This window comes from Halomonas sp. IOP_31 (assembly GCF_021151495.1).
Taxonomy (GTDB): Bacteria; Pseudomonadota; Gammaproteobacteria; order Pseudomonadales; family Halomonadaceae; genus Modicisalibacter; species Modicisalibacter zincidurans.
The window spans coordinates 1-57,671 of sequence record NZ_JAIRBP010000017.1 but is presented as its reverse complement, the minus strand read 5'-3'; the positions used below and the strand labels follow the sequence as shown (position 1 = coordinate 57,671).

General features: G+C 64.1%; 45 protein-coding genes, 2 tRNA genes and 2 pseudogenes (1 of these 49 running past the window's edge). 16 read left to right on the top strand and 33 right to left on the bottom strand.

Features of this window, described 5'->3' with window-relative positions; genetic code table 11:
• A protein-coding gene (locus K7I12_RS10520) for a YcjX family protein (protein WP_031384380.1) crosses the window boundary here: on the top strand, window positions 1–954 show its 3' portion. Its footprint begins 453 nt before the window's first position; only the last 954 of its 1,407 coding nucleotides appear in the window; its start codon lies off the left edge, out of view; its stop codon occupies window positions 952–954.
• Window positions 951–2,048 (top strand): TIGR01620 family protein, encoded by a 1,098-nt coding sequence (locus K7I12_RS10515; RefSeq protein ID WP_031384381.1) that lies wholly within the window; start codon window positions 951–953, stop codon window positions 2,046–2,048. The genes K7I12_RS10520 and K7I12_RS10515 overlap by 4 nt, the downstream gene beginning before the upstream one ends.
• A 15-nt stretch (window positions 2,049–2,063) precedes the next feature.
• On the opposite strand, the gene K7I12_RS10510 is transcribed toward K7I12_RS10515, so the two are convergent.
• The 6 genes from K7I12_RS10510 to K7I12_RS10485 all read right to left on the bottom strand — a co-directional run bounded on the left by K7I12_RS10510 (window position 2,064) and on the right by K7I12_RS10485 (window position 9,344).
• Window positions 2,064–3,158 carry an AI-2E family transporter gene (locus K7I12_RS10510; protein ID WP_035575335.1) on the bottom strand — a complete coding sequence of 365 codons (1,095 nt, stop codon included), beginning with the start codon at window positions 3,156–3,158 and terminating at the stop codon, window positions 2,064–2,066.
• A 38-nt stretch (window positions 3,159–3,196) separates the two neighbouring features.
• The gene (locus K7I12_RS10505; RefSeq protein WP_031384383.1) at window positions 3,197–4,009 is read right to left on the bottom strand and encodes a Cof-type HAD-IIB family hydrolase; all 813 of its coding nucleotides are present in this window, start codon (window positions 4,007–4,009) and stop codon (window positions 3,197–3,199) included.
• 126 nt (window positions 4,010–4,135) lie between these two features.
• Window positions 4,136–4,366: a formate dehydrogenase subunit delta gene (locus K7I12_RS10500; protein WP_031384384.1), complete on the bottom strand. Its 231-nt coding sequence runs from the start codon at window positions 4,364–4,366 to the stop codon at window positions 4,136–4,138.
• A gap of 33 nt (window positions 4,367–4,399) precedes the next feature.
• Complete coding sequence (gene fdhF / locus K7I12_RS10495; protein ID WP_231664106.1) at window positions 4,400–7,288, bottom strand: formate dehydrogenase subunit alpha; 2,889 nt, start codon at window positions 7,286–7,288, stop codon at window positions 4,400–4,402.
• A complete protein-coding gene (locus K7I12_RS10490; RefSeq protein WP_231664105.1) occupies window positions 7,282–8,838 on the bottom strand; it encodes a formate dehydrogenase beta subunit in 1,557 nt (518 codons plus the stop codon). Before K7I12_RS10490 ends, fdhF begins: the two co-directional genes overlap by 7 nt.
• On the bottom strand, window positions 8,838–9,344 hold the full coding sequence (locus tag K7I12_RS10485) for a formate dehydrogenase subunit gamma (protein ID WP_231664104.1): 507 nt from the start codon (window positions 9,342–9,344) through the stop codon (window positions 8,838–8,840). Before K7I12_RS10485 ends, K7I12_RS10490 begins: the two co-directional genes overlap by 1 nt.
• Window positions 9,345–9,550: 206 nt before the next feature.
• Between K7I12_RS10485 and K7I12_RS10480 the strand changes: the two genes are divergently transcribed.
• Window positions 9,551–10,630, top strand: a complete 1,080-nt coding sequence (locus K7I12_RS10480; protein ID WP_231664103.1) for a substrate-binding domain-containing protein — start codon at window positions 9,551–9,553, stop codon at window positions 10,628–10,630.
• 52 nt (window positions 10,631–10,682) lie between these two features.
• Here the strand turns inward: K7I12_RS10480 and K7I12_RS10475 are convergent, their stop codons facing one another.
• The 6 genes from K7I12_RS10475 to K7I12_RS10450 form a co-directional block, all read right to left on the bottom strand.
• Entirely contained in the window at window positions 10,683–12,341 is a 1,659-nt protein-coding gene (locus K7I12_RS10475; protein ID WP_231664102.1) for an OFA family MFS transporter, read from the bottom strand.
• 523 nt (window positions 12,342–12,864) lie between these two features.
• Window positions 12,865–14,538, bottom strand: a complete 1,674-nt coding sequence (gene nagE, locus K7I12_RS10470) for an N-acetylglucosamine-specific PTS transporter subunit IIBC (protein ID WP_231664100.1) — start codon at window positions 14,536–14,538, stop codon at window positions 12,865–12,867.
• A gap of 64 nt (window positions 14,539–14,602) precedes the next feature.
• On the bottom strand, window positions 14,603–17,140 hold the full coding sequence (ptsP, locus tag K7I12_RS10465; RefSeq protein ID WP_231664099.1) for a phosphoenolpyruvate--protein phosphotransferase: 2,538 nt from the start codon (window positions 17,138–17,140) through the stop codon (window positions 14,603–14,605).
• Between the two features lie 46 nt (window positions 17,141–17,186).
• Complete coding sequence (locus K7I12_RS10460; protein WP_231664098.1) at window positions 17,187–18,209, bottom strand: SIS domain-containing protein; 1,023 nt, start codon at window positions 18,207–18,209, stop codon at window positions 17,187–17,189.
• Complete coding sequence (gene nagA / locus K7I12_RS10455) at window positions 18,206–19,366, bottom strand: N-acetylglucosamine-6-phosphate deacetylase (RefSeq protein ID WP_231664097.1); 1,161 nt, start codon at window positions 19,364–19,366, stop codon at window positions 18,206–18,208. The genes K7I12_RS10460 and nagA overlap by 4 nt, the downstream gene beginning before the upstream one ends.
• A 12-nt stretch (window positions 19,367–19,378) precedes the next feature.
• Window positions 19,379–20,119 carry a GntR family transcriptional regulator gene (locus K7I12_RS10450; protein ID WP_231664096.1) on the bottom strand — a complete coding sequence of 247 codons (741 nt, stop codon included), beginning with the start codon at window positions 20,117–20,119 and terminating at the stop codon, window positions 19,379–19,381.
• A 313-nt stretch (window positions 20,120–20,432) separates the two neighbouring features.
• Between K7I12_RS10450 and K7I12_RS10445 the strand changes: the two genes are divergently transcribed.
• Window positions 20,433–22,373 carry an exoribonuclease II gene (locus K7I12_RS10445; RefSeq protein ID WP_231664095.1) on the top strand — a complete coding sequence of 647 codons (1,941 nt, stop codon included), beginning with the start codon at window positions 20,433–20,435 and terminating at the stop codon, window positions 22,371–22,373.
• Window positions 22,374–22,608: 235 nt separating this feature from the next.
• On the opposite strand, the gene K7I12_RS10440 is transcribed toward K7I12_RS10445, so the two are convergent.
• The 10 genes from K7I12_RS10440 to sdhC form a co-directional block, all read right to left on the bottom strand.
• Window positions 22,609–23,859 (bottom strand): O-antigen ligase family protein, encoded by a 1,251-nt coding sequence (locus K7I12_RS10440; protein WP_051907493.1) that lies wholly within the window; start codon window positions 23,857–23,859, stop codon window positions 22,609–22,611.
• 368 nt (window positions 23,860–24,227) lie between these two features.
• A complete protein-coding gene (sucD, locus tag K7I12_RS10435; protein WP_031384395.1) occupies window positions 24,228–25,100 on the bottom strand; it encodes a succinate--CoA ligase subunit alpha in 873 nt (290 codons plus the stop codon).
• Entirely contained in the window at window positions 25,100–26,266 is a 1,167-nt protein-coding gene (sucC, locus tag K7I12_RS10430; protein ID WP_231664094.1) for an ADP-forming succinate--CoA ligase subunit beta, read from the bottom strand. Before sucC ends, sucD begins: the two co-directional genes overlap by 1 nt.
• A gap of 143 nt (window positions 26,267–26,409) precedes the next feature.
• Window positions 26,410–27,849, bottom strand: coding sequence for a dihydrolipoyl dehydrogenase (lpdA, locus tag K7I12_RS10425; protein ID WP_231664093.1), 1,440 nt, complete (start codon window positions 27,847–27,849; stop codon window positions 26,410–26,412).
• Window positions 27,850–27,942: 93 nt separating this feature from the next.
• Window positions 27,943–29,535 (bottom strand): 2-oxoglutarate dehydrogenase complex dihydrolipoyllysine-residue succinyltransferase, encoded by a 1,593-nt coding sequence (gene odhB, locus K7I12_RS10420; protein WP_031384398.1) that lies wholly within the window; start codon window positions 29,533–29,535, stop codon window positions 27,943–27,945.
• 43 nt (window positions 29,536–29,578) lie between these two features.
• The gene (locus K7I12_RS10415; protein ID WP_031384399.1) at window positions 29,579–32,413 is read right to left on the bottom strand and encodes a 2-oxoglutarate dehydrogenase E1 component; all 2,835 of its coding nucleotides are present in this window, start codon (window positions 32,411–32,413) and stop codon (window positions 29,579–29,581) included.
• 243 nt (window positions 32,414–32,656) lie between these two features.
• The gene (locus K7I12_RS10410; RefSeq protein ID WP_031384400.1) at window positions 32,657–33,367 is read right to left on the bottom strand and encodes a succinate dehydrogenase iron-sulfur subunit; all 711 of its coding nucleotides are present in this window, start codon (window positions 33,365–33,367) and stop codon (window positions 32,657–32,659) included.
• Window positions 33,368–33,379: 12 nt separating this feature from the next.
• Window positions 33,380–35,152 carry a succinate dehydrogenase flavoprotein subunit gene (gene sdhA / locus K7I12_RS10405; RefSeq protein ID WP_031384401.1) on the bottom strand — a complete coding sequence of 591 codons (1,773 nt, stop codon included), beginning with the start codon at window positions 35,150–35,152 and terminating at the stop codon, window positions 33,380–33,382.
• 3 nt (window positions 35,153–35,155) lie between these two features.
• Window positions 35,156–35,503: a succinate dehydrogenase, hydrophobic membrane anchor protein gene (sdhD, locus tag K7I12_RS10400; RefSeq protein WP_031384402.1), complete on the bottom strand. Its 348-nt coding sequence runs from the start codon at window positions 35,501–35,503 to the stop codon at window positions 35,156–35,158.
• On the bottom strand, window positions 35,497–35,874 hold the full coding sequence (sdhC, locus tag K7I12_RS10395) for a succinate dehydrogenase, cytochrome b556 subunit (RefSeq protein ID WP_031384403.1): 378 nt from the start codon (window positions 35,872–35,874) through the stop codon (window positions 35,497–35,499). Before sdhC ends, sdhD begins: the two co-directional genes overlap by 7 nt.
• A 408-nt stretch (window positions 35,875–36,282) precedes the next feature.
• Here sdhC and K7I12_RS10390 point away from each other — a divergent pair, with 408 nt between their 5' ends.
• Complete coding sequence (locus tag K7I12_RS10390) at window positions 36,283–37,566, top strand: citrate synthase (RefSeq protein WP_031384404.1); 1,284 nt, start codon at window positions 36,283–36,285, stop codon at window positions 37,564–37,566.
• 129 nt (window positions 37,567–37,695) lie between these two features.
• The gene (locus K7I12_RS10385) at window positions 37,696–38,580 is read left to right on the top strand and encodes an NAD(P)-dependent oxidoreductase (RefSeq protein ID WP_031384405.1); all 885 of its coding nucleotides are present in this window, start codon (window positions 37,696–37,698) and stop codon (window positions 38,578–38,580) included.
• 457 nt (window positions 38,581–39,037) lie between these two features.
• Here K7I12_RS10385 and K7I12_RS10380 read toward each other — a convergent pair.
• The 4 genes from K7I12_RS10380 to K7I12_RS10365 all read right to left on the bottom strand — a co-directional run bounded on the left by K7I12_RS10380 (window position 39,038) and on the right by K7I12_RS10365 (window position 41,923).
• Window positions 39,038–39,113, bottom strand: a tRNA-Glu gene (locus tag K7I12_RS10380).
• Window positions 39,114–39,141: 28 nt separating this feature from the next.
• Window positions 39,142–39,217 (bottom strand) — tRNA-Ala (locus K7I12_RS10375).
• 205 nt (window positions 39,218–39,422) lie between these two features.
• Window positions 39,423–40,904, bottom strand: a complete 1,482-nt coding sequence (gltX, locus tag K7I12_RS10370; protein ID WP_031384406.1) for a glutamate--tRNA ligase — start codon at window positions 40,902–40,904, stop codon at window positions 39,423–39,425.
• A gap of 122 nt (window positions 40,905–41,026) precedes the next feature.
• A complete protein-coding gene (locus K7I12_RS10365) occupies window positions 41,027–41,923 on the bottom strand; it encodes a LysR family transcriptional regulator (RefSeq protein WP_084173550.1) in 897 nt (298 codons plus the stop codon).
• Between the two features lie 666 nt (window positions 41,924–42,589).
• On the opposite strand from K7I12_RS10365, the gene K7I12_RS10360 reads away from it, so the two are divergent.
• Both K7I12_RS10360 and K7I12_RS10355 read left to right on the top strand, forming a co-directional pair.
• Window positions 42,590–43,159 (top strand): helix-turn-helix domain-containing protein, encoded by a 570-nt coding sequence (locus K7I12_RS10360; protein WP_422723636.1) that lies wholly within the window; start codon window positions 42,590–42,592, stop codon window positions 43,157–43,159.
• Between the two features lie 92 nt (window positions 43,160–43,251).
• On the top strand, window positions 43,252–43,458 hold the full coding sequence (locus K7I12_RS10355; RefSeq protein ID WP_031384409.1) for a hypothetical protein: 207 nt from the start codon (window positions 43,252–43,254) through the stop codon (window positions 43,456–43,458).
• Between the two features lie 92 nt (window positions 43,459–43,550).
• On the opposite strand, the gene hppD is transcribed toward K7I12_RS10355, so the two are convergent.
• Together hppD and K7I12_RS10345 are read right to left on the bottom strand one after the other, a co-directional pair.
• Entirely contained in the window at window positions 43,551–44,648 is a 1,098-nt protein-coding gene (gene hppD / locus K7I12_RS10350) for a 4-hydroxyphenylpyruvate dioxygenase (protein WP_031384410.1), read from the bottom strand.
• A 216-nt stretch (window positions 44,649–44,864) separates the two neighbouring features.
• Window positions 44,865–45,470: a LysE/ArgO family amino acid transporter gene (locus tag K7I12_RS10345; protein ID WP_031384411.1), complete on the bottom strand. Its 606-nt coding sequence runs from the start codon at window positions 45,468–45,470 to the stop codon at window positions 44,865–44,867.
• Between the two features lie 94 nt (window positions 45,471–45,564).
• Between K7I12_RS10345 and K7I12_RS10340 the strand changes: the two genes are divergently transcribed.
• Together K7I12_RS10340 and K7I12_RS10335 are read left to right on the top strand one after the other, a co-directional pair.
• Window positions 45,565–46,473, top strand: a complete 909-nt coding sequence (locus K7I12_RS10340) for a LysR family transcriptional regulator ArgP (protein WP_031384412.1) — start codon at window positions 45,565–45,567, stop codon at window positions 46,471–46,473.
• Between the two features lie 252 nt (window positions 46,474–46,725).
• On the top strand, window positions 46,726–47,064 hold the full coding sequence (locus tag K7I12_RS10335; RefSeq protein WP_231664092.1) for a hypothetical protein: 339 nt from the start codon (window positions 46,726–46,728) through the stop codon (window positions 47,062–47,064).
• Window positions 47,065–47,071: 7 nt separating this feature from the next.
• Here the strand turns inward: K7I12_RS10335 and K7I12_RS10330 are convergent, their stop codons facing one another.
• Window positions 47,072–47,374: an MTH1187 family thiamine-binding protein gene (locus K7I12_RS10330; protein ID WP_031384414.1), complete on the bottom strand. Its 303-nt coding sequence runs from the start codon at window positions 47,372–47,374 to the stop codon at window positions 47,072–47,074.
• Window positions 47,375–47,593: 219 nt separating this feature from the next.
• Here K7I12_RS10330 and cfa point away from each other — a divergent pair, with 219 nt between their 5' ends.
• Window positions 47,594–48,745: a cyclopropane fatty acyl phospholipid synthase gene (gene cfa / locus K7I12_RS10325; RefSeq protein ID WP_231664091.1), complete on the top strand. Its 1,152-nt coding sequence runs from the start codon at window positions 47,594–47,596 to the stop codon at window positions 48,743–48,745.
• Between the two features lie 200 nt (window positions 48,746–48,945).
• Here the strand turns inward: cfa and K7I12_RS10320 are convergent.
• Window positions 48,946–49,032: pseudogene (locus K7I12_RS10320) on the bottom strand (Txe/YoeB family addiction module toxin); the annotation flags it as partial.
• 73 nt (window positions 49,033–49,105) lie between these two features.
• Here K7I12_RS10320 and K7I12_RS10315 point away from each other — a divergent pair.
• Window positions 49,106–51,085, top strand: a complete 1,980-nt coding sequence (locus tag K7I12_RS10315; protein WP_031384416.1) for a RecQ family ATP-dependent DNA helicase — start codon at window positions 49,106–49,108, stop codon at window positions 51,083–51,085.
• Between the two features lie 20 nt (window positions 51,086–51,105).
• On the opposite strand, the gene K7I12_RS10310 is transcribed toward K7I12_RS10315, so the two are convergent.
• The gene (locus K7I12_RS10310; RefSeq protein ID WP_031384417.1) at window positions 51,106–52,659 is read right to left on the bottom strand and encodes a sigma-54-dependent transcriptional regulator; all 1,554 of its coding nucleotides are present in this window, start codon (window positions 52,657–52,659) and stop codon (window positions 51,106–51,108) included.
• Window positions 52,660–52,951: 292 nt separating this feature from the next.
• On the opposite strand from K7I12_RS10310, the pseudogene phhA reads away from it, so the two are divergent.
• From phhA to K7I12_RS10290, 4 genes and pseudogenes are all read left to right on the top strand, one after another.
• Window positions 52,952–53,758: pseudogene (gene phhA / locus K7I12_RS10305) on the top strand (phenylalanine 4-monooxygenase); the annotation flags it as partial.
• A 51-nt stretch (window positions 53,759–53,809) separates the two neighbouring features.
• Complete coding sequence (locus K7I12_RS10300) at window positions 53,810–54,196, top strand: 4a-hydroxytetrahydrobiopterin dehydratase (protein ID WP_231664089.1); 387 nt, start codon at window positions 53,810–53,812, stop codon at window positions 54,194–54,196.
• Window positions 54,180–55,370, top strand: coding sequence for an amino acid aminotransferase (locus K7I12_RS10295; protein ID WP_031384421.1), 1,191 nt, complete (start codon window positions 54,180–54,182; stop codon window positions 55,368–55,370). Before K7I12_RS10300 ends, K7I12_RS10295 begins: the two co-directional genes overlap by 17 nt.
• A 71-nt stretch (window positions 55,371–55,441) precedes the next feature.
• A complete protein-coding gene (locus tag K7I12_RS10290; RefSeq protein ID WP_231664088.1) occupies window positions 55,442–56,716 on the top strand; it encodes an FAD-dependent oxidoreductase in 1,275 nt (424 codons plus the stop codon).
• 153 nt (window positions 56,717–56,869) lie between these two features.
• Here the strand turns inward: K7I12_RS10290 and K7I12_RS10285 are convergent, their stop codons facing one another.
• Entirely contained in the window at window positions 56,870–57,058 is a 189-nt protein-coding gene (locus tag K7I12_RS10285) for an FAD-dependent oxidoreductase (RefSeq protein ID WP_231664087.1), read from the bottom strand.
• Between the two features lie 55 nt (window positions 57,059–57,113).
• Window positions 57,114–57,281 carry a hypothetical protein gene (locus K7I12_RS10280; RefSeq protein ID WP_231664085.1) on the bottom strand — a complete coding sequence of 56 codons (168 nt, stop codon included), beginning with the start codon at window positions 57,279–57,281 and terminating at the stop codon, window positions 57,114–57,116.
• Between the last annotated feature and the right edge of the window lie 390 nt (window positions 57,282–57,671).

Genomic DNA, 57,671 nt, shown 5'->3' with positions numbered 1-57,671 from the left:
TACCTGAGCTGGTGCGAGCGCCAGCAGGCCTCGTTGAGCCCGGCGCGACGCGAGCTGGCCAGCGACTGGCTGGCCGCGATCGACGCGCTCGACCCCGCGGCCAGCGCCGACGAGGCCCGGCTGGCAGGCATCGCCGAGCACTATGCCGGTTACCTGCGCGCGGCCCGTGAAGCCGGCTTCGCCGACCTGCAGCCGGGGCGTTTCCTGCTGCCCGGCGATCTCGACGGTGCCCCGGTACTGCAGTTCTTCCCGCTGCCGGGCGTCGGCGAAGCGGACCGGGCGCGTCTCGAGGCGCTTCCCGAGGACAGCGTCTACCGCACCCTGGCGCGGCGCTTCGCCTATTATCAGCAGCACGTGGTCAAGCCGTTTTATCGCGAGCACTTTCGGCGCTTCGACCGGCAGATCGTGCTGGTGGACGTGCTCGGCGCGCTGAACGCCGGGCCGGAACGCTTCGAGGACCTGTCGCGGGCCCTGGCGACGCTGATGAAGAGCTTCGACTACGGCAAGCGCAGCCTGCTCACGCGGCTGTTCGCGCCGCGCATCGACCGCCTGGCGATCGCCGCCACCAAGGCCGATCACGTTACCCCCGAGCAGCACGGCAAGCTGGTCGCTTTGCTCGAGGCGCTGCTCGCCGAGCCGATCAAGGACCTGCGCTATGCCGACATCCCGGTACGCGCGCTGTCGCTGGCCTCGCTGCGCGCCACCGAAGTGCATGAAGTCAGTCAACAGGGAACGCGCATCCCGGCACTGCGCGGCACCGACCTGGCCGGCGAGGCGCACTTGGTGTTTCCCGGCGAGGTTCCGGCGCGCCTGCCCCGCGCCGACTTCTGGGCCCGTCAAGGCTTCAGCTTCACCGCCTTTCGTCCGCTGCCCCGCGCCAGCCGCGGTGACGGCCTGCCGCACATTCGCCTGGACGCCGCCCTCGACTGGCTGATCGGAGACAAACTGACATGAGCGACCCGCGCCCCCAGCAGCGCTTCACTCTCGAAAAAAACCTCGACGAACCCGACGCCGCGCGTGTCGGCGCCCACCCGGACCCGCGGCCGGCCGAGCACTACCCCGTCGAGCTAACGACCCAACGCCGCGACGCGGACGAGGCGCTGCCCCCGACCACCGGCGCCGCCCTGGAGCGTGGGCTGGGACGACCGCGCAAGCGCCGCTGGGGGCTTTTGACGCTGCTCGGCGGCAGCCTCACGCTGGGCGCCATCGAAGCCGGCGAGACGCTCTACCGGGCCTCGCTGGGCGGCGATTGGCTGAGCGGCGCCTGGAGCCTGCTCGGGCTGCTGGCACTCGCCCTGGGTGGCTCGGCGCTGCTGCGCGAGTTGTGGCGGCTACGCCGGCTGCGACGCCATGGCGCGCTACGCCAGCGCCTCGAGGGGCTGGACGCCGAAGCCGGCCGCACCGAAGCCGGCCGCGAGGCGCGCCAACTCGCCGAGTCGCTGCGCGAGCAGATGCAACTCGACCGCGACCATCCCCACTGGCAGGCCTTCCTGCAAGCGCATCAGTCCCACCACGACGGCGCCGAGACACGTGCGCTACTGGCCCATCATGTACTCGCTCCGCGCGATCGAGAGGCGCGCCGACTGATTTCGCGAATGTCGGGGGACACCGCGGTGATGGTCGCGGTCAGCCCGCTGACGCTGATCGACATGCTGTTGGTCGCCTGGCGCAACCTGGCGATGCTCGAGCGCATCGCCGCGCTGTATGGCCTGGAACTCGGTTACGCCAGTCGGCTCAAGCTGTTTCGCCAGGTGCTCGCCAACCTGGCCTTCGCCGGCGCCAGCGAAATCGCCTCCGAGGCCAGCATGGAGCTGTTCTCGATGAATCTCGCCAGCAAGCTCTCGGTACGCGCCGGCCAGGGGCTCGGCGTGGGGCTGTTGTCGGCGCGCCTGGGGCTGCGCGCGCTGCGCCTCACCCGTCCGCTGCCGTTTGCCGACGCCGAGGCGCCGCGCATCGCCGATCTGCGCAGCGAACTCTGGCAGCGCCTGCGCCGGCTCGAGACACCCGGCGAGAGCGACCGGTCCGCGTCGCATCGATCGGAACCATGAGCCGAGGCGCTCCCGTCAGCGCCGGACATCACCGCCAGCGGTCGGTTCAGGCGCCTGCTCGACGGGTGGGTCCTGCCGCTCCAGCCAACCTTTCACATATACACGCTGCACGAGGATCATGCCCAGCACGATCAATGGCTCGGCCACCAGCATGCCCAACAGCCCGGCCACCAGCCCCAGCCATACCTGCACGATCAATAACAAACCGGGTGGAATACTGACCGCCTCGCGCTGGATGAGCGGCGTGACCAGATAACTTTCCAGCGTCTGAACGCCGGTATAGAGCACGGCGACATGCAGCATGGCCGTCGAATCGACCGAAAAGGCCACCAGCAAGGCGGGAACCGCCGAAAAGAGCGGTCCCAGATAGGGAATGAACGATAGCAGCGCCGCCAGCAGACCCAGCGACAAGGCCATCGGGATTCCCAACGCCCAGAGGCCAACGCCCGCCAGCAAGCCTACGGCAGTCATTGAAGCAAGCCGACCAAGCAGCCACCAGGCCAGCTTGTGCTTGATGGCTTCCAGCACGACGGCCGCACCCTCGCGATGTGCAGGCGTGATGAGCTTTATCAGACCGGTTCGATAGATCCCGGGATCGAAAGCGATGAACAGACCGATAAACACCACCACCACGACGTTGAGCAACGCCCCGAACGTCGTCGAGAACACCGTCGAGACCCGTGTGGACCAGCTACTGAGATTAGCGTCAGGCGACGGATTCTCGCTGATCCATTCGATGATCTGCGAACCCATCGGCCACTGGCTTAGCATCGTCTTCAGCTCAACCAGCGAGCCGGGCAGCGTCTCGGCGAGTTGCTCGAACTGTTGGCCAATGCTGAACGCGAAGTTCACACTGAAGGCGGCGAGCAGGCCGCTGATCACAAGCAACACGACCAGCAGCGCCCAGCGACGGGACAGAAAACTATGCCGACATAGCCAACCCGCCGGAAGTGAAAAGGCCAAGGCCAGCAGCAAGCCCACGAAGACCATCAGCAGGATTTCGAAACCGAACCAGAGCGTGGCCAGTATCGCCACCGTGGCAGCGGCAACGCCGGCCGCTATCCAGACCTTGCGCGTATAGTCACGCAAGCGCTCGCTGTTCGCTGCCATGATGACGCTCCTTGTCACAGGACAATGGCATAACGCGGCTACCTCGCCGCGACATTCAACGCGAAATATTCGCGCAACCGCCGGGCGACGCCGGACGAGTGGTGGTGGCCAATGCGCACGGCACCGGGAATCCGCCGTGCAAGCTCGGGATGGGCGTTTTCCATGATGAAGCCATGACCGACCAACGCCAGCATCTCGGCGTCATTGAGGTTATCGCCGAACGCCAGGCAACGCTCGGCGGGGATTTCGAGGCGCGCCATCAGGCGCTCGAGGGTGGCGCCCTTGTTGACACCCTCGGCCATGATCTCCAGCGAGTCGGCCATCGAGTAGGTCACGTGCAAACGCGTGCCCAGGCTGTCGTTGATGCTCTGCTCGAGGGTCGCCAGGGCCTCGGGATCGCCGATACACAATACCTTGCCGACGCCGCTGCCATCGTGGGCTTCGAGATCGGCGATCCGATAGCGAAAACCGCTGTGCGCGTGCAACGCCATCAACTCGGGAGCCGGCGCGTCGATCAACCACTCGTCGCCGGTATAGAGATTGAGCCGAATCGCGGCATCGCGGGGCAGCTCGACCAGCGCTCGGACCAGTTCGGCCGGCACCCACTGCTCGGCAATCAGGCTGTCGTCGGGCGCGTAGAGATGCGCGCCATTGGTGCTGATGACATGGGCGGGGACACCCAGCCTCCGGCGGAACGCGGCAATATCGTGAAAGTGGCGGCCCGATGCCAGCGCCAGATGATGGCCCTGGGCAGCCAGGGCCTGAAAGGTCTCGATGGTCAATTCATCGAGACCGTGCTGGGCATTGAGCAGGGTCTTGTCCAGATCGGTGACAATCAGATGGGACTGCATGCAGTTTCCTGTGACCAGTTTGTCACTCAGGCTACCGCAAAATGGCCACTCGGTAACGGCGGAGATCGCAAGTCCCCGCCGATCCACTTTGCCGACACCCCTGACGCTTGCCGGGCCGGGTCCTCCTCAGCCCGCCTGGCGTTCGTGCTTGAGGCATGCCACGGCCTCTCGCGCCAATGGCGACAGATCCGAGCCATCGTCGTCCAGGTAGGCGATGATCCGGGCCTTCATGCTGCGGGCCCAGAATTTCTGCAGGTGCATCGCCACGCGCTGCGCGGCCTGCGCCTTTTCACCGTGCTGGTTGGCAGCGATCTGGTTGACCATCTTGATCAATTGCTGCAGTTGCTGATCGCTCATCGGGCATCTCCCTGCGGCGAATCCTGAGTGAGGTCACTTGAGCGTGGTGACGGCGGGCTCGGCTGACAGTCCGAGTCCGAGATGGGCCTGCTGGCGCTCGTCGAAATGCCGGAACTGCTTCTGCCATTGCGACGGCTGCGACACGGTCTCCACCTGCACCGCGGTGACCTTGTACTCGGGACAGTTGGTGGCCCAGTCGGAGTTGTCGGTGGTAATCACGTTGGCGCCGCTGCCCGGATGGTGGAAGGTGGTGTAGACCACCCCCGGCTGCATGCGTTCGCTGATCTTGCAGCGCAACACGGTCTGCCCCACGCGGCTGGACACGCCCAGCCAGTCGCCCTCGCGAATGCCGCGCAGCTCGGCGTCGCTGGGATGGATCTCCAGCACGTCCTCTTCATGCCACCGGCTGTTCTCGGTGCGCCGGGTCTGGGCCCCGACGTTGTATTGACTGAGGATCCGCCCGGTGGTGAGCAGCAGCGGATAGCGCCGGTTGGTACGCTCTTCGGTGGCCACATAGTCGGTGATCGCGAAATGGCCCTTGCCGATGGGAAAGTCCACTTCGTGCATGGTCGGCGTGCCGTTGGGGTGCGCCTCGTTGCATGGCCACTGGATGCTGCCCAATTCATCCAGCTTGGCGTAGCTGACCCCGGTGAACGTCGGGGTCAACTGGGCGATCTCGTCCATGATCTCGGAGGGATGGCTGTAGTTCATCGGATAGCCCAAGGCGTTGGCCAGCTCCTGGGTCACCTCCCAATCCTCCTTGCCGGCTACCGGTGCCATGACCTTGCGTACGCGGTTGATGCGGCGCTCGGCGTTGGTGAAGGTGCCGTTCTTTTCCAGGAAGGTGGAGCCCGGCAGCAGCACATGGGCGTACTTGGCGGTCTCGTTGAGGAAGATATCCTGCACGATCAGGCAATCCAGCGAAGTGAGTGCGCTTTCCACATGCTGGGTATTGGGATCGGATTGGGCGATATCCTCACCCTGCACGTACAGCGCCCTGAAGGTACCGGCAATCGCCGCGTCGAACATGTTGGGGATGCGCAGACCCGGTTCGTCGTCGATCCTGACCTTCCAGACCGCCTCGAAACGCTGGCGCACCGCCGGGTCGGCCACATGCTGATAGCCCGGCAGTTCGTGGGGGAAGGAACCCATGTCGCAGGAGCCCTGCACGTTGTTCTGGCCGCGCAACGGGTTGACGCCCACGCCCTCGCGGCCGAGATTGCCGGTGGCCATGGCCAGGTTGGCGATGCCCATCACCATGGTCGAGCCCTGGCTGTGCTCGGTCACGCCCAGGCCGTAGTAGATGGCGCCGTTGCCGGCGGTGGCATAGGCGCGGGCCGCTTCGCGGACCTGCTCGGCGGGCACGCCGGTTTCGGCTTCCAGCGCTTCCGGTGAGTTGCGTGCCTCGCTGATGAAACTGCGCCAGGCCTGGTAGGCCTCGGTCTCGCAACGCTTCTCGATGAAATCCTGGTCTTCCAGGCCTTCGGCGACCACCACATGGGCCAGCGAATTGATGAGCGCCACGTTGGTGCCGGGTTTCAGGGCCAGGTGCATGCCCTTGCCGCCATGGGGCGTCTTGAGCAGATCGATGCGGCGCGGGTCGGCGACGATCAGCGTGGCGCCCTGGCGTAATCGACGACGCATCTGGGAGGCAAAGACTGGATGGGCATCGGTCGGATTGGCGCCAATCACCAGCATGGTGTCCGCCTTCATCACCGAGTCGAAGGTCTGCGTGCCGGCGGACTCGCCCAAGGTGGTTTTCAAACCGAAGCCGGTGGGCGAATGGCATACCCGGGCGCAGGTGTCCGTGTTGTTGTTGCCGAAGCCGGCGCGGATCAGCTTCTGCACCAGGTAGGTCTCCTCGTTGGTGCAGCGCGACGAGGTGATGCCGCCGATACTCTCGCGCCCGTATTTGGCCTGGATATCTTTGAGGCGCTTGGCGGAGAATTCGATCGCCTCTTCCCAGGATACGGCGCGCCAGGGCTGATCGATGGATTCGCGGATCATCGGCTCGGTGATGCGATCCTTGTGGGTGGCATAGCCGAACGCGAAGCGCCCCTTCACGCAGGAGTGCCCATGGTTGGCGTCGCCGCCCTTGTAGGGCACCATGCGCACCAGTTGATCGCCCTTCATCTGCGCCTCGAACGAGCAACCCACGCCGCAGTAGGCGCAGGTGGTGACCACGCTGTGCTCGGGCACACCCTGATCGATCACGCTCTTTTCCATCAGCGTCGAGGTCGGGCAGGCCTGCACGCAGGCCCCGCAGGACACGCACTCCGAGTCCATGAAGTCTTCGTTCTGCCCGGCAGCGACCTTGGAGTCGAAGCCGCGGCCGTCGATGGTCAGGGCAAAGGTGCCCTGGACCTCCTCACAGGCGCGTACGCAGCGCGAACAGACGATGCACTTGCTGGGGTCGAAGCTGAAATAGGGGTTGGAGGCGTCGGTTTCCGCGCCCAGGTGATTCGCACCGTCGAAGCCGTAGCGCACCTCCCGCAGGCCCACCGCACCGGCCATGTCCTGCAGTTCGCAGTCGCCATTGGCCGGGCAGGTCAGGCAGTCCAGCGGATGATCGGAGATGTACAGCTCCATGATGTTGCGGCGCAGCTTGGCCAGCTTGCCGTTCTGGGTGGTGACATTCATGCCCTCCGCTACCGGCGTGGTGCAGGAGGCCGGATAGCCGCGCCGGCCCTCGACCTCCACCGCGCACAGCCGGCAGGAACCGAACGCTTCCAGATTGTCGGAGGCGCACAGCTTGGGAATGGTGATACCCGCCAGGGCCGCCGCGCGCAACACGGAGGTTCCCTCCGGGACACTGATCTCCGTCCCGTCGATGGTCAGGGCGATATGTTGCTCGGAGAGCCGGGCCGGCGTGCCCAGATCCTGGGAGAAAGCGTCTTTGTTGGGATCGAAATAATTCAGCATGGCGAACCTCCACGGGAGCGGGTCAGGTCGTCCGGGAAATGTTTGAGTACGCTCTGCACCGGGAATGGCGTCATTCCGCCCATGGCGCACAGCGAACCGGCCACCATGGTGTCGCAGAGATCGGAAAGCAGTTCGAGATTCGCGGCGCGGTCGTCGTCGGCGCGAATGCGGTCGATCACTTCCACGCCGCGCACCGCGCCGATGCGGCAGGGCGTGCACTTGCCGCAGGACTCGACGCTACAGAACTCCATGGCGAAGCGGGCCTGCTCGCCCATGTCCACGCTGTCGTCGAACATCACCACGCCGCCATGGCCGACCCCTGCACCGACTTCGGCGAAGGCTTCGTAGTCGAGCGGCAGGTCCCACTGGCTTTCGGGCAGGTAGGCGCACAACGGACCGCCGACCTGCACCGCACGCAACGGGCGTTCGCTCGCGGTGCCCCCACCGAAATCTTCCATCAGCTCACGCAGGGTAGTGCCGAAGGCCAGCTCCACCAGCCCGCCGCGCTTGACGTTGCCGGCCAGTTGCAGGGCCAGGGTGCCACGGGATTTGCCCATGCCGTAATCGGCGTAGGCCTGGCCGCCCCGATCGAGGATGAACGGCACTGCCGCCAGCGACAGCACATTGTTGACCACCGTGGGCCGACCGAACAGACCTTCGATGGCGGGCAGTGGCGGCTTGGCGCGTACCATGCCGCGCTTGCCTTCCAGGCTGTCGAGCAGGGAGGTTTCCTCGCCGCAGATATAGGCGCCGGCGCCGAGGCGCACTTCCAGATCGAAATGCTTGCCGCTCCCGCGGATATCGTTGCCCAGATAACCGGCCGCGTAGGCCCGCCGGAGAGCTTCGTTGACGACTCTGTGGGCGAGTGGATATTCCGAGCGCAGGTAGATGTAGCCCTGAGTGGCGCCCACCGCCAGTCCGGCGATGGTCATGCCCTCGATCAGCATGTAGGGGTCGCACTCCATCGCCAGCCGGTCGGCGAAGGTGCCGGAGTCGCCCTCGTCCGCGTTGCAGACGATGTACTTCCGGCCTTCGGGTTCGTCGTGGACGGTCTGCCACTTGATGCCGGTGGGAAAGGCCGCGCCGCCGCGTCCGCGCAGGCCGGAGCCTTTGACCTCATCGACGATCGCCTGGGATTGCATGGTCAGGGCTTTTTCCAGCCCGGCGAAACCGCGGTGAGCCCGGTAGTCGTCGATGGAGAGCGGATCGGTTATGCCGATGCGCGAGAAGGTCAGGCGTTGCTGGCGCTTCAGATAGGGGATTTCATCGGTCAGCCCCCGGGCCAGCGGATGTTCCGCCCCGCCATCGAACAGGCCCGCTTCGACCAGGCCGGCGACATCGTCCGGCTCCACCGGGCCATAGGCGACACGGCCTTGTGCCGTCTCGACCTCGACCATCGGCTCCAGCCAGAACAGCCCGCGAGAGCCGTTGCGAACCAGCTTGAGGTCCAGCTCACGGCGTTTCGCCTGTTGCTCGATCAGTGCGGCCACATCATCGGCGCCCAAGGCCAGGGCGGTGGTGTCGCGGGGCACATAGACGGTCACGGTCATCACTGCACCTCCAGAATCGAGGTGGTGAGCCGGTCCACCAGGCGATCGAACTTCTCGGCGGTGACCCGCCCGTGGATCTCATCGTCCACGCGGATCGACGGGCCGCAGGCGCAGTTGCCCAGGCAGTACACCGGCTCCAGAGTGAATTCGTGGTCGCGACTGGTCTGATGATAATCCACGCCCAGCCCCTTCTTGATATGCACTTCGAGCTGACGACCGCCTACCGCCTGGCAGGCTTCGGCACGACACACCTGCACCACGTGGCTACCCACCGGATGGCTTCGGAAGTGATGATAGAAACTGATGATGCCGTGGACCTCGGCGCGGGTATGGCGCAACGTTTCGGCGATGATCGGCACGGCGTCATCGGGAATGTAGCCGCAGCAGTTCTGAATCGCGTGGAGAATCGGCAGCATGGCCCCGGGCTCGTCCTTAAGCGCGTCGACTTCACGCTGGAGCGATTCGAGGGTCCATGCCTGCGGCTGGCGTTTGCCGGAAGGCGTCATGGCTAGGCCTCATCAAGCTGATTATTGTAATGCAATGAAACATCGCCCAAGGTAGGCGCGGATTGCCGGTCGCGTCATTCGCATGTCGCTGAGCGACTGTTTCAGTGCCTATGTTACCTATGAACAATCTTGCTTAATTATCGCAGTTTAAATAGGCTGTTTATTGAACATAGCACGCCCCAACGGCCCCATAAATATGAAAAACAATGCATAGAAAAAAACTGCATGCCTCCCCTGCCTGGTTGTTCAAGACCGAAACCGACGAGCTGCTAGACCCGGCGCTCTTTCGCTTGCTGAAAAGCGTGCACGATAGTGGAAAACTGACCTTGGCGGCACAGCAAACGGGAATCTCCTATCGTCACGCCTGGAACCTTCTCAAGCGCGGCAATGACTTTTTCGGCGTGCCGCTGGCGGTAAAGCGCAAGGGTCACGGCACTCAGCTTTCGCCCCTCGGAGAGACACTGCTGTGGTCCGAGCAGCGAATCAAGGCGCGCCTGGGGCCACAGATCGACAGCATGGCCTCCGAACTCAACATCCAGCTCCAGCAACTGCTCGCCGGCGCTCACCCCGTGCTGCGCCTGCATGCCAGCCATGGCTACGCGGTGGCTCTGCTGCCGGATTTCTCCGACCGGGTCGAACTGGATCTGCAATACACCAATCCCACGGAGGCCTTGCGCGCGCTGGCATCGGGCGAATCCGACCTTGCCAGTTTCCATTTCCCGGCCTGCCCGCGGTTGGCCGATCAGGTCATGGCGATCTACAAGCACCAGTTCGACCTGGACAATCTGCGGGTGATCCGCTTCGTCACCCGCAGGCAAGGGCTGATCATTCGCAGCGACAGCCGCGGGGCCATCACCGGGCTGCAGGACCTCACCAGACCGGGTGTCCGCTTAATCAACCGCAATCGGCATTCCGGGACGCGTATCCTGTTCAAGCTGTTGCTCGATGAATGCGGCATCACCGAACGCCAGCTCCACGGCGCCGAGCGCGAGGAGTTCACCCACACCGCGGTGGCCGCCTATGTCGCCGCCGGAATGGCCGATGCCGGTTTCGGCGTCGCGGCCGCCGCCGCCCAGTTCGGCCTCGAATTCCTCGATCTGGCCACTGAACATTACCTGCTGGTGTGTCAAGAGGAGCGTCTCCGGCAGCAAAATATCCGGCAGTTACTTTCGCTGATGGCATCGCCGGAATTCCTGGCAGAGATCGACAAGCTGCCGGGCTATGCGCCGGATCGCTGCGGCGAGATATGCACCTTCGCCGAACTGCTCGGTGGCGACCGGCAATAAGCGACCGAGCGCCAGCCGCGCGCTCGGCCTATCCTCTTAAACCAGTCGCCTCTTAAAACAGCGCCGCCGCCTTGGCCAGCGCAATGTATAGCCCGATCAAGAACGGTACGCCCACACCCAGCCAGGCCAGCACGCCACCGACACCGAACTTGCCCCGCGCCGCAGTTTCGGCGCTACCCGAGACGCTGTCGTCATGCTGCAGGGAACGCTCGTGCGCCACTTCCTCGGCGCTCATCTGATCGGATTCCTTCACCGGCCGTACCAGTGCATTGCAGATCAGCCCCAGGAACAGCAAACCGGCCATGATGTAGAGGGTTCGATCGTAGACCAGGGCGGGCTCCACGCCCGCTTTCAGCTGAGCTTCGCGCAGGGCGGCGATGATCAGCGGACCTATCAGGCCGGCGGCGGTCCAGGCCGTCAGCAATCGCCCATGGATCGCACCGACCATCTGCGTGCCGAAAATATCGGCCAGATAGGCCGGCACCGTGGCAAAGCCACCGCCGTACATACTGAGAATGATGCAGATGGAAATGACGAACATGCCCGCCATGCCCAGTTGCCCCCAGGTGGGCAGCAGAGAGTACATGACAATGCCGATAACGAAGAAGCAGTAATAGGTATTCTTGCGGCCGATCTTGTCGGACAGCGACGCCCAGAACAGCCGGCCGACACTGTTGAACAGGCTGATCAGCCCCACCAGGCCGGCTGCGGCAGCCACCACGGCCGCCTTCTGCGCTGCAGTGAGCCCGGCTTGCGTATCTTCGATACCGACCAGGGCACCGCCGAATACGTCCTGCAGCATGGGGCTGGCCATGGAGATCACCGCGATACCGGCGGTCACGTTCAAAAACAGCACGCCCCATATCAACCAGAACTGCTTGGTCTTCCAGGCCCGATTGAGATGAACGTGACCTTTCGTGATCATGGCATTGGATTTGGCGTCTTGCGAAGGCTGCCAACCTTTGGGGTGCCAACCGTTGGGCGGAACACGAAAGCCGATGGCGCCGCTGGCCATGACGATGGTGTAGATGACGCCCATGGTGATCAGCGTCATGGCGACGCCGGTGCCACCATCCGAGGAATAGTAACTCATCAGCAACACGGCGAGCGGAGCGCCGACCATCGCACCGCCGCCGTAGCCCATGATGGCGAAGCCGGTGGCCATGCCGCGTCGATCCGGGAACCACTTGATCAGCGTGGATACCGGTGTGATGTAGCCCAGGCCCTGACCAATGCCTCCGAGGACACCCGCCCCCAGGTAGACCAGCCACAGCTGATGCACCATCACGCCAATGCCGCCGACGATCATGCCGCCGCCCCAGCACAGTGCCGCGATGCAGCCGGCCTTGCGAGGCCCGGCATGCTCCAGCCATGCGCCCCAGATTGCAGCGGAGACACCCAGCATGGCGATGAAGATCCCGAATATGTAGGTCACCTGGGCCACCGACCAGTTACAAGTGGTCGTCGTCAGCGCCTGCATCAAGCCGATATTGGTGCAGCTGGCCGGTGCATTGGCAATCTCGTTGCTCATCGGCAGCCAGAACACCGAAAAACCGTAGGCCATGCCGATACACAGATGGATCGCCAGGGCCGCCGGAGGAACCGACCAACGGTTGAAGTTCGGCCCTGCTATCGTGCGCTCGCGGGCAAAGAAACCGACATCGCCCCTTGCCGACGATGTCCGCGCATCGCCTCTCGAAATACCGTCCATGAGTCGTCCTCTTGTTTATTGTGACTATCGATTAGCCAGGCATTAACTCATGCCCGGGGTACGCCTTGGGCATGGGGATTGATCGACCGGTTCCGCCCGGAAAAGGCAGTCGACGCCGCAACACGTATGGTTCACGCCCCATACGAGCTCAGGCCATTCACTGACGATGTTCAGCGGGTCATTGGCATAGGAAGGATGCGACGCCGTTGTCTTGCTCACAGGACATGCAATATTGAAAGTCATGGCGCTACTCATTGTTTTTATGAACCAGTCTGCATAAGTGAAGCGCGCTCGATTTGCTTCACAGCCATGATCGCAGTTAATGGCATTACCAGCGCAACTAGCGAAAGGTATTATGATTTATGATGCATATAATAGTTACGCTACGCCAGACGCGAAAAAGTGGCGAAATATATAAAAAACGCCACTAGAAAGTGGCGTTTGGCGAACCCGGCCGAAGGCCGAAAATAATCAATGAAGATTCGGCGTTCTCGGGTATGGCGGCCTAACGCCGCCGTCTCGTTCAGTGTGGAGCCACCCCGCCGGCGACGCGTTCTGCCCTCTCGCCAAGCACTACGTGAACCAGCCCACCTTCGATGCGCTGGATACCCTGCGCGCCCAACGCCCTGAGGGCCGCCTCATCGAGATTCGCGACATCGGCCAGGCGCAGCCTCAGGCGGGTCATCGCCACGGCGGTAGCCTCCTGGACATTGCCGCGCCCGCCCAGCGCCGTCAGCCAGCGCTCGCGCTCCTGTTCGGATAACGCTGAATGCTCGTCGTCATGCGCCGCCGACGTAGCGGCAGGAGCCTGAGTCGGCACGGCCCCTTCGGCGCCCATCGCCGCGCGAATCTCGTCGGCGACGCCGTCGGCGATCGGCCCCAGAATCACCTGCAGACCGCCACCGCGCAGGTGCAGTACGCCGCGCGCGCCGAGTTGCTTGAGCGCCGGTTCATCGATCGCCTGGTCATCGGCGAGCACCAGCCTCAGGCGCGTGGTGCAGGCGCCCACGCTGGTCAGGTTGACGGCCCCGCCCAATGCGCGCACGAAGGCCGACCCCCGCTCGCCGGCGTCGGCCGGCACAGTGGCGATGCCCGCAGTTTCCGGCTCGCGCCCCGGCGTCGGCAGATCGAAGCGCGCGATCGCCCAGCGGAACACCGTGTAATACAGCGCGAAATAGGCGAGTCCCACCGGGATCATCAGCCAGCCGTTGGTCGACAGCCCGTAGGACAACGCGTAGTCGAAGGCCCCCGCCGAGAAGGTGAAACCCAGCTTGACGTCGAGCAGGTTCATGATCACCATCGACAACCCGGTGAGCAGCGCGTGCAGTACATACAGGGATGGCGCCAGAAACATGAAGGTGAACTCGATCGGCTCGGTGACGCCGGTCAGAAACGCGGTCAGCGCCAGCGACAGCAACAGACCACCGACCTGGGCGCGCCGATCCCGCGCCGCGGCGTGATACATCGCCAGAGCCGCGGCCGGCAGGCCGAACATCATCACCGGGAAGAAGCCCGCCATGAAGCTGCCCGCCGTCGGATCGCCGGCGAAGAAGCGATTGAGGTCCCCGGTTGCGCCTTCGAAGCTGCCGAACACGAACCACACCAGGCTGTTGAGCACATGATGCAAACCGGTGACAATCAGCAGCCGGTTGAGCACGCCGTAGACGAACAACCCCAGATTGCCGGCCTCGATCAGCCACTGGCCGAGGGCATCGATGCCAGCCTGTACCGCCGGCCAGACCACCCCGAAGAGCATCCCCAGAATCACCGCGGCGACCCCGGTGGCGATCGGAATGAAGCGTCGCCCGCCGAAGAATGCCAGGTAATCGGGCAGCTTGATGTCCTTGAAGCGGTTGTACAGAAGCCCCGCCACGGCACCGATGATGATGCCCGACAGCACGCCCATGTTGATGTCTTCGTTGAGCGTGTTCAGCACCGCATCAAGGACCACATAGCCGACCACCCCGGCAAGCCCGGCTGCGCCGTTGCTGTCGTTGGCGAAACCCACCGCCAGGCCGATGGCGAAGATCAGCGCGAGATTGGCGAAGATTGCGTTGCCGGCATCGGCGATGAAGGCGATGTCGAGCAGATCAGGCTGCCCCAGGCGCAGCAGCAGGCCGGCGATCGGCAACACTGCGATGGGCAGCATCAGCGAGCGACCCAGCTTCTGCAGGCCACCCATGATGTCGAATTGCATGATGATGTTCCTCCGGGCGTTGTTGTTGTCGAAAGTGACTGTTGTCGAAAGTGACAGTGGCGAATCAGGCGACGACCGGCGCGTCCAGCCAGGCCTTGACGTGCGCACGCACGGCGACGCCGTCGTCCAGCGTCAACCAGGCCGGCAGTTGTTCGCCGAGCGCCGCGGCATCGAGTTCGCGCAGCGCCGCCTTGACCGCGGGGATGCGAGCCGGCTCCACCGATAGTTCATCGACGCCCAGCGCGACCAGCACGGCCAGCGCCAGCGGATCGCCGGCGGCGGTCCCGCATACACCCACCGGGCAGCGCCTGGCGGCGCCCTTGACGGTTTCCTGAATCAACCGCAGTACCGCCGGGTGGAGCATGTCGAGTTGTGCCGCCAGGTGCGGGTCCTCGCGATCCATGGCCAAGGTGTACTGGGTCAGGTCATTGGTGCCGATGGAGAGGAAGTCGGCCTCGGCGGCGAGGCTCGCCGCACACAGCGCCGCCGAGGGCACCTCGATCATCACCCCGAGCGGCGGCAGCCGGCTCACGCCCAGCTGCGTGGCGAGGGCCTCCAGGCGGCGGCGCAACGCCCGTAGCTCACCGATGCCGCTGACCATCGGCAGCATGATGCGCAGCGAGTCGAGCGGTTCGAGCGCGAGCAGAGCGCGCAGTTGGCTATCCAGCAGTGCGGCCTGGCTATCCCACAGCCGGATGCCGCGCACCCCCAGTGCCGGGTTGGCCACACGGGGCAACGGCAGATAGCCCAGCTGCTTGTCGGCGCCAATATCGAGCGTACGCACGACCACCGGCTTGCCGCCGAGGGCATCGAGTGCAGCCTGGTATTCGCGACGCTGCTCGTCGACGCTCGGCGCGCTGTCGCGATCGAGAAACAGGAACTCGCTGCGCAGCAGACCAATGCCATCGGCGCCCTCCCGCGCGGCGATGCGCGCCTCGGCGCCGCCGGCGACGTTGGCGCAGACCTCGACATGTCGCCCGTCGCGGGTCGTTGCTGGCTGTCGGGCCGCCTCGCGCGCGATGCCTTGAACTCGCTCGCGCGCGGCGATGCGCTCGCGCATGGCATCCAGGCTGGCGCTATCCGGCTGCGGTTCGAGCAGTCCCCGCTCGGCATCGAGAATCGCCAGTTCGCCCTCGACCGACTCCAGCGCCACGCCCATCGCCACCAGGCATGGCAGGCCGCGCGCGCGGGCGAGGATTGCCACGTGGGAGGTGGTTCCTCCGGCGGCCAGACAGATTCCCGCCGGGCGCTGGTCGGCCAGCGCGATCAGCTCCGAGGGCGTCAGGTCGTCAGCGATGACGATGGCGCCGGCGGGCACCTGCGGGGCGCTCGGCACCGTACCGAAGCACGCCATCACCTGGCGCTGCAGGTCACGCAAGTCGGCGATGCGCGCCGCCAGCAACTTGTTGCCGGTGGCTTGCAGGCGATCCGCCTCGTCGTCCAGCGCCTCCTTCCAGGCCTGTCCAGCGCTGCGTCCGTCGTCGATGCGGCGCTCGGCGGCATCATACAGCGCCGGGTCCTCGAGCCAGGCCAGGTGCGCATCGAGAATCTCCGCCTCGCTGGTCTGTCCGGCGTGTTCGGCCCGCTTCAACGCCTCCTCGAGTGCGTGACCGACCTGCTGGAGCGCCTCGCCGAGGCGGGTGCGTTCACTGGCCGGGTCGTCGCCCTCGGTGGGCACCTCGGGCAGCGGCGCGGCATAACGATACAGCGGCCCGATTGCCAGTCCTTGACTGGCGACCAGCCCGGCCAACTGCCCTGCCCCGGCCTCGGCGGGCGGCGCGTCGACCTGGTTAGCGGACTGTCCGTCGGCTTCGGGGTTGCTCAACAGCCGCTCGGCGGCGTCCAGCGCCGCCGTGGCACGCGCGCCGTGTACGATCAGTGTCAGGCGATCGCCTTTAACCAACCCCATATTCATCAGCCGGCTCAGGCTGCGCGCTTCGACACGCATCTCGCCGTGGCCTATATCCAGGTCGACGTCATGCTCGCGGGCGATGGCGCGCAGCCGCGCCGCGGGCCGCGCATGCAGCCCGGCCGCCAGGCTCAACGTCACGTCTCGGGTCACCTCGCGGGTCGCTTCGCCCGTTCGCTGCGGCTTCGCTTCATCTCCGCGCGGCAAGCCATCCTCGGAAGCGGGCGCCTCGAGACGCATGATCACCTCGCCCCGACGCACCGTTTCGCCGCTGCGCGGGGCACCGAGGGAAGCCAGGCGCCAGCCGGCCGGCTCGGCGACGACCAGCGGGGTAATCAGGCTCATCGCCTGCTGAGCGACGCGATCGATGTCGAAGCGCAGCAACGGCTCGCCGGCTTCGACCCGCTGACCGACGTCGACCAGCAGTTCGAGGCCCGCGCCATCGAGATTGACGGTATCCAGCCCCAGGTGAACCAGCAGTTCGATACCGTTCGCGCTGCGCAGCGTCACGGCGTGGGCGGTACGCGCACACTGCACGACCTCCCCGGTACACGGGGCATGCAGGGTATCGCCCAACGGATCGATGGCCAGGCCCTCGCCGAGGGTGCCTTCGGCGAAGACCGGGTCGGGCACCGCGTCGAGGGCGACGAGCACGCCGTCCACCGGTGCCTGAATGTCGAAAAATGAAGCCATGTTGCCTCCGGCATTGTTGTTGTCGGATAAGAAAATGTGAATACGCTCAGCGGGTACGGGTCACCTTCTTCAGGTGGCGCGGCTGATCGGGGTCGCCGCCACGTGCCGCGGCCAGCCCGGCGGCCATGACATAGAAGCTCTGGATCACCGAGAGCGACTGCAGCGCGGCATGTCCGGCATCGGCGAGCGTCAGCTCGCGCGCTGCGATGCCATCGTCGGCGGCCAGCAGGACCCGTGCGCCGACGCTTCTCAGCCACTCGGCGAGTTCGAGCAGGCCGGCCTGCTCGGGCCCCGGCGGGGCGAACACCAGCACCGGGTAGCCCGGGCCGATCAACGCCATCGGGCCATGCTTGACCTCGGCGCCGCTGAACGGCTCAGCCTGGATGGCGCAGGTCTCCTTGAACTTGAGCGCCGCCTCCTGGGCGACCGCCAGCCCGGCGCCGCGCCCCACCACCATCAGCCGGTCGGCGTCGCGCAGCGCCGCGATGGCCGACGACCAATCCTGCCCGGCCGCCACGCGCAGCCGTTCGGGCAGCGCCTCGAGGGCGACGAGCAATTCACGATCGCCGTTCCAGTGACCAAGCAACTGAGCGCAGGCCGACAGCGTGGCCAGGTAGCTCTTGGTCGCGGCGACGCTGCGCTCTTCGCCGGCGTACAGCGGAATCTCGCGATCGCTGGCCTCGCCCAGCGGCGAGCGCGGTGTGTTGACCAACGCCAGCGTCTGCGCCCCGCCGGCGGCCAGCGCCTTCTGGGTCTCGATCAGGTCGGGGCTCTGGCCGGACTGCGAAATCGCCAGCGCCAGCTGGCCGTCGAGCTTCCAGGGCGCCCGCGCCAGGGTGGTCAGCGACGGCGGCAGCGAAGCCACCGGTATGCCGCGGCTCTGCATGCATAGATAGGCGAAATAGCTGGCCGCGTGGTCGGAGCTGCCGCGCGCCACGGTGACCACGCCGCGCGGATCGCGCCGACGCAGCCACTGACCGAACTCGGCCAGCGGCTCGGCGTTGCGGGTCAGTTGGCCGGCGATGCGCTCGGGGGCGTTGCGCGCTTCGCTGAGCATCATCGAACTCATGAGTCGTCTCCGGGAAGATGTGCGGAAGAACCTGCTGGGGGATCGTCACCGCGCTCGTCGCCATCGGCAACGCGCCGGCCCTCGACGTAGACGGCTTCGACCGCCAGCTCACGATCGAGCACCACCAGGTCGGCATGACAGCCGTTGGCCAGCCGGCCGCGGTCGTGCAGGCCGAGAAAGTCGGCGGGATGGCGCGATACCCGCGCGCTGGCCTCGCCTAGCGACAGGCCGATGGCAACCAGGTTGCGCAGCGCCTGGTCCATGGTCAGGGTGCTGCCGGCGAGCGTGCCATCGGCGAGGCGCACCCCGCCCAGGCACTTGGTGACCGCCTGCTCACCGAGCCGGTACTCGCCATCGGGCATGCCGGCGGCGGCGGTCGAGTCGGTGACCGCGTAGAGCCGCGGAATGCTTCTGAGCGCGACGCGAATCGCCCCGGGATGAACGTGCAGCAGATCGGGGATCAGCTCGGCGAAGTCGGCGTGTGCCAGGGCCGCACCGACCATGCCCGGGTGGCGGTGATGCAACCCCGTCATGGCGTTGTAGAGATGGGTGAAGCCGCAGGCGCCGTGCTCCATCGCCGCCACACCCTGCTCGTAGCTGCCCAGGGTGTGGCCGAGCTGGACGCGCACGCCGCGCTCGCTCAAGTGACGAATCAGTGCATAGTGGCCGGAAAGTTCTGGCGCCAGGGTCACCAGGCGGATCGGCGCCAACTCGCATAGCGCGTCTATCTCGGCGATTTCGCCGGGCCGGGCATGGGGCGGCTGGGCGCCGAGCTTGCCGGGATTGATGTAGGGGCCCTCGAGATGCACGCCGAGGATTCGCGCGCCCTCGCCGGGGGGCGCTTTTATCAGCGTACCGATCTCGCCGAGCACCCGGCGCACCTCGGCAGCGGTGGCGGTCATGGTGGTGGCCAGCAGGCTGGTGGTGCCGAAGCGCGCATGGGTGCGTGCTAGCGTCGCCACCGCCTCGCCCCCCTCCATGGTGTCGGCGCCGCCGCCACCATGTACGTGCAGGTCGACGAAACCGGGCAGTACGTAGGGCGCGTCGTTGTCCGCCGGGACCGTCGGCGCGCCGTCGATCCCGACGATGCGGCCATAGCGCCAGTGAATCTCGCCCAGACGCCAGCCTTCGGGGGTGAGGATGTTGCCGTAACGCATTGGCTTACCTTTTTATCGAGCCCGATACAGCTCGGCCATGAAGTCGTAGTAATCAGTGCGGCAGTAAGTGACGGTGAGCTCGGCCGGGCTGCCATCGGCGAGATAGCCCAGCCGGGTGACCTTGAGCAGCGCCTGGCCCTCGGGCACCTCGGCCAGCGCAGCGAGCGCGGCGTCGGCGTTGACCGCGGTGAGATGCTGCAAGGCGCGCTCCACCGCCTTGCCGCGGGCCTCCAGCGTCGCATAGAGCGAGCGCTCGACGCCTTCCGGCTCGGGCAATACCGCTTCCGGCAGGCAGCTCTCCTCCACCGCCATCACCACGTCGTCGGCCAGGCGCAGTCGCTTGAGCCGGGCCACCCGGGCGTCGCCACGCAAGCCCAGGCGCAGCGCCTCCTCGGTGCTCGGCGCCTCGAGGCGCCGCGACAGCCAACGCGAGCGCGGCGTGAAGCCGCGCTGGGCAAGCAGCTCGGAAAAGCTCGTCAATTTCGTCAATGGCTGATTGAAGCGCGGCGCGATGAACGTTCCCGAACCGTGGGTGCGCCGAATCAAGCCCTGCCCGGCGAGCCTTTCGAGCGCCTTGCGGGCGGTGATGCGTGAAATTTCCAGCGTCTCGGCAAGTGTCCGCTCCGATGGCAGTGCCTCGCCGGCCAGCCAGGCCCCCGCCTCGATGGCGTCGCCGAGTTGCCGCGCCAGCTGGTGATAGAGCGGCGTGGCCATATCGGGATCGAGGACGATCCGGGCAAAACGGGGATCCATGATTTCTCCGCGATGATCGTTGATCCTGGTTAATAACCACTATAGATCCTGTTAAATACCAGTCAAATACCAATTGGCCTTATATTGGTGCTTTGACGAGGCAGCTACAACCGCGTCTCTCGCCAGCGCGCCCATGCGCTGCTGCATTTCGCCCAACGCCGATCTCGTTCGGCGTCAATTGCATTGCCGGAGGGAAGGCGCGAGCGCTCGCTGCTGCCTTGGGCTGAGAGCACGAGAGCCGTGCGACGATTGGCGGCGGCGGCCCGAATCCGTATAGTGGCTGCTCGTTCCCGCCAACTGTACCGACGCCCCCATGCTGCAGAACAACGCGCTGCTTTCGCAGCTCAAGCAACAGATCCGTGACACCACCCCGCGCGCCGAGGGTGTCATCAAGGCCACCGATCGCGGTTTCGGCTTCCTCGAAACCGACAGCGGCGAGTCCTACTTCGTGCCGCCGCCCGCCATGAAGCAAGTGGTCCATGGCGACCGTGTCGAGGCGATCATCAAGGAGGACGGCGACAAGAAGTCGGTGGAGCCGGAACGCCTGATCGAAGCGGGGCTGGACCGTTTCATCGCCCGCGTGCAAAACCGCGACGGGCGACTCGCGGTGATTCCCGATCATCCCTCGATCAGCAACGCCTTCAAGGCGCGCATCAAGCGCAGCCTCGACGAGGACAGCATCGCCGATGGCGACTGGGTCGTCGCCCGATTGGTGCGCCATCCGCTCAAGCCCGACGATCGCGCCTTCTTCAGCCAGATCGAGGAATTGATCGCCAGGCAGGACGACCCGGCAGTACCCTGGCGGGTGACGCTGGCCCGCCACGCCCTCGAACAGGCCTCGCCGGAAGCCGGCGACGAATGGCCGCTGGCCGACGAAGGACTCGAGCGCGAGGATCTCACCGCGCACGCGTTCTTCACCATCGACGCCGAGAAGACCCGCGACATGGACGATGCCCTGCATGTCGAGATGCGCCCCGAAGGCGGCTGGCGGTTGTGGGTGGCGATCGCCGACCCCACCGCTTATGTCGCCGAGGGCCATGCCGCGGATCTCGAGGCGCAGACCCGCGCTTTCACGGTCTACCTGCCGGGCCAGAACGTGACCATGCTGCCCGAGGTGCTGGCCGACGACCTGTGTTCGCTGAAGGAAGGCGAAACGCGCCCGACCCTGGCCTGCACGCTGGACGTCAACGCCGACGGCAGCCTCGGCGAGTACCGGTTCTTCGCCGCCCACGTGCGCTCGCATGCGCGGCTGATCTACGACAAGGTCTCCGACTGGCTCGAAGGCCAGGGCGAGTGGACGCCCGAGGCCGGCATCGGCGAACAGCTCAAGACCCTTGAGGCGCTGACCGAAGCGCGCAGTGCCTGGCGCGCCGAGCATGCGTTGGTGTTCAAGGATCGCCCCGATTACGTCTTCGATCTGGACGACGCCGGCAATGTGCTCGACGTGCGCATCGAGGGCCGACGCATCGCCAATCGCATGATCGAGGAGTCGATGATCGCCGCCAACGCCTGCTGCGCGGATCTGCTCGCCGCCAAGGTCGGCCATGGCATCTTCAACGTGCACCGCGCCTTCGAGCCCGAAAAGGCCGATGCCGCGCTCGAGTTCCTCGCCGGCCAGCAGATCGAGATCAAACGCGAGGCGCTCACCGAACTGCCGCGCTATCGCGAACTCAAGCGCGCGCTGGAAAGCCGCGACGATGCCTGGCTGGATGCTCGCCTGCGGCGTTTCCAGGGCTTCACCAGCATGTCGGCCCAGCCCGGTCCGCACTTCGGCCTGGGGCTGGCCGCCTACGCCACCTGGACCTCGCCGATCCGCAAGTACGGCGACATGGTCAACCATCGGTTGATCAAGGGCGTGCTCAAGGGCGAACAGGCGCCGGCCGAGGCCAGCGAAGCGTTGACCGAACAGCTCACCGAGCGCCGCAGGCTGAATCGCATGGCCGAGCGCGACGTCAAGGACTGGCTGTATGTGCGCTACCTGACCCCGGCCGCCCGGGAACAACGCACCTTCGATGCCGAGATCATCAACATCAACCGCGGCGGCATGCGCGTGCGCCTGACCGCCAACGGCGCGACGGCCTTCGTGCCGGCACCGCTGATGCACAGCGAACGCGACAAGGTGGCGATCGACGACAAGGAAGGCCGCATTTGCATCGCTGACGAGGAGCGCTACAAGCTGGGCGATCCACTCAAGGTGGTCTTGACCGAAGCCCGCGAGGAAACGCGCTCGCTGGTGGCGCGCCCGGCCGACTGAACGACGCCCGGCGCTGCAATCCAGCGCGGTGGTGCAAAAAAAACCGTGTACAACGAAAACGGCGGACATCGAAAGATGTCCGCCGTTTTTGTATCGCGCCTGCCCACGCTGTTCAGGGCGTCTCTTCGGGCTCCACCGTATGAGCGCGGCTCGCGAGGGGATGCTCAACAGCTCGCCATGGCGGTATTCCTGAGTCTCCGACATGGCCAGGCGCCATCCATGGCACTACGCACCGTCACGGGGACTCCAGCGCCGACACCGTGGATCTCGGGCTCGTCTCGGCTTTCAGCAACGCCCAACAGATAATGCATAGCCCCAGGTAACCGGCCAACCCACGCGGATCGCGTAGTAACGACTGACTGAGACCGAAATCGATGAAGGCGGCAACGATGACAACGCCGGAAAGCGCCAGCGTGCGCTGCCAGGCCCGCCTGGCGGAGCGCAGATGACGAGAGAACAGCAACAGGGGCACGCCGTACAGGCCCACCAGGCTGATAACGCCCAGCGTGCCACGGCGAGCGGCCGTATCGATGAAATCGCTGTGCAACTGGTCGTAGTCGCTGACACCGCGACTCAGTTCGCCGGCCGCGACAAGCGCATCGCGCGCAGCCTCGAGCCCACCCTCGCCCCACCCGGTAACGGGCCTGTCGGTGAACAGCGCAAGTCCGCCACGCCACATTTCCAGGCGCAACCCCAACGAGGTAGCGGTCTCACCCGCCATGTAATACCCCCGAACATTATCCACGGCCAGCAGCAGCCGAGCGGCGACGCCGGTCTGCGGCAGGCATACCGCCAAGATCAGCAGCCCGCCCAGCACCCCGAAAGCCGCCCATAAGAAGCGCGCAGGCAAGAGTGGCCGAAAGTTACGATAGAGCAGCCAGCTCAACAATGGCAAGGCGATCCAGCCGCCTCGCGTACCCGACAGCAATGAAGCGGCAAGCCCCGCACAAGCCGCCACGCCGAGCAATACGGTCAGCCAGCGAGCCCGACACCGACTGCTGCCCAGCCGACCGAGCATGGCAACCAGCGACAGGACGCCAAACAGCAATGCAAGATTGCCGAAGGGGATGGCATTCATTGAATTGTTGGCGCGGGGCAGCCCCACCCAGCCGCGCTCATAACCGGCGATCAGCCCCGCGCCCAAGCTGGCGGCGAGCAGCCCGAGCAACCAGCCACGCTGGCTCGGCGGATAACCGCGTAACCAGACCAACAGACCCGCCGCCAACAACGGCCACAATGGCAACCAGCCTCCATCGCCACCTTGTGGCAGCGGCCATACGCCGCTACGCGACACATCGGCGAGCCAGACGCCGGAAAAAACCAGCAATGCCAGCAGCAGCAAACCATCCTCACGATCCAGCCGGGCCAGGCAACGGCCGAGCGTCGCGATGAACCCCACCGATGCCGTCAGCGCAGCCGCCACGGGCAACACGGCGAACCCCCACTGCCAGACGATCAGCAAGGCGATGAAAGCAACGCTCAGCATGGTATTAATCGCCGACCACAGCCCTCCGGAGCCACGCCTGGACGACATCCCAGGCTTGGCAGTTCCCCCGAGGAACTGATCGTGGTGTCGCGTTACGCTCAGATTCATATCGGCCCCAGAGCTCCCTTTCCGCCGCCCATACACCTGCAGGCAGGCTTCCTTGTGACCCATTACGCATGGGCGGCCATTCGCTTGAAGATATCATTATGCAGCAGCAGCTCTTCATAGCGACCGACATCGACGACACGGCCATGATCGATCAGTTAGCTGCAGTCGCACTGCTTGATCGTGGCCAGCCGGGGAACTTTGCACGCCGCAATGAAAAAGGGCGCCCAATGGACGCCCTTGCCACTCATGGGAGGCCAGACTTACCAGCCGGTGGCTTCCTTGAGTGCATCGCCGATTTCGGCCAGCGAGCGCACGGTCTTGACGCCTGCAGCTTCGAGCGCCGCGAACTTCTCGTCCGCCGTGCCCTTGCCACCGGCAATGATCGCCCCGGCATGCCCCATGCGCTTGCCCGGAGGCGCCGTCACACCGGCGATGTAGGCCACGACCGGCTTGCTGACATTGGCCTTGATATAAGCCGCCGCCTCTTCTTCGGCGGTGCCACCGATCTCGCCGATCATGACGATCGCTTCGGTCTGCGGGTCCTTCTCGAACAGCTCGAGAATGTCGATGAAGTTGGAGCCCGGAATCGGGTCGCCGCCGATACCCACGCAGCTGGACTGACCGAAGCCATGATCCGTCGTCTGCTTGACCGCTTCGTAGGTCAGTGTGCCCGAGCGCGACACGATACCCACACGGCCAGGCTGGTGGATGTGCCCCGGCATGATGCCGATCTTCGTTTCACCCGGGGTGATGACGCCCGGGCAGTTCGGCCCGATCAGACGCACGCCCAACTCGTCACACTTGACCTTGACGTCGAGCATGTCGAGCGTGGGAATGCCTTCGGTGATGCACACGATCAGCTTGATGCCGGCATTGGCGGCCTCGAGGATCGAGTCCTTGCAGAACGGTGCCGGGACGTAGATGACCGAGGCCTCGGCGCCGGTCTTGTCGACGGCTTCCCTGACGGTGTTGAACACCGGCAGACCCAGATGCTCCTGGCCGCCCTTGCCCGGCGTCACGCCGCCGACCATCTGCGTGCCGTAGGCGATCGCCTGTTCGGAGTGGAAGGTCCCCTGGCCACCGGTAAAGCCCTGGCAGATGACCTTGGTGTTCTTGTCGATCAGAATACTCATTACTTGCCCTCCGCTGCTTTGACGACTTGCTGGGCCGCGTCGGTCAGGCTTTTAGCAGCGATGATGTTCAGTCCGCTGGAGGCCAATTTCTCGGCACCCCGCTCGGCGTTGTTGCCCTCGAGACGCACGACGACAGGCACGTTGACCCCGACCTGTTCGACGGCACCGATGATGCCCTCGGCAATCATGTCGCAGCGCACGATACCACCGAAGATGTTGACCAGAACGGCCTTCACGGAGGTATCGGAGAGAATGATCTTGAACGCTTCGGCAACCCGCTCCTTGGTCGCACCGCCGCCGACGTCCAGGAAGTTCGCCGGCTGGCCGCCGTTGAGCTTGATGATATCCATGGTGCCCATGGCCAGGCCGGCACCATTGACCATGCAGCCGATGTTGCCGTCGAGCGCCACGTAGTTGAGTTCCCACTTCTGGGCATTGGCTTCGCGCTCGTCCTCCTGGGAAGGATCGCGCATCGCCTGCAGATCGGGGTGACGATAGAGGGCGTTGCCATCGAGATTGATCTTGGCATCCAGGCAGTGCAGGTTGCCTTCCTCGGTGATCACCAGCGGGTTGATCTCGAGCAGGGCCAGATCCTTGTCATGAAACAGCTTGGACAGGCCCAGAAAGATCTTGGTGAACTGCTTGATCTGGTCACCCTTGAGACCCAGCGCAAAAGCCAGTTCGCGGGCCTGATACGGCTGCGCACCGACCAGCGGATCGATCTCGGCCTTGAGGATCTTCTCGGGAGTTTCCTCGGCGACCTTCTCGATCTCGACACCGCCCTCGGTGGAGGCCATGAACACCACGCGCTGGGTGCCACGGTCGACGACAGCGCCCAGGTACAGCTCGGTGGCGATATCGGTGAGATTCTCGACCAGAATCTTGGCGACCGGCTGACCTTTCTCGTCGGTCTGGTACGTCACCAGATTCTTGCCCAGCCACTGCTCGGCAAAGGCCTGGGCTTCTTCCGGGCTCTTGATCAGTTTGACGCCGCCGGCCTTGCCGCGGCCACCGGCGTGGACCTGGGCCTTGACGACCCACTTGTCGCCGCCGATCTTCTTGCACGCATCAGCAGCTTCCTCGGGGGTGTCCACGGCGAAGCCTTTGGACACTGGCAAGCCGTAATCGGCAAACAGCTGTTTGCCTTGATATTCATGAAGGTTCATCGTGTCATGCCATTGGTTGCATGTGACTCGAATGGCGGCCCGGTCGCTCGCCAGGAGTTACCGGGCCGCCCCTTTTCGCCCCGACGATTGCCGGGGCGACGCGTCTTTAAAGAGCCAGACGCCTGTTGCAGTTGGCGATCTGCTTACTTGCGCTTCTTGCGATTGGCCATGTGGATCGCGTGGCCACTCACCGCCAGCGCGGCTTCGTGGATCGCTTCCGCGGTGGTCGGATGGGCATAGCAGGTCAATGCCAGATCTTCGGCGCTGGAGCCGAACTCCATGGCGATCACACCCTGAGCGATCAGCTCGCCGGCATGCTGACTGACGATATGCACGCCGAGGATGCGGTCGGTTTCGGCATCCGCGATCACCTTGGCCATACCCTCGGGCGCGTTGTTGGCGAGCGCCCGGCCATTGGCCGAGAACGGAAAGGAGCCGGTCTTGATCTCGATGCCTTCGGCCTTGGCCTGCTGCTCGTTCATGCCGACCCAGGCCACCTCGGGGGCCGTGTAGATGACGCATGGGATGGCCTCGTAATTTATCTCGGCCTTGTGACCGGCAATGATGTCGGCCACCATCACGCCCTCTTCGGAGGCCTTGTGAGCGAGCATCTGGCCGCGCACGCAGTCGCCGATGGCATAGACGCCCGGCACGCTGGTGCGGCACTGGTCGTCGACGAAGATGAAGCCGCGCTCGTCGAGCTTGACCCCGGCGTCGTCGTCGAGGATGCCCTGGGTGTAGGGGCGACGGCCGACACAGACGATCACCTTGTCGAAGGTCTGTTGCTGCTCGCCCTCGCTGTCGGTGTACTTGACGACGACTTCATCGTCCTTGACCTCGGAGCCGGTGACGCGCGCCCCCAGCTTGATGTTCAGCCCCTGCTTGCCGAGCAGTTTCTGGGTTTCCTTGGCGATCGCCTGATCGACCATCGGCAGAAAACTGTCCATTGCCTCGAGCATGGTGACTTCGCTGCCCATGCGGCTCCACACGCTGCCCAGCTCGAGGCCGATGACCCCGGCCCCGATCACGCCCAGGCGCTTGGGCGCCTCGGTGAATTCCAGCGCCCCGGCGGAATCGACGATCAGCCCCTCGGTCAGTGGCGTCGGGGGAATCTCGACCGGTACGGAGCCGGAAGCGATGATGATGTTGTCGGCCTCGTAGGTTTGCTTGCCGCCGTCCTTGCCGGTGACTTCGACCTTGCTGTTGGAAAGCACCTTGCCGGTGCCTTCCAGCGCCGTCACGCCATTGGCCTTGAACAGCGCGCTGATGCCGCCGACGTTCTTGGTAACGACGCTTTCCTTGAACTCGAGCATCTTGGCGATGTTGGCGGACACATCGCCCACTTCGATGCCGATCTCGGCGTAATGGTCGCGGGCCTCGACGAACTTGTGCGAAGTCTCGAGCAGCGCCTTGGAGGGAATGCAGCCCACATTCAGGCAGGTACCGCCATGCACGGTCTTGCCTTCCTTGTTGACCCACTTCTCGACACAGGCGGTCTTGAGGCCCAGTTGGGCGGCGCGGATGGCGGCGACATAGCCCCCGGGTCCCGCGCCGATGACGATCACATCAAATTTATCGGCCATGTACTCTTCCTGTTCGGTCTACGGTTCTTTCCGAAGATTGGCGGTGCAGCGCGCAACGCCTCGTCAGATAAACCTGTTTGGCTTGGCGGCGAATCACACGTCCAGTAGCAGGCGTGCCGGATCCTCGAGCAGCTCCTTGATGGTCACCAGGAACTGCACCGCATCCTTGCCGTCGATCATACGGTGGTCGTAGGACACGGCCAGGTACATCATCGGACGTATCTCGACCTTGCCATCGACCGCCATGGGGCGCTCCTGGATCTTGTGCATGCCCAGGATCGCGGTCTGCGGGGGATTGATGATTGGCGTCGACATCAGTGAGCCGAAGATACCGCCGTTGGTGATGGTAAAAGTCCCCCCCTGCATCTCATCGATGCCGAGCTTGCCAGCCCGCGCACGCTTGCCGAAGTCGACGATGGTCTTCTCGACGTCGGCGATCTTCATGCTGTCGGTGTCGCGCAGCACCGGCACCACCAGGCCGCGATCGGTGGATACCGCCACGCCGATGTCCTGATAGCCGTGGTAGACGATGTCGGTTCCGTCGATCGAGGCGTTGACGTCCGGGAAGCGCTTGAGCGCCTCGGCGGCTGCCTTGACGAAAAACCCCATGAAACCGAGCTTGGTGTCGTGGGCCTTGAGGAAGGTGTCCTTGTACTGGCCGCGCAGCGCCATCACCGCGCTCATGTCCACCTCATTGTAGGTGGTCAGCATGGCCGCCGTCTGCTGGGCCTGGACCAGACGCTTGGCGATGGTCTGGCGCAACCGGCTCATCGGCACGCGCTTTTCGGGACGCTCGCCTTCCACGGCCGGAGCCGCGGTTGCGGCGGCCTTGGTGGCATCGGTAGCCGGCTTGTCGGCGGCCGGCTTGTCGCTGGTCTTCTTGGCGCTGCCTTGCTTCACGGCCTTCTGGACGTCCTCCTTGAGAATGCGCCCGCCCTTGCCGGTACCTTCGATCTTGTTGGCGTCGAGATCGTGTTCGGCCACCAGCTTGCGCGCCGCCGGCGCGAGAATCTTGTCGCCGACCTTCTCGTCGCTGTCCGATTCCGCCTTCGGCTCGCTCGCCTCGGCCTTGGCTTCGCCCTCGTCGCTGCCGCCGGCCCCCTCGGCAAAGACCGCCAGCACGGCCTCGGACTCGACCTGCGCGCCCTCTTCAACCTTGATTTCGGCGAGCGCGCCATCGCCCGGGGCGACCACTTCGAGCACCACCTTGTCGGTCTCGATGTCGGCCAGCACCTCGTCGCGCTTGACCGCCTCGCCGACCTTCTTGTACCAGGTCGCCACGGTGCCTTCCTGGATGGACTCGGGGAAGGATGGCGCCTTGACGTCATGCTTCTTGCCCGAGGCGGCCTGCTTCTCGGACTTGCCCGCCTCAGGCTTCCGTTCCGCCTTGGCGTCCGATTGCTGGTCCTCTGACTTGACATCCGCCTTGTCGTCGGCCGCCTTTTCCTGAGCCTCGCCGAGCATGCCCAGCACCTGCTCGGAATCGCATGTCTCGCCTTCTTCGACCTTGATCTCTGACAGCGTGCCGGCTTCCGGCGCCACCACCTCGAGGACGACCTTGTCGGTCTCGATTTCGACGATCAGTTCGTCACGCTCGACACTGTCGCCGGGCTTCTTGTGCCAGGCGGCAACCGTGCCTTCGGCAACGGATTCCGGAAAACTGGGCGCTTTGATCTCGGTAGCCATTTGGGTTCCTTAGTGTGTTCTCTCTCGTCCCGGTGATGAGGCCTCAGGCATTGAAGGCGTCGTTCACCAGCTGGCGCTGTTGTTCAACGTGCACGGACATGTAGCCGGCGGCCGGCGCGGCGGATGCCGGGCGTCCGGCGAACTTGAGCTCGCGACCCAGCCCCTCGCTGACCATGTCGGCGACCACACGCATGTGGTGCTGGCTCTGATACCAGGCCCCCTGATTGAGCGGCTCTTCCTGGCACCAGATGACCTGCTCGAGGTTGCCATAACCCTTGAGTGCCTCGTAGAGCTCTTCCTTGGGGAAGGGGTAGAGCTGTTCGATGCGCACGACGGCGGTGTCCTCGCGCTGGTTCTCGCTGCGATAGGCGGCCAGGTCGTAATAGACCTTGCCGGCACACAGCACCACGCGCTTGACCTTGTCGGCCTCGAGCTTGCCTTGGTCGGCCAGCACCATGTTGAAGCGTCCGTCGGCCAGTTCCTCCAGCGTAGAAGTCGCTTCCTTGTGACGCAGCAGGCTTTTTGGCGACATGACGATCAACGGCTTGCGCAGCGGACGGATCACCTGGCGACGCAGCAGGTGATAGATCTGCGCCGGCGTGGTGGGTACGCAGACCTGCATGTTGTGTTCGGCGCACAGCTGCAGAAAGCGTTCGAGGCGAGCGGACGAGTGCTCCGGCCCCTGCCCCTCGTAGCCATGCGGCAGCAGCATGGTCAACCCGCACAGACGGCCCCATTTCGACTCGCCCGACGAGATGAACTGATCGACCACCACCTGCGCGCCGTTGAAGAAGTCGCCGAACTGGGCTTCCCAGATCACCAGCGCATTGGGCATGGTCGTCGCATAGCCGTACTCGAAGGCCACCACCGCTTCTTCCGAGAGGTAGGAATCGCGGATGGTGAAACGCGGCTGCCCGTCGCGAATATGCTCGAGCGGCACGTAGGTGGTGCCATCCTTCTGGTTATGCACTACCGCATGGCGGTGCGAGAAGGTACCGCGGCCGCTGTCCTGGCCGGTCAAGCGCACCGGATGACCCTGGTCGAGCAACGTGGCATAGGCCAATGTCTCGGCGAAGCCCCAGTTGAGCGCCATGCCGCCGGCCAGCATCTTGCGGCGGTCCTCGTAGATCTTCGCCACCTGGCGCTGCATCTGCACACCGTCGGGCACTTCGCACATGCGTGTCGCAAGCTGCTGCATGCGCTTCATGTCCATCGAGGTGTCGGCATCGCCGGTCCACTCGTGGCCCAGGTAGGGCGTCCAGTCGACGAACAGCTCCTTGTTGGGCTGCTTGACCAGCGCATTGGCCACATGGCTGCCGGCCGCCAGATCCTCGCGATACTTCTCGGTCAGCGCCTTGGCCTTGTCCTCGTCGAGCAGCCCCGCCTCGATCAGCCGCTCGGCATAGAGCACACGCGAGGTCTTATGCGACTTGATCTTGTGATACATCATCGGCTGGGTGCCGGACGGCTCGTCGGCCTCGTTGTGGCCGCGACGGCGATAACAGACCAGGTCGATGACGACATCCTTGTGGAACTGCTGACGGTAGTCGAGCGCCACCTGGGTGGCGTGGATCACCGCATCGGCGTCATCGCCGTTGACATGGAAGATCGGCGCCTGAACCATCTTGGCGATGTCGGTGCAGTACTCGGTGGAACGCGTGTCCTGCGGATGCGAGGTCGTGAAGCCCACCTGGTTGTTGATCACGATGTGCAGCGTGCCGCCGGTCTTGTAGGCGCGGGTCTGCGACATCTGGAAGGTTTCCATGACCACGCCCTGCCCGGCCATGGCCGCATCGCCATGGACATTGATCGGCAGCACCTTGTCGCCCTCGACATCGTCGCGACGGTCCTGGCGGGCGCGCACCGAGCCCTCGACCACCGGCGCGACGATCTCCAGGTGCGAGGGGTTGAAAGCCAGCGCCAGGTGCACCTCGCCCCCCGGGGTCATGACGTTGGAACTGAAGCCCTGGTGATACTTGACGTCGCCGGAGCCCTTCTCGATGACCTTCTTGCCATCGAACTCGTCGATCAGCTCCGAGGGGCTCTTGCCGAGGATGTTGACCAGCAGGTTGAGGCGCCCGCGGTGGGCCATGCCGATGACCATTTCCTTGGTGCCGTAGCCACCGCCGCGCTGGATGATCTCGTCCATCATGGGGATGAACGTCTCGCCCCCCTCGAGGCCGAAACGCTTGGTGCCCGGGTACTTGGAGGCCAGGTAGTTTTCCAGTCCTTCGGCGGCAGTCAGGCGCTCGAGCACGTGCATGCGCACGTCATCGCTGAACTTCGGCTGCGAGCGTACCGACTCGAAACGCTGCTGCAGCCAGCGCTTCTCTTCGGTGTCGACGATGTGCATGAACTCGCAGCCGATGCTGCGGCAGTAGGTCTTCTCCAGCGCCTCGACGATTTCCTTGAGCGGCGCCGTGTCCTTGCCCAGGAACAGCGATCCGGTCTGGAATTCGGTATCCATGTCGGCTTGCGACAACTGGTGGAAGGACAACTCGAGATCCGGCACCGGCGTCGGATTGCGCAGTCCGAGCGGATCGATATCGGCTTTCTGGTGACCGCGAAAGCGATAGGCGTTGATCAGCTGCAGGACCTTGACCTGCTTCTTGTTCTCGCCGCTGTCGACGGCGGCGGCAGGCGCTGCGCCGCGCCGGCTTCGCGCCAGCTGATAAAACTGGTCACGGATCGGACTGAGGGGAATATCGTGAGAGGGACTGCCTTCCGGGCGCGGTAACTTGTCGAAGTAGTTACGCCACTCATCCGGAACGGCATTGGGATCGACGAGGTACTGTTCGTAGAGCGCTTCAACATAGTGAGCGTTGCCGCCGCTCACATGGGAAGTGCGCCACATCAACTCCATAATGCCTTCTTGCATCTCTAGGTCACCCTGCGCTGATGGGGTGTTGTCGGCGCCGCATGCGATAACGCTCCGGCGTCACTCATTGCTCACTAGTCATTACTCAGGGTAGCCGGGGCGGCGCCCACGCAATTCGGCGACCGTGACCGTCAAGAGCCGGTGCCCCAGGGCACCGGCTCTTGACGCTTGGGCCGGCTCTGCCCGCGGCACACGCTCACGGGCAGCAACGGGGAGCAATGATAACAAGTCACCCGTTCCGATTTAAGTGGCATTGGCCAACAGCAGCTCGCGAATCTTGCCGATCGCCCGGGTCGGGTTGAGCCCCTTGGGGCACACCGCGACGCAATTCATGATGCCGCGGCAGCGGAACACGCTGAATGGGTCCTCGAGCTCGGATAGCCGCTCGCGGGTCGCGGTATCGCGCGAGTCGGCGAGAAAGCGGTAGGCCTGCAGCAGACCCGCCGGGCCGACGAACTTGTCCGGGTTCCACCAGAACGACGGGCATGCGGTCGAGCAGCAGGCGCACAGAATGCACTCATACAGGCCGTCGAGCTTGTCGCGCTCTTCCGGGGACTGCAGGCGCTCGATGGCCGGCGCGGTATTCTCGTTTTGCAGGTACGGCTGAATGCGCTCGTACTGCTTGTAGAAAATCCCCATGTCGACGACCAGATCGCGAATGACCGGCAGGCCCGGCAGCGGACGCAACACCAGCTTGCCGTTCTTGGTGACATCGGAGATCGCCGTGACGCAGGCCAGGCCATTGGTGCCGTTCATGTTCATCCCGTCGGAGCCGCACACGCCCTCGCGGCAGCTACGCCGATAGGCCATCGAGCTATCCTGCTGCTTGATGATCTCGAGGACGTTGAGGACCATCAGATCGCGGCCCTGGGTGTCCACCTGGAATTCCTGCATGTACGGCGCGGAGTCGGTCTCCGGGTTGTAGCGGTAGACGGATACCTGAAGCATGGACATCGTGGTCCCCCCTCAATAAGTGCGGACTTTCGGCTCGAAGGTATCGAGCGTCTTCGGCTGGAAATTCACATCGCGCTTGCCCAGCTTCTTGTCGAGCGGGTGATAGATGGAATGCTTCAGCCAGTTGACGTCGTCCCGGTCCGGGTAGTCGTAACGGGAATGGGCGCCGCGGCTTTCCTTGCGCTCCAGCGCGGAAATGGCGGTGGCTTCGGCCACTTCCAGCAGGTTGTCGAGCTCCAGGGCTTCGACGCGCGCAGTATTGAAGGCGTTGGACTTGTCGCCCAGGTGCGCGGTGGCGATCCGTTCGCGCAGGTCGGCCAGTTTCTTGACCCCTTCCTGCATGTGGCCTTCCTGGCGGAACACGCCGAACGAGGTCTGCATGGTTTCCTGCAGCTCGGCGCGCAGTGCCGGTATCGCCTCGCCACCGCTGGACTCGTTCCAGCGATTCATGCGTGCCAGCGCGCTGTCGATGTCCGACTGCGCCGCATCCAGGTATTCGACGCCTTCGTTGAGCGCGCTCTCGATGAAAATGCCCGCCGCGCGGCCGAACACCACCAGGTCGAGCAGCGAGTTGCCGCCCAGGCGGTTGGCGCCGTGCACCGAGACGCAGGCCGCTTCGCCGCAGGCGAACAGACCGTTGACGATACGGTCGTTGCCGTCGGCGTCCTGCATCAGTGCCTGACCGTGCACGTTGGTGGGCAGGCCGCCCATCATGTAGTGGCAGGTCGGCACGACCGGAATCGGCTCCTTGGCCGGGTCCACCGCGGCGAAGGTCTTGGCCAGCTCGACGATGCCCGGCAGGCGCTTGTGCAGCACCTCCTCGCCGAGATGATCGAGCTTGAGCATCACGTGATCGCCGTTCTCGCCGCAGCCACGTCCTTCGAGAATTTCCATGACCATCGAACGGGCGACCACGTCGCGACCCGCCAGGTCCTTGGCGTTGGGCGCATAGCGCTCCATGAAGCGCTCGCCATCCTTGTTGATCAGGTAGCCGCCCTCGCCACGACAGCCTTCGGTCACCAGCACGCCAGCGCCGTAGATGCCGGTCGGGTGGAACTGCCACATCTCGATATCCTGGACCGGAAAGCCCGCGCGCAGCGCCATGCCGATGCCATCGCCGGTGTTGATCAGGGCGTTGGTGGTCGACGAGAAGATGCGCCCGGCCCCGCCGGTCGCCAGCACGGTGGCCTTGGCCTTGATGTGCACGACTTCGCCGGTCTCGATGCACAGCGCGATGCAGCCAACCACGTCGCCGCTGGCGTTCTTGACCAGGTCCACCGCATACCACTCGTTGAGGAACACCGTGTCGTTCTTCAGGTTGTTCTGATACAGCGTGTGCAGCAACGCATGCCCGGTACGGTCGGCCGCCGCGCACGTGCGCGCCGCCTGGCCGCCCTTGCCGAAGTCCTTGGACTGGCCGCCGAACGGGCGCTGATAGATGCGTCCATTGTCGAAACGCGAGAACGGCAGACCCATGTGCTCGAGCTCGAAGACCGCCTTGGGGCCCTCGGAGCACATGTATTCGATCGCCTCCTGGTCGCCGATATAGTCCGACCCCTTGACGGTGTCGTACATGTGCCAACGCCAATCGTCGTCGGGATCGGCGGAGGCGATGGCGCAGGTAATGCCGCCCTGTGCGGAAACGGTGTGCGAGCGGGTCGGAAAGACCTTCGAGAGTACCGCGGTCTTCTTGCCGGACTTGGCCAGTTCGAGCGCGGCACGCAGGCCGGAGCCGCCGCCACCGATGATGATTGCGTCGAACGTCAGGCTACGCATGTTGGACATGGATCAGGCTCCCCAGAGAACTTGTACGCCCCACACCAGAAAGATGAAGATGGCGAGAATGATGGCGATTTGGACGACAAAGCGGATGCCGGTCGGCTTGATATAATCGGTGATCACGATCCACAGGCCGATCCAGGCATGAGCCGCCAGCGACACGAAAGCCAGCAGGGAAAAGATCCGCATCCAGGTCTGGGCGAACAAGCCGCTCCAGGTCGCATAGTCGAGCCCCGGGTGGAGCAGCAGGTAACCGACCATGAACAGCGTATACAGGGCGAGGACGATCGCCGACACGCGTTGAATGAGCCAGTCGGACAGGCCACTGCGACCGAAATTGGTGATGTTGGTTACCATACCCACACTCCTGCCAGTATCACGAGCACCGCGCTTGCCACGATGGTGATCTGTGCCTTCCGATAGGCTTTCTCCAGCTCGATGCCGTAGCCCATGTCCATGAACAGGTGATTGACGCCGGCAACGAAGTGAACGGCAAGCGCCGACAACAATCCCCAGGCCACCAGCTTGGCCAGGAAGTTTTGCTCGAGGGCGTTACGAACGGCTTCGAATCCTTCGGGGGACGACAGCGAGGCATCGAGCGCCCAGAAGCCGAAGATCAGGCCAATGAACAGAATGACGCCGGTAATGCGATGAGTAATCGAGGTTAATGCAGGAAGTGGAAAGGATATGGTCGAAAGGTCTAGGTTTACGGGTCTTTTGCTATTCACGGCTCTCTACACACTCTCTTGGCCCGCTCATGCTCCGGTCAGGCTCGGTGGAACGGGCGGTGGTTTGAGGATCAGGCAATGGCGGCCGGCAAAACCACGCTTGTCGCCTGCTCCCGCCAATCGCGGGTTAAGATTATAGGGACTGGCCACAGGCATGACAAATCGTTACCGCTGGATTGCGACCTTGGTGTTACCCTTGGTAACAGGTGATCTTGGTCACGAACGCCGTCCCGGCAGCCGTCATGCGGCTTTTGGCGCTCGTGAAGACTTTCGGGCCCGTCGCGCGGGCACTATCGGCGAATTGACATCGGCTTGGACATTTCTATAGTGGGCAAACCTTTTTTGCCCGCCCGCCAAGCAGGACAATGAGTTACGTTACTTACCGAGAATACTGAAGAGGAGGCCGTCATGGCTGACAGGAAAGCGCAGTTGACAGTGGACGGGCTGGACAAGCCCCTTGAATTCCCGGTCTATTCAGGCACTGCCGGACCCGATGTCGTCGACGTTCGCAGTCTCATCGACGAAGGCCTCTTTACCTATGATCCCGGTTTCGTGGCGACCGCCGCTACCGAATCCGCCATCACCTATATCGACGGTGCCGAGGGCGTGCTGCTGCATCGTGGCTACCCGATCGGCGAACTGGCCCAGCACTCGAATCACGTCGAGATGTGCTATCTGCTGCTGTTCGGCGAACTGCCCACGGATCAGGAGTACGAGGACTTCTCGAAGACCATCCGCAACCACACCATGGTTCACGAGCAGTTGGCCAACTTCTACAAGGGCTTCCGCCGCGACGCCCATCCGATGGCCATTCTGTGCGGCGTGGTCGGCGGTCTAGCGGCCTTCTATCACGACAATCTGGACATCACCAAGGAAGAAGAACGCCGCGTCAGCGCCATTCGGCTGATCGCCAAGATGCCGACGCTGGCAGCGATGTGCCACAAGTACAACATCGGCCAACCGTTCAATTATCCGCGCAACGATCTCGACTACGCCGAAAACTTCCTCTACATGATGTTCGGCAATCCATGCGAGCCCTACGAAACCAACCCGGTATTCGCCAAGGCCATGGATCGCATCTTCATGCTGCATGCCGACCATGAACAGAACGCCTCGACGTCGACGGTGCGTCTGGCCGGCTCGACCGGTGCCAACCCGTTCGCCTGCATCAGCGCCGGCATCGCCGCGCTGTGGGGCCCGGCACACGGTGGCGCCAACGAAGCGGTGCTCAACATGCTCGACGAGATCGGCGACGAATCCGAGGAAAACATCCAGCGCTTCATCGATCGCGCCAAGGACAAGGACGACCCGTTCAAGCTGATGGGCTTCGGCCACCGCGTCTATCGCAACTTCGACCCCCGCGCCAAGGTCATGAAGGAGAGCTGCGACGAGGTCTTGCGCGAACTGGGCCAAGACGATGCCCAACTCAGGATCGCCAAGCGCCTCGAGCAGATCGCCCTGGAGGACGAGTACTTCATCGAGCGCAAGCTCTATCCCAATGTCGACTTCTATTCCGGAATCATTCTCAAGGCAATGGGCATTCCCACCAACATGTTCACGGTGATCTTTGCCGTCTCGCGGACCATCGGCTGGATCTCGCACTGGAACGAGATGATCACCAACGGCTACCGCATCGGTCGCCCGCGCCAGCTCTACACCGGCTACACGCAACGCGACTACCCCGCCAAGTGATCGAAGGCCGCCGCAAGGCGGCCTTTTGCGTTCGGCATCAACAATTCATCGAGCGGCTCGCTCTGGCCTAGGCTAGAAACTGTCGCCCCATGACCATCGAGACCGCTCACCTGCCTGAGGAGCTTGATCATGAGCCAGCAGATTCGTACCGCCGCCTTCATCGGCCTGGGCGTCATGGGCTATCCCATGGCCGGCCACCTGGCCCGCGCCGGCATAGAAGTGCGCGTCTACAACCGTACCGCCGCCATGGCCGAGGCCTGGGTCGCCGAGTATGGTGGCAGTCATCACCCCACCCCCGGCGAGGCCACCCAGGGCGCCGATCTGGTGCTGGTCTGCGTCGGCAACGATGACGACGTGCGCGAGGTCGTCACCGGCCCCGAGGGGGTCATGAGCGGCATAAGCGAGACAGCGGTGTTGATCGATCACACCACCGCTTCTGCCGATCTGGCCCGGGAACTCGCCCTGGCCTGCCGCGCGCACGGCTGCGAGTTTATCGATGCACCGGTGTCGGGCGGCCAGCAGGGCGCCACGAACGGCACGCTGACGATCATGTGCGGGGGCGAGGAAGCCGCGTTTCAACGCATGCAACCCGTTCTCGCCCACTACGGACGCGCCGTGACGTTGATGGGCGAAACCGGTGCGGGGCAGATGACCAAGATGGTCAATCAGATATGCATTGCCGGGGTGGTGCAGGGGCTCGCCGAAGGCTTGCACTTCGCCGAACGCGCCGGCCTCGATCGTGAGCGCGTCGTCGAAGTGATCTCTCAAGGCGCAGCCGGCTCCTGGCAGATGGCCAACCGTCACCGCACGATGATCGCCGGCGAGTACGAACACGGCTTCGCGGTCAACTGGATGCGCAAGGACCTGGACATCTGCCTGAAGGAGGCTCGCAAGCTCAGCGCCCGTCTTCCGGTCACCGCGCTGGTCGATCAGTTCTATGGCGATGTACAGGCGATGGGCGGAGGGCGCTGGGACACCTCGTCGTTGCTCAAGCGTCTGGAGCAGGACGACTAACCCCACTCCGAGATCCCTTATTCCTGGTGAGCCTGAACTCCTGGCGAGCAACAAGCCCTTCCGAGCTCGCCAGGAGCGCTCATCTACAGCCCCCATTTCGCAACTTATGCACCCTTTGCGCTTTTCCACACTTTCTGTGGATAAGCTTGTTCATAAGCTCTAGAAAAGATCGCGCAATTGCCACGACAGGCGGCTTGCCTACAAATCGGCTATTTTTTAACCATCGATAACTTGTTGTTTAACAAGAATTTTTATAATGATTGGCGCAACCATGGGGCTGAGCGACAAGCTGTGCACAAGGTAACAGGGAGCAACAGGCGGTGGGGAAAACTCGGCGGGCTTGTCAAGCCCTGACGCGTTGAAAGTCAGTCTTCATGAGGAACGCGCTCATATTGACATGCCCAGCGACTAGCTCTTTTTGATGGGCTACCAAACGGCGGGGACAGCAAGAAAGAAGTGGCGTCCCATAGGGGGTTCGAACCCCTGTTACCGCCGTGAAAGGGCGGTGTCCTGGACCACTAGACGAATGGGACGCAAATAAGGACGTTTCGCGTAGCGAAATGGTGGAGCCTAGCGGGATCGAACCGCTGACCTCGACACTGCCAGTGTCGCGCTCTCCCAGCTGAGCTAAGGCCCCCGAACCAACTGCTTAGTTCGCGAGAACGGGGCGTATGATACTGATATGCGCCGGGTTCGTCAACCCCTCGTGCTTCGCACGAAGCTTTCAGCTGTAAGCCTGAAGCTGGAAGAGAAAGACCGCCCATATCGCTACTCCAGCACGCCTCGGCAATCCCGGTGCCGCGGGTCCTGCCGATGTCTTCTTAAAGCTTACAGCTTATGGTTTACAGCGCCCGATACTCCTTCTCGAGTTTCTTGGCCTGCTTCTTGGAAACACCGCCCAACATTTCGATGGCATGACGCAACCGCGCGCGGGTCACGTCGGATCCCAATATTGCCATGGCGTCCATGACCGAGGTCGACGTCGCAGAGCCGGTCACGGCGATGAATACCGGCGCCAGAAACACCTTCATCTTGAGGTCGAAATACTCGCACAGACGCTTGACCTCGGCGAGCAGGCTTTCCTTGTTCCAGCGAGTAACGCCTTCGAGACGCCAGACCAGCAATTGCAGCAGACGCAGGAGATCGTCCCGTTCGAGCTTGATCTCGTCAAAGCTGGTTTCATCGATCGCCGGCAGCCCGGCAAAAAAATGGCCCGCCAGCGGCATGACATCCGCTAGCGTCTCGATACGCGGACGCACCTGCGGCAGTATCTGCCCGATGTATTCGTCGTTGAAGGCCCATTCTCGCAGCGCCTGGAGCAGCGCGGTATCGTCCAGGTCCTCGCGGATGTAGACGCCGTTCAGCCAGGTCAGCTTGTGTAGATCGAACACCGGCCCACCCAGCGATACGCGCTGGATGTCGAAGTGCGCCATCATCTCGTCCAACGTGAACTTTTCGCGGTCGTCGGGCATCGACCAACCCATCCGTCCCAGATAGTTGGTCACCGCTTGAGCGAGAAACCCCATCCGGCGGTAATAATTGATCGAGGTGGGGTTCTTGCGCTTGGAAAGCTTCGACTTGTCCGGGTTGCGCAGCAGCGGCATGTGACAGAGCTGGGGCATGTCCCAACCGAAGTAGTCATAGAGCAGCTGATGCTTGGGCGCCGAGTTGATCCACTCCTCGCCGCGCAGCACATGGGTGATTCCCATCAGATGGTCATCGACGACATTGGCCAGATGATAGGTCGGCATGCCGTCGGACTTGAGCAGGATCTGGGCGTCGACCTGCGTCCAATCGACCTCGATGCGCCCGCGCAGCATGTCCTCGACGACGCAGGTACCGGATTCGGGCACCTGCATGCGCACTACATGGGGCCAGCCTTCGGCCTCGCGGCGCTTGAGCTGCTCGTCTGGCAAAGCCAGGTCGGCGGGTTTGAGCGCCTGTTGCAGCCCTTGCGCCTTGCGCGTCGCGCGCAGTTCGTCGAGTTCTTCGCTGGTCCGGTAACACTTGAAGGCGTGACCGCTATCGAGCAGCTGGCGGGCCATCTCGGCATAGATGTCGCCCCGCTCGCTCTGACGGTAAGGTCCATGCGGGCCGCCGACATCCGGCCCCTCGTCCCACTCAAGGCCCAGCCAGCGCAATGAATCGAGGATCATTCGTTCCGATTCGGGAGTCGAGCGCTGGCGGTCGGTATCCTCGATGCGCAATATGAACTGGCCCCCGTGTTGGCGGGCGAAGCATAAGTTGAACAGCGCAATATAGGCGGTACCCACGTGCGGGTCGCCGGTGGGAGACGGGGCAATGCGTGTGCGTACGGTGGTCATCGGGTCCGTTCCGGTGGCTCGGGTTGATGGCGGGCATTATACGCACCTGACCTGCCTCCATCAGCCACGGATGGAGCGAGCATCGCTACCTGCACGGCGCACCGCGCGCATGCATTTCGGAACTAAAGCGCCAGGTGCTCGCGAAACCAGTCGGTGATGAAGTCGAGATAGGTGCGGGTCTTGTCGGGCAGGTACTTGCGAGATCGAAACAGCACCAGCATGCTGCCATGCTCGTTCCAGTAGGGCTGCAGCAACGGCACCAGTTCGCCGTCGGCGACCGCCGCGCGTGCCGCGAAGGTGGGCAGGTAAGCGAGTCCGAACCCCGCCTTGGCTGCCTCCACGACCCCCAGCAGATTGTTGATGACAAGCCGCGAATTGGGCTCTATATCGAGCGGTTGGCCATTGAGCGAAAAACGCCAGTGGGCGCCAAGATCGTAGTTGCCGTAGAAGATGCTGTCGTGCTGTACGAGGTCGCGCGGATGCATCGGCCGCTCGGCCCGCGCCAGATATTCCGGCGCCGCATAAAGCCCGTAGACCACCTTGCACAGTGGCCGTGAAACCAGACTCGATGGCGGCATCGGACCCATGCGAATGGCCAGGTCGACGGAGTCGTCGATCGGCTCGAAGCGCTGGTCCTCGAGCAGTATCTCGACCGCCACGTCGGGATAGCGGCGCATGAAGGCGGTCGTCGGTGGCGCCAGGTACATGAAGCCGAAGCTGACCTGGGCGCTGATCTTGAGTTGGCCGCGCGGACGCGACGTCACCGATTGGACCTGGGCTTCGGCCGCGGCCAGTTCTTCGCGAATGCGCAGGCCATGCTCGAAATAGATCTGGCCGGCCTCGGTCAGATGCAGCGAACGCGTCGAACGGTTCAGCAGACTCACGCCCAGCTCTTCTTCCAGTGCCGCGATCCGCTTGGAAGCCAGCGATTTGGAAATACCCAGACGGCGTGCCGCCGCCGTGAAGCTCCGGGCCTGCACGACTTCGACGAAAACTTTCAATGCATCGAGGGTGGCCAAAACGGGTCCTTGAAAAGCGCGACGAAGTCTAAAGTTTCCATTTCGGAAACACTAGTTTTCGATTGTACCCACTTATTCCGCAAACGACGATTCCGTATACTGCTCGCTCCGATCGTCGCCGCGATCGGAGTACCAGCGGCGCGCCCTGGGCGAGCCGCTGGTGCCTTCAGTGCATTACTTTCTGCGCCATCGGGCTGCTCGTTCGGGCAGCCGGCGCATTTTTCCCGCCCTCGCCCCTGCGTTTAGGCACGCCCGACTATACTAACTTCACGACGGCGACTCGATTCGACCCCCGCGCCTTGCTGTAACCCCGGCCCATTGCAGCGATCCACGGATTGCGCCGAGGCTTTGTCCGAAAAGTGCCTGCGCTCGACCATGCGGCGTTAAAAATAGGCTCAAAGTACTCATTTACAACCCGTAAACTCCGCCTTTTCGCCCATTTTTGCCTTGCCTGGCCATCGCTCGTCGACTTTTCAGACGAAGCCTAGGCGACAAACCCCGCTGCCATCATGCGCCTCCCGTAGCCGAGCTGGCGGGCTATCTCATCGCTAGATTACCTGTTTTAACCCGAAACATACTTCGGTAGCGACTGGCTATGCTAGACATTCATGTCACGGTGAGAAGCACTCGATGGTTGACCTGGGTTCCCATATAAAAGCACTAAGAATGAAGGCCAATCTAAGCAAGGCCGCCTTGGCCCGGCGAGTGGGTGTCTCGGACGTCACGATTTCCTATTGGGAATCAGGCACCATCAAGCAGATCGGTCATGAGCGGCTAGTGGCCCTGGCAGAAGCTCTGGACTGCAACTTGAGCGATCTGCTGCAAGGCACGCCTTCGACGCAGATGCCTCCTGGCGTTCTGCCTCTGCGCGCCCTCCAGCCGCCGCCATGGATGACCACCAACGGCCAATTGGTACCCTCGCTGATCGGCCTGCCCAGCGCCGGGCTCACGGAAGGCTGCCATTTGGTGACACCGGCGCCGGGAGAGCGATTCGACTTCCTCACCGAGGGTGATCTTGCCGCGATACGTCCACTCGATACCGTCGACGATGACGGGCTGTATCTGCTGGAGTGCGACGATGCGCTGCAAGTGCGCCATATATCGCGCAACGCGCAAGGCAAGTTGCGCATTCGCGACGAGCGGAGCGAACTCGACAATGTGCTGATCAGCGCCCTGCCCTTCAGGGTGCTGGCTCATGTACGCGTGCACTGGCGCCCCTTCGCGAGGGTAGAGTAGAAGAGTAACGCTGAAGTGCGCCGGCGCAAGGTCATTGCGCGACATCGCCAAGCCATCTATTTTGCAGCAAAAGGCCAGACAAGGAGTCGATGATGGCGAGGCTTTTCGACAGCTACGAAGCGGCTAGCGAATGGTATTCAACCAGTGATTACAAGGATATGGCGTGGTACGACGGCTTCGAGGAGGAGCAACTGATAGAGTTCGCCTATGCTCATGGTTCGGACCATGACGGTGAAGACGACCTGGTGGCGGCCTTCCTGCGCGAACAGGGCGAAGATCCCGACGACTACGGGCTCTAGCGTGTCGCCCGGCTCTTTTGATTGCCTTTACCGGCAAGCCGGTACTGACGGCCACGGCCGGCCCATGCAGGCCGTGGCGTGTCTGGGCTGTTTTACTGTTCGGCCTTGAGCACCCCGCGGCGAATCTGGTCCTCTTCGATGGATTCGAAAAGCGCCTTGAAGTTGCCTTCTCCAAAGCCCTTGTTGCCTTTGCGCTGGATGATTTCGAAGAATATCGGCCCGATCACGGTGTCGGTGAATATCTGCAGCAGGATCCCCTCTTCAGGCGCGCCATCGATCAACAGGTTGAGCGATTGCAGCTCCTCGAGCGATTCTTCGTGGTCGGGTACCCGCTCGGCGATCTTTTCGTAATAGGTGGCCGGCGTGGCCATGAAGGTCACGCCGTTGTCGCGTAGCGCTCTGACCGTGGCGTAGATATCGTCCGTAGCCAGCGCCAGGTGCTGAATGCCCTCGCCATTGTATTCGCGCAGGAATTCGGCGATCTGCGACGTGTCGTCGGCCGACTCATTGATCGGGATGTGCATCTTGCCGCAGGGCGCCGTCATCGCCTGGGAGTGCAAGCCGGTCATCTTGCCTTCGATATCGAAGTAGCGAATTTCCCGAAAGTTGGCGATTCGCGTATAGAAGTCGGCCCAGACGTTCATCTGGCCGCGGTCGACGTTATGCGTAAGATGGTCGAGCACCTTGAGCCCCACGCTCGCCGCGTTTCGATCGGCCCCCGGAATCGGTTCGAAATCGATGTCGTAGAGCGTACGCCCCTGCTCGTCGCTGCGCCCGTCGACGAAATACAGCAATGAACCGCCGATCCCCTTGACCGCCGGGATTCCCACCTCGCCCGGACCGACCGGGTTGTCCACCGCTTCGGCGCCATTCGCCACGGCATGCTCAAACGCCTTGTGCGCATCGGCCACCTTCCAGGCCATCGCACAGGCACTCGGGCCATGCCGGCGGGCGAACGCTGCCGCCTGCCCGCCCGGCTCGCCATTGATCACGAAGTTGATGCCCTCCTGCTGAAAGAGCATCACATTCTTCGAGCGGTGTTGGCGCGTCCGGGTGAAACCCATTTTCTCGAACAGGCGCGCCATGGCCTCGCGCTGCTCTGAACTCGGGGCGGTGAATTCGACGAATTCGAAACCATCGGTACCCAGCGGATTGTAGTGGCTATCGGAAACGCTCGCGGTTGCGCTCATGTCCCTCTCCTGGTGCGGCTAACGAATCATCGTCAAGCGATGTTGCTCATAGCGTATAGCTCCACCGCAGAGTCGGGGATACCTACAAGATCGACCTAGACCGTGCTGGCACTCGGTTGCGTTCGCCCGTGTGGCAAGCAATCCTTACACGTGCTCCGCCACGGCATGCATGCGAGCCAACATGGCGCAGCATCCTGACACGGCGTAAACATAGCCTTACGAACATTCAAGGCCAGCGACCAGACCCGCCGCCACCATCAACAACACCACACCGATAACGCCGTCGATGACTCGCCAGACCCAGCGACTCGCCAATTTCGGCGCCAGCCAACCGGCCGCGGCGACCAGCGAGAAGAACCACAGGCAGGAAGCCACTATGGCGCCAGCGTAGAAGGCCGCCGGCTCGGTCTGCACGGCACCGATCGCACCGAGCATGATCAGCGTGTCCAGGTAAACCTGCGGATTGAGCAGGGTCACCGCCAGCGTCGTGGCTATCACGCCTCGCCGCGTGGCTCCGGCACGCTCTACCTGCAGGGCCTCGGGGTAAAGGACCCGACGCCAGGCCAGACCGGCCTGCCACACCAGGAACAACGCACCACCGAGCCGGGCCAATATCATCAGCGTTGCCTGTGAAGCGATCAGCTGACCGACGCCCAACCCGCCCAGGGCGATCAGCAACACGTCACACGCCGTGCAAATGAATGCCACCAGCCAGGGATGCTCGCGGCGTAGCCCCTGACCGAGGACGAAAGCATTCTGCGCACCGATCGCGATAATCAGCCCGGCCCCGGTCACCAGCCCCTGGACAGCAGAGCCCCACATGGCAATCTCCTGACGTCTACATAAGAAAATGCAGGTTATACTCGGCACAAAAATAAGTTAAATTAATTGAAAGAATGGATGATTAACTTAGATGATGCTTGATTACAAACTTCTCCAGGCCCTGGCGGCGGTGGTCGACCAATCCGGCTTCGAGCGTGGCGCGAAATACCTGGGACTGACCCAATCCGCGGTCTCCCAGCGCATCAAGCTGCTTGAAGCCCGGCTCGGCCAGCCGGTGCTGGTACGTGCCCCCAAGCTGGCGCCGACTCCTCTGGGTCGACGCCTGCTCAATCACGTCCAGCAGGTGCGTCTGCTCGAGCACGATTTGCTCGACCGGATTCCCGCGCTGGGCGAGCGCGAGCAGCGCCTGCGCCTGGCGATCAACGCCGATAGCCTGGCCACCTGGTGGACGCCGGTCACCGGCAGCTTCTGCCGTGAACATGGCGTATTGCTCGACCTGGTGGTGGAAGATCAGGACGTCGCTCTCAAACGCATGCGCGACGGGGAGGTCGCCGGCTGCATATGCGCCACCTCGCGCCCGGTGCAGGGAGCGCGCACCCATCCCCTGGGCAGCATGCGTTATCGCGCTCTGGCGAGCCCCGATTACATTGCCCGACACTTTCCCCGGGGATTGAATCACGCTGCGCTGCGCCAGGCCCCGGCGATCGTCTTCGGCCCGGATGATCGTCTGCAGCATCGCTACCTGGAAATGCGCGGTTATCAGGCCTCCTTTCCCCACCACCTATGCCCTTCTTCGGAGGGATTCATCCAGCTGGCGCAGTCGGGCATGGGTTACGGTCTGATTCCCGAACGCCAGGTGTCCCGGGAATTACAGGAAGGCAGTCTCGTCGACCTGGATAGCGAGAGTTTCATCGACGTACCGCTCTACTGGCACCATTGGCGTCATGGCGGCAGCACCCTCGACGCCCTGACCGCGCATCTGCTGGCCCGGTGCAATCACTGGCTGACGCCGCTCGACGGCGCGCAGGAATTCTTCGACTAGCCTGACGGACGGGCGTCCTGGACCAACTACAATAGGGACAATAAAGAACGTTTCGAGACGCCAGGAGCCCGTCGGACTTGACACTGACCTACTGCGAATCCCGGCCTTTCGGCCAATTTCATCGATCCATTTCGTTAAATAGCGCGCTATTCGCCTCAATCGATCGATAAATTTGACTCGAAACCCGTGCTTCTCGTGACGATCGGCCAAGCTCGACAGGCGGCTAGAGATATATTTCAAGGAACCCGTGCAATGGCAGCCAAGCGGCGAGCGCTGAATCTCATGGCCCTGGGAATGACGCTATGGCTGGCGGGCTGCGCCGGATCACCGCCGCCACCACAGCAACCCTTGCTGCGGCTGGAAGCGCATGGCGATTCGCTTTCCGAGGCTCGCCGGGCGGCGATGCAGCGTGCCGAGGAGCGATGCCAGGCTGGCGAGCCCGTGGTCATCGACAGCCAACAATACGACACACCGCCACGTTTTCGTAGCGAATCCGCGTTGCCTCTGGCGCAAAGCGAACTCGGCCAATATGCCGCCGCCACCCATGAAGGCGAGGCACCCTCGATCGTCTGGCGCTATCTCTGCCGCTGAGGCGGTTTCAGCGCTGCAAGTGCGCAGCGACACTGGCCACCTTGTCGTCCATGCTCTGTTCGCGATCGGTGCGAGTACCGACCTTGAGAGTCGTGGTGATGCGTGGTGCGCCCATCTCGTGGACCCGTTCATGACAGCGTCTGACCGTCTCGAAGACCGCATCCCACGGTCCTTCGATATTGGTGCCGTAAGCATGCATGCGATAGATCAGACCGGCGTCTTCGATCACCTCCTGGCATGCCGCCACGTAACGCGAAACCGAGACCCCGACACCCAGCGGCACGATGCAAAGATCGACGATAACCTGCATGGCATACCCTCCTGCACTGGATTTTCCTCACTACTACGACGATAGACTATGCTTTAGTGACAGTCGTGGTCAGTGCTCTTGCTAACACTATCAATGCCATAGCCGGCAACAGTTGCACCCCACGGCTATTGTTAGCAAACTAAACAGAGTTTGGTTGTGGCAAGGGATTGCCTTGCCCGGACCGTATCGCATTCGCAAACCTGCATACCGGAGTTCGGCATGACCAGTGATACTCGCATCGGCCCCGTCGCCCTGCCCGACACCCGTTCCCGACGCATCGTCGAGGACTTGCTCGAAGGTTCTGGAGTCAACCTCAACGGCTCCGCCCCGTGGGACATCCAGGTGCTGCATCCCGACTTCTTCTCGCGCATCCTGCGTCAGGGCACCTTGGGTCTTGGCGAATCCTACATGGATGGCTGGTGGGACTGCGAACGGATCGACGAGATGGCCCATCGCCTGCTCCGTCATGGCCTCGGCGAACGCGCTCATACGGCCTCCGAGCGGCTGATGTACCGGCTCCAGGCGGGTTTCTTCAACCTGCAGAGCAAGACCCGCGCGTATATCGTCGGCGAGGCGCACTACGATCTCGGCAACGATCTCTTCGAGCGCATGCTCGACCCGACCATGTGCTATTCCTGCGGTTACTGGAAGGAAGCCGAAACGCTCCACGAGGCCCAGGTCGCCAAGCTCGACCTGGCAGCACGCAAGCTGGACATCCAGCCCGGCATGAAGGTACTCGACATCGGCTGCGGCTGGGGCAGTTTCGCCGAACACGCCGCCCGCCGCTACGGCGCCGAAGTGACCGGCATCACCATCTCCAAGGAACAGGCGGTGCTGGCCCGCCAGCGTTGCGAGGGGCTGCCGGTGGAGATTCTGCTCGAGGATTATCGCGATCTGGAAGGCCGCTTCGACCGCATCGTCTCGATCGGCATGTTCGAACATGTCGGCCATCGCAACTACCGTACCTATTTCGATACCGTCGATAGCCTGCTCGCCGACGACGGCCTGTTCGTGCTGCATACCATCGGCTCCAACAACTCCGAGATCAGCGCCGACCCCTGGATCAACAAGTATATCTTCCCCAACGGCATACTGCCTTCCATCAAGCATATCGCTCAGGCCAGCGAAGGCAGGTTGCTCATGGAAGACTGGCAGAACTTCGGCGCCGACTACGACCGCACCCTGATGGCCTGGAACGAGAACTTCGATGCCCACTGGCACGAGGTCGCCGACAACTACAACGAGCGAACGCGGCGCATGTTCCGTTACTACCTTGGCGTGTGCGCCGGCGCCTTTCGCGCCCGCGACATCCAGCTCTGGCAGGTGGTCTATTCCAAGGGGCGTGCCGGACGCTACGACAGTCCGCGCTGAAGCAATGGCAGCGCGTCACCGCCAGCCTCGGAGTCGCCGAGTACCGTGACAACGATAGCATCGACGCCTTCCTGCATCTTGAGCACCTACATCGGCAGTATGTAACCGAAAACCGTCCGGCAACAGCGGCTGGTCATGCATTATTCATGGTGGCTCCAGCGCCTTAAAACTTTCACCATTTTCTCGTCTTCAAGCACTTGCTAAACCAGCCGATGCTGAATATTGATGCGGCGTGAGTATGCTCCCGCAAGATCGCCAATGAGTTTCTCAAACGGTGGCGGCTGGCGTGTCGTCCTCGAGGCCCCTGCATGGTGAACGAATGTTGTCCCAGTCTCGCCACCTTACCGTTCAGGAGTGCGCATGATCGAGCAGACCCTAAACAACGTCTTCGGCTACTCCGAGTTCCGCGCCGGCCAGCGCGCGGTGATCGAGGCACTGGTCGAGGGCCGCTCGGCGGCGGCGATCTTTCCCACCGGCTCCGGCAAGTCGCTGTGCTATCAATTGCCGGCACTGCACCTGCCGCACCTGACACTGGTGGTCTCGCCGCTGCTGGCGCTGATGCAGGACCAGCTCGACTTCCTGGCCCGCCTTGGCATCGCCGCGGCGAGCATCGACTCGCGCCAGAGCCGCGAGGAGGCCAGCGCGGTGATGGACGGCGTGCGCCGCGGCGAGATCCGCATCCTGATGATCTCGGTGGAAAGGCTCAAGAACGAGCGCTTTCGCGCCTTCCTGCGCCAGCTGCCGGTATCGCTGCTGGTGGTCGACGAGGCCCACTGCCTTTCGGAGTGGGGGCACAACTTCCGCCCCGACTACCTCAAGCTGCCCGACTACCAGCGCGAGTTCGCGATTCCCCAGGCGCTGCTGCTCACCGCCACCGCCACGCCGCGGGTGATCGCGGACATGCGCGAAAGCTTCGCCATCGAGTCCCGCGACGTCACGCTGACCGGCTTCTACCGGGCCAACCTCAACCTGTTGGTGCAGCCCGTCGCGGCCGAGCAGCGCGCCCGGGCGCTGCGCGACTGGTTGCGCCCGCGCCTTGCCGGTGACGCGCCACAGCCGAGCATCGTCTACGTCACCCTGCAAAAGCGCGCCGAGCAGCTCGCCGCCTATCTCGACAAGGCGGGCATCCTCGCCCGCGCCTATCACGCCGGGCTCAAGAACGACGCCCGCGACGCCCTGCAGCGCGCCTTCATGAACGGCGAGGTCAACTGCATCGTCGCCACCATCGCCTTCGGCATGGGCATCGACAAGGCCGACATTCGCAACGTCGTCCACGTCGACCTGCCCAAGTCGATCGAGAACTACAGCCAGGAGATCGGCCGCGCCGGGCGCGACGGCCAGCCCGCCGACTGCCTGATGCTGGGCGGCCGCGACACCCTGGCCGCGCTGGAGAACTTCGTCTACGGCGACACCCCGGAGCGCGACGGCATCCAGCGGGTGCTGCGCACGATTCGCGAGGCGGCGCCGCGGGGCCAGTGGGAGCTGACCCTCAATGCGCTCTCCCAGCACAGCAATATTCGCCCGCTGCCGCTCAAGACGCTGCTGGTGCAGCTCGAGCTGCGCGGGGTGATCGCGCCGCGCTACGCCTACTTCGCCGAGTACCGCTTCCAGTACCTGATCGAGCCCGAGGCGCTGACCGCGCGCTTTACGGGCGAGCGCGGCGATTTCGTCGCCGCCCTCGTCGCGGCGTCGCCACGCGCCAAGACCTGGTGCACGCTGGATCTCGAGGCGCTGGCGCGGCTGGGCGCCGAGCGCGGCCTCGACGTATCCCGCATGCGGGTGATCCGCGCCCTGGAATACTTCAACGATCAGGGCCTGATCGCGCTGGAAAGCAAGCAGATGACCGAGGTCTACGCGATCCGTCAGCCGGATCTCGACGTCCAGGCTCTCGCCGACGACCTGCACGGCTACTTCCAGAGCAAGGAACGCGCCGAGATCGATCGCCTCGAGGCGATGCTCGCACTGTTCGAGTCCGAGACGTGTCTCAGCCGCCGGCTGGCCCAATACTTCGGCGACACGTGCTTCGGCGACACCGACGCCCCGCAGCGCTGCGGCCACTGCTCGGTGTGCCGGGGCCAGGTGGCGCGGCTGCCCGCTGGCGAGTCGCTGCCCGCGCTCGACAGCCAGCGTGTCGGCCCGCTCTGCGCGCCGCTGATTGCACGGCTGGACGAGGCCGGCGACGCCCCGCCGCCCAGCGCCGACCTGCTGACGCGCTTTCTGACCGGGCTGGCCACGCCGCTGCTGACCCGCCTGAAAGCCCGCCAGCTCAAGGGTTACGCGGCCCTGGAGGCCTGGCCCTATGCCGAGGTGCGCAAGGCCGTCGCGAATCACCTGGACTAACGAATCAACCGCGCTGACGTTCACTCCGCGCCGAGACCATGGCGCTTGAGCTTGTTGGCGATGGTGGTGTGCGAGACGCCGAGCCGGCGCGCCAGCAACCGGCTGGAGGGATATTCATCGTAGAGCGTGGCCAGCACGCGCTTTTCGACCTCGCCGAGAATCTCGCCCAGCGAGCCCTGGAGGTCGACCCCGGCGAGTCCCGGCGTCGCGCCGACATCGGGCATGCGCAGATGACTGACCTGAAGCGCGCCGTCCTCGCACAGCGAGACCGCCTGGAACAGCACGTTCTCGAGCTGGCGCACGTTGCCCGGCCAGTGGTAGTTGACCAGCCGCGCCCGCGCGGGCTCGGAGAGCGCCGGTAGCGGACAGCCGATCTGGCGCGCGGCGCGATCGATGAAATGCTCGGCGAGCTCGCCAATGCCGTCCAGGCATTCGCGCAGCGGCGGAATATGCACCGCCAGCACGTTGAGGCGATGATAGAGATCCTGACGAAACAGCCCGTCGGCGCACAGCCGCGGCAGGTCCTGCTGGGTGGCGCAGATCACCCGCACGTCGAGATAGGTCTCCTCGTCGCTGCCCACGCGGCGAAACCCGCCATCCTGCAGAAAGCGCAGCAACTTGACCTGCAGCCGCGGGCTCATCTCGCCGACCTCGTCGAGAAAGATGGTGCCGCCGGCAGTCAGTTCGAGCAGCCCCAGCTTGCCCTCGGGGCGCGCACCCTCGAAGGCGCCGGGGGCATAGCCGAACAATTCGGTCTCGGCCATCGACTCGGGCAACCCGGCGCAGCTCAGCGCCATGAACGGCGCCTGGCCGCGCGGGCTGGCCAGGTGGCAGGCGCGCGCCAGCAGCTCCTTGCCGGTGCCGGTTTCGCCCTCGATCAGCAGCGGCGCATCGAGCGGCGCCATGCGTCGCGCTTCGCGCACCACCCCGGCCAGCCGCGGGCTGGCCTGGAAGATCGCCTCGAAGCCGCGCAACTCCTGGCGCTGGACATGATAGATACGCTCGCCGACGCGATCGGCGCGGTGCAGCGTCACCACCGCGCCGGCCAGCGAGGCGACGTCGTCCTTTTCGCTGTGCAGCGGCGCGATGTCGGCCAGGTAGATCGCCTCGTTGAGCTTGAGCCGCAAGCCGTTGACCCGGGCGTTGTTGCGGCGCACCAGCTCGGGGAGGTCGAGATCGTGGATGTAACGATCCAGCGACAGCCCCGGCACCTCGTCGACGCGCACCCCGAGCATCTGACCCGCGGCGCGATTGGCGGCGACGATGCGCCCTCCCATGTCGATCGACATCACCGGATCGGACAGCGACGACAGCAGCGCATCGAGCTCGAGATGGCGGCGCTCGCTGGGCATCAGGCTGACCCGCTTGACGCTGAACACCCCGGGCACCGCCTCGAGCGCCGGGCGCAACGTGGCGAGCTGGGCGTACAGCAGGTTGGGCACGTGCAGGTAGATGGCGTTGCCCTGATCGCCGCCCACCTCGCCGCGAGCGACGTTGAGGCCATAGTCGGCGAACGGCGAGACGATATCGCGCAGTATGCCGATGCGGTTCTGGCAGTGGAGCTTGAGGCGCATGGGGCGAATCCTGAACGAACAATAGGCAATTCTCGTCACGGCGACGTGACTCGCTGTAACGCTATCCTGACAGCCGGAACGCGCTCAATGCGTTCGACAGGGTCCATTGGTCGAGAACGGACGCGCCCAACGGGGTGTCTGTAAATACAACGTTACACCGCATCGTTCCAAACCTCGCCGGCCACGCCGAAAAGCCCTCGTCGCCGCTGTCGTTCGCCCTATGCTGGAAGCACGATCATGACAATGACAATGACAACGACAACCCGCATGACAACGACAACCCCGACGGGAGTCCGCCATGGCCAAGCACACCCAGTATCAGGCCCACCAGCCGAATGCCGACGGCCTCATCGACTACAGCGCCAGCGAACACCGCATCTGGCAGGCGCTGATGGAACGTCAACTGGCGATTATCGAGGGTCGCGTCTGCCAGGAGTATCTCGACGGATTGGAGCGCCTGGCGCTGCCCAACGAGCGCATCCCGCAACTCGGCGACGTCGATCGCGTGCTGCAGGCGACCACCGGCTGGCAGACCGCCGCGGTCCCCGCGCTGATTCCGTTCGATACCTTCTTCGAGCTGCTCGCCAACCGGCGTTTCCCGGTCGCCACCTTCATTCGCACCCCCGAGGAGATGGACTACCTGCAGGAGCCGGACATCTTTCACGAGATCTTCGGCCACTGCCCGATGCTCACCAACTCCGATTTCGCCGAGTTCACCGAGACCTACGGCAAGCTCGGCCTGGCCGCCAGCAAGCAGGAACGGGTCTATCTCGCCCGGCTGTACTGGATGACCGTGGAGTTCGGCCTGGTCGACACGCCCGAGGGGCGGCGCATCTATGGCGGCGGCATCATCTCCTCGCCCAAGGAGACCTTCCATGCGCTCTCGGACGTCACGGCCCATCACCCCTTCGACCCGGTCGACGCCCTGCGCACGCCCTATCGCATCGATATCCTGCAACCGTTGTATTACGTGATTGACGATCTCGCCACGCTGCACGACCTTGCCGGACAGGACATCATGGCGCTGGTCCGCGAAGCCATGCGGCTGGGTCTCTACCCGCCGACCTTCGAGCCCAAGCCCAAGATAGCCGAGGCCTGAGCGACGCCACCCGGACAGATCGACACACCCCCTATGCCAGAAGGAGCCCCAATGAACGAGCTTTCTCAACACGAGCTTTCTCAACACGAGCTTTCTCAACAACAGTGCGAAGCCTGCAGTTTCGACGCGCCGCGCGTCTCCCACAGCGAGATCGAGCGCTTCAAGGCCGCCATCCCCGACTGGCAGATCGTCGAGCGCGATGGCATCATGCAGTTGGAACGTCCTTTCACGTTCCGCAACTTCAAGCAGGCCCTGGCGTTCACCAACCGCATCGGTGAGCTGGCCGAGGAAGCCGGCCATCACCCGGCGCTGCTCACCGAATGGGGCAAGGTCACCGTGACCTGGTGGTCCCATGCGATCAAGGGTCTGCACAAGAACGACTTCATTCTGGCCGCCAGAACCGACGAGGTAGCAGAGTCCAATGTTCGAGCAGATTGAGCGGGTACCCGGGGACGCCATCCTCGGGCTGATCGAGGCCTTCAACAAGGACCCCAATCCGCAGAAGGTCGACCTGGGCGTCGGCGTCTACCGTGACGCCCAGGGCGTGACCCCGATCATGCGCGCGGTCAAAAAGGCCGAGGCGCTGCTGCTGAAGAACGAGACCACCAAGAGCTACATCGGCTCCCACGGCGATCCGCGCTACGCCAAGGTGGTGCTGCCGCTGGTGCTGGGCGCCGAATCGCCGGTGCTCGCCGCCGACCGCGCCAGCGCCACCCAGTCGCCGGGCGGCACCGGCGCGCTGCGCCTGGCCGCCGATTTCGTCAAGACCAACCTGCCCGGCAAGGGCATCTGGGTGTCGGACCCGACCTGGCCCAATCACCTGGGGATCTTCCAGGCCGCCGGCATCGAGCTGCACAAGTACCCCTACGTCGACGCCGACAACCGCCTCGACTTCGACGGCATGCTGAGCGCCCTCAAGCAGATTCCCCACGGCGACGTGGTGGTGCTGCACGCCTGCTGCCACAACCCGTCGGGCTTCGACCTGAGCCGCGAACAGTGGCAGCAGGTGCTCGAAACGGTGCGCGAGCGCGACCTGCTGCCGCTGGTCGATTTCGCCTACCAGGGCTTCGGCGACGGCCTCGACGAGGACGCCTACGGCGCCCGGCTGATGGCCGAGAACCTCGACGAAGTGCTGATCACCAGCTCCTGCTCGAAGAACTTCGGCATCTACCGCGAGCGCACCGGCTGTTTGATCGCCATCGCCAAGAACCACGAGCAGATGCAGAACGTGCGCTCGCAATTGGCCATCGTCGCCCGCGAGAACTATTCCAACCCGCCGGCGCATGGTGGCTCGATCGTCTACGAGATCCTCGAATCCGCCGAACTGGCCGCCGTTTGGCGCGATGAGCTCACCGAGATGCGCAATCGCATCAACGGTTTGCGTCGCGAGTTCGTCGACGCGCTGGCGCCCTATGGCCTCGACGGGCAGTTCGCCCACGTCGCCGAGCAGCGCGGCATGTTCTCGTATACCGGCCTTAAGCCCGAGCATGTCGATCGGTTGCGCGACGAGTACGGCATCTACCTGGTGCGTTCGGGGCGCGCCAACGTCGCCGGGCTGGCCAGCGAGAACCTGCCCTACGTCGCCAAGGCGATCGCCGCCGTCGTCAAGTAACGCGTGCCGTCGCGCATGTTCGATAGACGCCCGGGTCCGCCCCGGGCGTTTTCCGTTGAAGGATGGCCCTCATGAATCGAGCGCCCGTCACCGTCGTCGGCGCCGGCGTCACCGGCTTGACCACCGCACTGGCGCTGCACGAGGCCGGCTATCCGGTCCGAATCGTCGACCCGGCCGCGCCCGGCAGCGGCACCAGCGCCGCCAACGGCGCGCAACTCTCCTGGGCGTTCGTCGCCCCGCTCGCCGAACCCGGGGTATTGCCCCAGCTGCCCGGCTGGCTGCTCGGCTCCGACAGCCCGATCCGCTGGGTGCCGCGCCTCGACCCCGCCCTGCCCGGCTGGGGACTTCAGTTCCTGCGCGCCTGCACGCCTCGGCGCGCCCGCGCCACCACCGCGGCGTTGCTCGAGCTGGCTGCGCTGGGCCGCCCACAGCTCGACGACTGGCGCACCCGCCTCGAACTCGACTTCGACTGGCGCGCCAACGGCAAGCTGTTGCTCTATCGGGACGCAGAGGCATTGGCCAAAGCCGGCCGCCAGGTCGACTTCCAACGCCGGCTGGGCGTGGAGCAGCGGCTTATCGAGCGCGACGCGCTGCTCGAACGCGAGCCGGCCCTCGAGCATCTACGCGATCAGCTCGCCGGCGCGCTGTGGACGCCCGGCGAGGCGCTCGGCGATTGCCGGCGCTTTTGCGAGGCCGTCGCCGACCATCTAGCCGATCAGGGCGTCGCCTTCGTCAAGCGTGGCGTCGCGCGCCTGGAAACCCGCCACGGCCGGCTGGTCGCCTGGCACGACGACCGGGGCGAGCGTCACGTCCTGGATACCGGCGAAACATTGATCGTGGCCGCCGGCCTTGCCAGCCGTCGCCTGCTGGCTGAAGTCGGCATTCAGATACCGCTCTATCCGCTCAAGGGCTATAGCCTGACCCTGCCGCTCGACGCCGGCGATGCGGCGCCCGAGGCCAGCGTCACCGACGGCGCCCACAAGATGGTCTATGCGCGCCTCGGCCAGGGCGACCAACGGCGGCTGCGGATCGCCGGAATCGCCGATCTCGACGGCTGGCAGGCACAGCCGCGCGCCCCGCGAATCGAGCTGCTCAAGCGCCGGGCCTGCGCGTTCCTGCCGGCGCTGGCCGAACGCATCACCGCCGCCGAGCCCTGGACCGGCCTGCGCCCGGCGACGCCCGACGGGCGCCCGCGGCTCGGTCCCACCGGCATCGACGGTTTGTGGGTCAACGCCGGGCAAGGCGCGCTCGGCTGGACGCTGGCACCGGGCTCGGCGCTGGCCCTGCGCACGGCGCTCGACGGAGACGCCATCGCCATCGCGGCCTTTCGCGGCACACCTGCCTGATGCGGTTCGGCCAGGCCGGTTCGCGTCGAAGCTGGCCGGACTATTGGCTGGATACAGGCGACCGGGTCGAGAAGGCCCGCGAGCAGAGTGCCCTTCGCTTCTCGCCCTGTATGCCGTGGCCGGCGCCAAGCGCGGCCTGGCGGTGGGTATCGATCAGGCCGCCGCATAGCGGCGAATATCCAGGCCCCGGGGGTCGATCGCCGGTGAGCGACCGCTCATCAGGTCGGCGAGGAGATGAGCGCTGCCGCAGCTCATCGTCCAGCCCAGCGTGCCGTGTCCGGTATTCAGCCATAAATTGGCGTACCGGGTAGCACCGATGATCGGCGTCGAGTCCGGGGTCATCGGACGCAATCCGGTCCAGAATTCGCCCTTCTCGACGTCGCCGCCCTCGGGGAATTCACCATGCTGGTGGTGGCACGACGCTTTCCAGCAGGCTCAGATCGTAGGCGGCGAGCTCAGCGGTGCCGCCCACGCGGATTCGATCGTCGAAGCGCGAGATCGCCACCTTGAAGGTTTCGTCCATCACCGTCGATTGCGGCGCCCCGCCATCGTCGGTGACCGGCACCGGTGAGGCTGTAGCCCTTGACCGGATAGATCGGCAGGCGCAGGTCGAGATCCCTGGCCAGGAACGGCGAGTAACTGGCCAGGCAGACGACGTAGCCATCCGCGCTCAGCTCGCCGGCCGAGTCACGATGCCCTCGATCTGCCCGGTTCGGCGCCTGATGCGCTCGATGGTGGTATTGAAACGAAATTCGACTCCCAATCGCTCACGGCAATAGTCGGCCAGGTTCCAGGTGATTATCTCGTATTTTTTTCTTTTATTTTACAAAACAACAGGCTCTTCGACGTTTCATGTGGATTTGGCCTGATCCAGCAGGCTCCCCACCGGGCTGCCAATCAGATAGATCATGGTGATGAAGTAGCCCTCGTTGCGGTACCCGCGAGCCCGTGATCG

Excerpts from the sequence above, each read along its gene's own strand:
- ptsP (WP_231664099.1), bottom strand. The coding sequence starts at position 17,140 with ATGGCTTCATTTTTCGACATTCAGGCACCGGTGGACGGCGTGCTCGTC.
- K7I12_RS10290 (WP_231664088.1), top strand. The coding sequence starts at position 55,442 with ATGAATCGAGCGCCCGTCACCGTCGTCGGCGCCGGCGTCACCGGCTTG.
- K7I12_RS10500 (WP_031384384.1), bottom strand. The coding sequence starts at position 4,366 with ATGAGCGATCAGCAACTGCAGCAATTGATCAAGATGGTCAACCAGATC.
- K7I12_RS10480 (WP_231664103.1), top strand. The coding sequence starts at position 9,551 with ATGCATAGAAAAAAACTGCATGCCTCCCCTGCCTGGTTGTTCAAGACC.
- sucD (WP_031384395.1), bottom strand. The coding sequence starts at position 25,100 with ATGAGTATTCTGATCGACAAGAACACCAAGGTCATCTGCCAGGGCTTT.
- lpdA (WP_231664093.1), bottom strand. The coding sequence starts at position 27,849 with ATGGCCGATAAATTTGATGTGATCGTCATCGGCGCGGGACCCGGGGGC.
- K7I12_RS10490 (WP_231664105.1), bottom strand. The coding sequence starts at position 8,838 with ATGACCGTGACCGTCTATGTGCCCCGCGACACCACCGCCCTGGCCTTG.
- K7I12_RS10505 (WP_031384383.1), bottom strand. The coding sequence starts at position 4,009 with ATGCAGTCCCATCTGATTGTCACCGATCTGGACAAGACCCTGCTCAAT.
- K7I12_RS10335 (WP_231664092.1), top strand. The coding sequence starts at position 46,726 with ATGGCAGCCAAGCGGCGAGCGCTGAATCTCATGGCCCTGGGAATGACG.
- K7I12_RS10390 (WP_031384404.1), top strand. The coding sequence starts at position 36,283 with ATGGCTGACAGGAAAGCGCAGTTGACAGTGGACGGGCTGGACAAGCCC.
- sdhA (WP_031384401.1), bottom strand. The coding sequence starts at position 35,152 with ATGTCCAACATGCGTAGCCTGACGTTCGACGCAATCATCATCGGTGGC.
- nagA (WP_231664097.1), bottom strand. The coding sequence starts at position 19,366 with ATGCGTTACGGCAACATCCTCACCCCCGAAGGCTGGCGTCTGGGCGAG.
- K7I12_RS10355 (WP_031384409.1), top strand. The coding sequence starts at position 43,252 with ATGGCGAGGCTTTTCGACAGCTACGAAGCGGCTAGCGAATGGTATTCA.
- sdhD (WP_031384402.1), bottom strand. The coding sequence starts at position 35,503 with ATGGTAACCAACATCACCAATTTCGGTCGCAGTGGCCTGTCCGACTGG.
- K7I12_RS10330 (WP_031384414.1), bottom strand. The coding sequence starts at position 47,374 with ATGCAGGTTATCGTCGATCTTTGCATCGTGCCGCTGGGTGTCGGGGTC.
- nagE (WP_231664100.1), bottom strand. The coding sequence starts at position 14,538 with ATGCAATTCGACATCATGGGTGGCCTGCAGAAGCTGGGTCGCTCGCTG.
- K7I12_RS10440 (WP_051907493.1), bottom strand. The coding sequence starts at position 23,859 with ATGCTGAGCGTTGCTTTCATCGCCTTGCTGATCGTCTGGCAGTGGGGG.
- K7I12_RS10285 (WP_231664087.1), bottom strand. The coding sequence starts at position 57,058 with ATGACCCCGGACTCGACGCCGATCATCGGTGCTACCCGGTACGCCAAT.
- K7I12_RS10295 (WP_031384421.1), top strand. The coding sequence starts at position 54,180 with ATGTTCGAGCAGATTGAGCGGGTACCCGGGGACGCCATCCTCGGGCTG.
- K7I12_RS10485 (WP_231664104.1), bottom strand. The coding sequence starts at position 9,344 with ATGACGCCTTCCGGCAAACGCCAGCCGCAGGCATGGACCCTCGAATCG.
- K7I12_RS10415 (WP_031384399.1), bottom strand. The coding sequence starts at position 32,413 with ATGCAAGAAGGCATTATGGAGTTGATGTGGCGCACTTCCCATGTGAGC.
- K7I12_RS10360 (WP_422723636.1), top strand. The coding sequence starts at position 42,590 with ATGAAGGCCAATCTAAGCAAGGCCGCCTTGGCCCGGCGAGTGGGTGTC.
- K7I12_RS10410 (WP_031384400.1), bottom strand. The coding sequence starts at position 33,367 with ATGTCCATGCTTCAGGTATCCGTCTACCGCTACAACCCGGAGACCGAC.
- sucC (WP_231664094.1), bottom strand. The coding sequence starts at position 26,266 with ATGAACCTTCATGAATATCAAGGCAAACAGCTGTTTGCCGATTACGGC.
- hppD (WP_031384410.1), bottom strand. The coding sequence starts at position 44,648 with ATGAGCGCAACCGCGAGCGTTTCCGATAGCCACTACAATCCGCTGGGT.
- K7I12_RS10300 (WP_231664089.1), top strand. The coding sequence starts at position 53,810 with ATGAACGAGCTTTCTCAACACGAGCTTTCTCAACACGAGCTTTCTCAA.
- cfa (WP_231664091.1), top strand. The coding sequence starts at position 47,594 with ATGACCAGTGATACTCGCATCGGCCCCGTCGCCCTGCCCGACACCCGT.
- K7I12_RS10345 (WP_031384411.1), bottom strand. The coding sequence starts at position 45,470 with ATGTGGGGCTCTGCTGTCCAGGGGCTGGTGACCGGGGCCGGGCTGATT.
- odhB (WP_031384398.1), bottom strand. The coding sequence starts at position 29,535 with ATGGCTACCGAGATCAAAGCGCCCAGTTTTCCGGAATCCGTTGCCGAA.
- K7I12_RS10450 (WP_231664096.1), bottom strand. The coding sequence starts at position 20,119 with ATGGATCCCCGTTTTGCCCGGATCGTCCTCGATCCCGATATGGCCACG.
- K7I12_RS10460 (WP_231664098.1), bottom strand. The coding sequence starts at position 18,209 with ATGAGTTCGATGATGCTCAGCGAAGCGCGCAACGCCCCCGAGCGCATC.
- K7I12_RS10385 (WP_031384405.1), top strand. The coding sequence starts at position 37,696 with ATGAGCCAGCAGATTCGTACCGCCGCCTTCATCGGCCTGGGCGTCATG.
- K7I12_RS10340 (WP_031384412.1), top strand. The coding sequence starts at position 45,565 with ATGCTTGATTACAAACTTCTCCAGGCCCTGGCGGCGGTGGTCGACCAA.
- K7I12_RS10315 (WP_031384416.1), top strand. The coding sequence starts at position 49,106 with ATGATCGAGCAGACCCTAAACAACGTCTTCGGCTACTCCGAGTTCCGC.
- K7I12_RS10475 (WP_231664102.1), bottom strand. The coding sequence starts at position 12,341 with ATGGACGGTATTTCGAGAGGCGATGCGCGGACATCGTCGGCAAGGGGC.
- fdhF (WP_231664106.1), bottom strand. The coding sequence starts at position 7,288 with ATGCTGAATTATTTCGATCCCAACAAAGACGCTTTCTCCCAGGATCTG.
- K7I12_RS10510 (WP_035575335.1), bottom strand. The coding sequence starts at position 3,158 with ATGGCAGCGAACAGCGAGCGCTTGCGTGACTATACGCGCAAGGTCTGG.
- K7I12_RS10310 (WP_031384417.1), bottom strand. The coding sequence starts at position 52,659 with ATGCGCCTCAAGCTCCACTGCCAGAACCGCATCGGCATACTGCGCGAT.
- K7I12_RS10515 (WP_031384381.1), top strand. The coding sequence starts at position 951 with ATGAGCGACCCGCGCCCCCAGCAGCGCTTCACTCTCGAAAAAAACCTC.
- K7I12_RS10445 (WP_231664095.1), top strand. The coding sequence starts at position 20,433 with ATGCTGCAGAACAACGCGCTGCTTTCGCAGCTCAAGCAACAGATCCGT.
- gltX (WP_031384406.1), bottom strand. The coding sequence starts at position 40,904 with ATGACCACCGTACGCACACGCATTGCCCCGTCTCCCACCGGCGACCCG.